The following is a 55416-nucleotide window of genomic DNA, read 5'->3' on the forward strand; positions in this document are numbered from 1 at the left end:
GTTCCGGCTGTATAAGTTCCGCACGATGACGAACGCGACGGACGACGCGGGCAACCCGCTGCCGGACCACCTGAGGTTGACCCCGCTGGGACAGACGCTTCGGGCGTTCAGCTTAGACGAGTTCCCGCAGCTGATCAACGTGATCAAAGGGGATCTAAGCCTCGTCGGCCCGCGTCCCCTGCTGATGGAATACATGTCGCTGTACACGGAAGAGCAAATGAAGCGGCACGAGGTTCGACCGGGTATGACGGGCTGGGCGCAGGTGAACGGGAGAAACTCTATCACATGGGAGGAGAAGTTCGCCCTAGACCTCTGGTACGTCCGGAATCGAAGCCTGCTGCTGGATCTGAAAATCCTGTTCCTCACGGTTAAGAAGGTCATCCGCACCGAGGGCATCAGTCACCAAAACCATGTCACGATGGAGAAGTTCACCGGCACGTAAACGGAATTTCCTGCAGAGAGGGGGGCGAATCATGCACATCGCCTTGATCGGCGGCGGCGGGCACAGCAAGGTGATCCAGGACATGATCCAGGCGCGGAACGACTTGACCGTCGCGGCGATTCTGGACGATAAATACCCGAGCCTGGAGCTGGAGAACGGCGTCTATACGGGCCCCGTCTCGTCTGCCCTGTCGCTCGCCGGCGGGATGGACCGTCTCCGGTTCGTCATCGCGATCGGAGACAACCGAACCCGTTGCGCCATCGCCATGAGACTCGGATTGCGTCCCGATCGCTATATGACGCTCGTCCATCCAAGGGCGTATGTCAGCCCGCGGAGCGTCATCGGCCACGGCGCCGTTATTCTGGCGAACGCGGTCGTGAATGCCGGCGCCGCCGTAGGCGATCAAGCGATCGTGAACACCGGCGCCATCGTCGAGCATGACTGCATCGTGAGCGGCTACGCTCACATCGCGCCGAGCGCGACGTTAACGGGAGGCGTGAAAGCCGGGACGGGGGCTTTCGTCGGCGCGGGCGCGGCCGTCATCCCCGGCAAGACGATCGGCGATTGGGCGACGGTCGGGGCGGGGGCGACCGTCATTCACGACATTCCGCCCCGCACGACGGTCGTCGGCGCGCCTGCAAGAATCGTGAAATATAACGAGACGGGGGATGATTTCGATGTCGAAGCCGATCGGCCGGAGACGAATTTTTTTGTCCAGCCCGCATATGAGCGGCAAAGAAAGTCTGTATATTAGCGAGGCCTTCGCCACGAACATGATCGCCCCGCTCGGGCCGAACGTGGACGCGTTCGAACGGCAAGTCGCGGATTACGCGGGAGTGGCGGACGCGGCGGCGGTCAGCTCCGGAACGGCGGCGATTCATCTCTCGCTGCGGCTGTTGGACGTGCGGGAGGGCGATCGGGTGTTTTGCTCTTCGTTAACGTTCGTCGCCAGCGCGAATCCGATTCTGTATCAAGGCGCGGAGCCGGTGTTCATCGATTCCGAGCCCGAGACGTGGAACATGTCGCCGATCGCGCTCGAGCGGGCGCTGGAGGACGCAAGGCGGTCGAACTGGCTGCCGAAGGCGGTCATCGTCGTTCACCTGTTCGGCCAGAGCGCGAAGATGGAGGAGCTGCTGGAGCTGTGCGACGCGTACGGCGTTCCGTTAATCGAGGACGCGGCGGAGTCGTTGGGCTCGGACTACAAGGGGAAGGCGAGCGGTTCGCTCGGCCGATTCGGGGTGTATTCCTTCAACGGGAACAAGATCATTACGACGTCCGGCGGCGGCATGCTCGTCTCGAACGACGCGGAAGCGCTGAAGCACGCACGGTTTCTGGCGACGCAAGCCAGAGATCCGGCCCCGCACTATCAGCACAGCCGGATGGGGTATAACTACCGAATGAGTAACGTGCTCGCGGGCATCGGCCGCGCGCAGATGGAGGTGCTGGAGGACCGGGTGAGCGCGCGTCGGGCGGTGTTCGAGCGATATCGCGCGGAGCTCGGACGCTTTCCGGGCTTCGAGTTCATGCCGGAGCTGGAGGGAACGAGGTCCAACCGCTGGCTGACGGCGCTCACCCTCGGCGAGGAAGCCGGCGTCTCGCCGTCGTCCCTGATCTACGCCCTGGCGGAGGAAGACATCGAGGCTCGTCCCGTCTGGAAGCCGCTGCATCTTCAGCCTCTATTCTATGGGGCGAGCTATTATCCTCACGGCGAAGAGAGCGTCTCGGAGCGGTTGTTCCGCACCGGCCTCTGTCTGCCTTCGGGATCGAATATGACGCCGGAGGACCAAGAACGCGTCGTGGATTGCGTCACGCGTTGTCTGCCGGCGGAACGGATGACGAAAGGGGCGTAAGCGAAGCCCTCACTCCATCATGCGCTCGTGGCGCTCCGCGCGGCGGAGCAGCTCCGAGCGTATCCGAGCGTCGGTGCAATCTCGATAGAGAATCAGGTGATAGGCGCGCATAACGCGGTGGTAACGGCTTTTCGCCTTCCGGTAGAAGACAGCGAAGGTGTTCATGTGGAAGCCTCCCCTCGCTACAGCGTATGAATACGGCAGCGGAAGTATACGGCATTGAAAGCGGATTCGGACTAAAGGAGGATGGACGGATTGTGCGGAATCGTAGGCATCATCGGAGTAAGGGACGTGGAGGAACAATTATTAAGAGGTTTGGAGAAGCTGGAGTATCGGGGCTATGACTCGGCGGGCATCGCGGTGTTCGGGAGCGAAGGCGTCAACGTGTTTAAGGAAAAGGGGCGAATCGCCGCGCTGCGCGAAGCGGTAGCTCCGGATGCGTCGGCGTCGCTCGGCATCGGTCATACCCGTTGGGCGACGCACGGGGCGCCGAGCCGCCGCAACGCCCACCCGCATCGGAGCGCCGGCGGGCGGTTCACGATCGTACATAACGGGGTGATCGAAAATTACGCGGAGCTGAAGCGCACGATGCTCCGCAACGTCTCGTTCCAGAGCGATACGGATACCGAGGTCGTCGCCCATCTGGTGGAATCGCTCGCGAATCGCGGTCTCGGCGTCGAGGCGGCCTTCCGGACGGCTTTGTCGATGCTGCGCGGTTCGTACGCGATCGCGATGCTCGACGAGGCGGATCCCGGCGTAATCTACGCGGCGAAACAGAAGAGCCCGCTCCTGATCGGCGTGGGCGACGGCTTCGCGGGCATCGCGAGCGACGCGATGGCGATGCTGCACCTGACGAACGAATTCATCGAAATCATGGACGGAGAGACCGTGACGGTCACCCGGGAAGGCGCGGTGCTGAAGGACGCCCAAGGCAAGGAGGTGCGCAGAACCTCGTTCGTCGCCAAGCTGAACGTAGCCGAGCTCGAGAAGGGACCGTATGCCCACTATATGATGAAAGAGATGGACGAACAGCCCGGGGCGATTCGAAGGCTGCTCGCCGAATACGTCGACGAGGATGGGCGCGTATCGATCCCGGAAGACGTTCGGGCCGCGGCGCGGGAGGCCGATCGCATCTACATCGTCGCCTGCGGCACGAGCTATCACGCCGGCTTGGTCGGCAAGCAGCTGCTCGAGAGCGTCGCCGGAATCAAGGCCGAAGCGCACGTCGCCAGCGAATTTCTGTACAACCCGCCGCTCCTCTCCGAACGGCCGCTCTTCGTCTTCATCTCGCAGAGCGGGGAGACGGCGGACAGCCGCGGCGTTCTGGTCCGCATTCGCGAGCTCGGACACAAGACGCTGACGATCACGAACGTGCCGGGCTCGACGTTGTCCCGGGAAGCGGATTACACGCTGCATACGTTCGCCGGTCCCGAGATCGCGGTCGCGTCGACGAAGGCGTACACGACCCAGATCGGCGTATTGGCGGTATTCGCCTGCGACTGCGCGCGGGCGCGGGGCGTCGAAGTCGCCTTCGACGTCGCCCGGGAGCTAAGCCTCGCGGCGAACGCGATGGAGGTCGTTATTAACGAAAAGGAAAAGATGGAGAGCTTAGTTTGGGAGTACTTGAGCTCGTCTCGGAATTGCTTCTTTATCGGGCGGGCGATGGACTACTACATCTGCCTCGAAGGGGCGCTCAAGCTGAAGGAAGTGTCTTACATCCAAGCGGAAGGCTTCGCCGGCGGGGAGCTGAAGCACGGCACGATCGCCCTCATCGAGGAAGGGACGCCGGTCGTCGCGGTGTCGACGCAGCGCGCCGTCAAGCACAGCATCCGCAGCAACGCCCAGGAGGTCATCGCCAGAGGCGCCAACGTATGTATGATCAGCATCGAAGGGCTGGAAGAAGCGGGAGACGCCTTAGTCCTGCCGAAGGTGCATGAAGCGCTCGCTCCGCTGATCGCCGCCGTTCCGCTGCAATTTTTCGCCTATTACGCGGCCCTCTATCGGGGGTGCGACGTCGATAAGCCAAGAAATCTCGCCAAGAGCGTCACGGTCGAATAGGGGTACATTCATGATCGGCAAAAACATTCAACAGTTGCGAGCCAAGAGCGGCATCACCTTGTCCGAACTGGCGGAACGGGCGGGGATTTCCAAGTCGTATTTAAGCAGCATCGAACGCAATCTGAAGCAGAATCCTTCCATTCAGGTGATGGAGAAGATCGCCGTCGTGTTGAAGGTCGATCTGAAGACGCTCCTCAAGATGGACATGAATTCGGAGAAGAAGCAGCAACTCGAGCGGGAATGGATGGACTTCGTGGACGAATTGAAGCGAAGCGGCATCGACAAGCAGCAGGTCAACGAATATAAGATCCTGATCGAATTCATCAAGTGGCATAACGAGCAGGCGCTATATGAAGGGTCTCCCCACGGGAATAAGGGGGCGCCTCCCGCCGGCGGCGAAGCGCCGTGACGGGAGGCGCGGGAAACGATCGACGCTAGCGCCGATCGTTCGCGAAGAACACGGCGATCGTGCCGGGGCCGGCGTGAGCGCCGATGCTGGAGCCGATCATCCCGATGAAAAATCGTTCGCAGCCGAATCGCTCCGCGATCATGCTCCGCATCTCTTCGGCGGCCTCGAGATCGTCTCCATGGGAGATGCCGATCAATTGATCCTTCACGTTCGTGCCGCGCTCCTCCATCAAATCCAAGATCCGCGCGAACACCTTCTTGCGCCCTCGGACCTTCTCGAGCGGAACGAGCTTGCCGCCGTCGACGTGCAGGATCGGCTTAATATTGAGCAAGCCGCCGATGAACGCGGCCACGGGACTGACGCGTCCGCCCCTTACGAGGTACTCGAGATTGTCTACCGTAAAGATGTGCTCCATCCGCCGCGCCTGCGCCTCGACCGCCTGGAGCACCTCCGCTCGGGAGGCGCCGCCGGCCGCGAGCTCCGCCGCATGACGGACGACGAGGCCGAGCCCGAGGGAAGCGCACCGGGAATCGACGATGTCGAGCGCAAGGCCGGGATGGTCGTCCAGAACGGACTGTCTTACGAGCAGCGACGTCTGATGCGTGCCGGACAGCTCCGACGAGAAGGCGATATAGATGCCCTCGTCTCCGTTCTCGGCGAGGCGGCGGAAGCAAGCTTCGAACCTGCCGTAGAGGGGCTGCGAAGTCTTATAGGTTTGGCCTTCGCGCATGCCGGCGAACAGCTCCGCGGGAAGCAGCGAGACGCCGTCCTCGTACTCGCGTTCTCCGTGATACACCATTAAAGGGACGACTTCGATCCCGTGCGAGGCGATGAAGTCTTGCGGCAAGTCGGCGGCGCTGTCGGTAACGATCTTGAGGGCCATGAGGTCCATCCTTTCCAACGTACGTGTCAAGTCATATGACTTGTATTAGATATTCGTAAAAAAATGGTGGATTTACAAAAAAAATCCACGGATTCGACATCTTTCAACAAAAGAATCGAAGTTGTTTTCCAAAAAACGACAGACAAGACATATGACTTATTACTATAATATAGACAGGAATGTAGGAAGCTATGAGATACGTCCTTACAATGTGGGCACCTATGGACGTATGGAGCGAGTGGTGCAACCGGTCCTCTCCTGTGAACGATTGCGGTATAAGTGATCGAGAGGGGTATTCGCCATGCAAATCGAAAGAGTTGTGGAAGTGAAAACGATTCTTGAACAACTGGGCATCGACTGGTCCAAATGGACCGCTTACGAGCAATACCGCCGCTCCGACATCGATCGAGCTCCGAAAGCGCTCCATCCCCTAAGCCATTCCCCGTCCAAGAACTCGGAACAAAGCCCTTTCACGAATCAGCCTTATCGTCGCCTCTTAGCATCGCACGTTCCGCCCGCACGAAAGCGATGAATCGGCGCGCTTCCTCCGCCGTCAGCTTGCGGCCGTCCACGGTGAAATCGATCTTCTCCAGGATCGCTTCGTCCGACAATTCCAATTGATCGACGAAGAAGGAGACGTCCGGCGTCAGACTTTCTTTCATATTTTCAGTGCGCTTCATCAAATAATCGACGGACACGTCGAAAAAATCCGCCAGCGCGGATAACGTTTCGTAATCGGGTTGTCTGCGGTTCGTCTCGTAATGCGACAGCGACGCGCGGGTGATTCCCAGTCGTGCGGCAAGCTCGCCTTGCGTTAACCCGAGATCCTCGCGTAACTTGGCTATTCTTTCGCCACAGTTCATCGTGCTGCTTTCCCCCCCGCCGCTGAATCGTTCACCCAAAAATGTATCCGAAGAATGAAATAGAATTTCATATTTCATACCATTTTTTAAAATTATACCTTCTTCCAGAACCCAAAACAACAAGGAATTCCGATGCCGATAGGTTATAATCTAGAAATAAGACAGGCGGAGGGACGGACGAGAGTGATATACGCAGCTTTGGCGCTATTGTGCATCGGCGTCTTTTATTTCGCATGCATCTTTCCCGCGCAGTGGGTCGAGGTGCGCCGCGTTCGGCGGCCGCTCGGGCTGAACGTCCGGATCCTGCAAATCAGCGACCTGCACGTCGAGAAGACGTGGGTCGGTCCGGAGAAGCTGCGGCGCTTGATCGCCGAGACGTCGCCGGATTACATTTTCCTAACGGGAGATTATACCCAGCGCCTTCGTCATCTGCCCAAGGTGGACGAGTACTTGAAGGCGGTCCGCGACGCGGGGGTTCCGGTCTATGCGGTGTTGGGCAATCACGATTACCGGTTGAGGTCGGACCTGCCCGCCATGCTGGACCTGTTCCGCCGGCGAGGCATCCCGCTGCTCCGCAACGAATCGCTCCGCGTGGGGAACTTCCGGCTCGTCGGGATCGACGACGATTACTCGGGCAAGAGCCATCCGCGCAAGGCGTTCCGAGACGCGCTCCCCGGGGAGAGGTGCATCGTCGTCACGCACGATCCGACGGTGACGCGGCGCATCGACCGTCCTTACGACTACTTGATGAGCGGCCACTTCCACGGCGGTCAGTTCCGGGTGCCGTTCGTGTTTCGGCTTCGGTACAAGGGCCCTCTTCCGCTGCAAGGCATCGTCAAGGGAATACATACGGACCGCAACGGCACGTATTACATCTCGAAGGGGCTCAGCCAGACCGGCCTCAACTTCCGGTTTCTGATCCGAAGCGAAATTACGGTGCATGAACTATAAGGTTTTAGGAGGGGGAAAACGACATGAACTGGCTTCATTCGCTGCGCATGAAGGAGCCGGGCAATACGATCACGCATCTGATTCCGCTGCTGGCCGGATGCGTCGGGCTCGGGTTTCTGATCGCCCAGTTTCTGAACGAGCCGGCGAAGCTGACGACCGGCGTCATCTTCGGCGTCAGCGTCATCCTGTTATACGGAGCGAGCACGGCGTACCATTGGATCCGTACGACGCCCGGCAAGGTGAAGGTGCTCCGCAAGCTCGATCATATCGCGATCTATCTGCTTATCGCGGGCACGTACACGCCTGTGCTGTATTTCGGGCTCGACGGCTGGTGGCGGTGGAGCATGCTGGCGGCCGTGTATACGCTGGCGTCGATCGGCATCGCGTTGAAAGTTTGGTTCCTGCATTTGCCGCGTTCGATTTCGACCGCGTTTTATATCGCGCTCGGGTGGATCGCGATCATCCCGCTCGCGAAGCTGGTGGACGCGCTGCCGGTCGAGGCGTTCGCGCTGATGCTCCTGGGCGGCGTCGCTTACACGGTCGGCGGCGTCGTCTACGCGACGAAGCGGTTCGACTTCTTCCCGAATCGGTTCGGCTTTCACGAAGTGTTCCATATCTTCGTATCTATCGGCACGGTGTTACATTTTGTAATGATCGCAGGTTACATTTTGCCGAATTCGTAAGGTAGATGCGGAGTACTGGGATGGAAGTCCCGGATTTAGTAAAAATTAATAAAGAAAATGACAATTTCATGACGCGACAGAGACAAGCTTCGACAGACTCTACCATGACAAAACTCATATAATCATTACCAGACGCATGACTCTGGTTAATGTTTGAGGGGATCGCAACCCTCTCCGAATAACGGAGCAAGGGTTTTTGTCGTTACCGAGGCAAATCGGATACGGAGAGGGCTGACGCGGTTGGTGAAGCACAAGCTATCGCTTGATGTCAGGGAGATTCTTCGACAGCTCGAATTCACGTTCGAACAATGGGAAGCTTACGAATCCAACGCGATGCTCGAGGAGCGGCCGACGATTCGGAAGACCGAGTCGGCTTCCGCCGTCGCCGTTCAGCCCCTCGAGACCGAGGAAGATTCCGGAGCGGGAAACGAGACGAACGGGTTTCGCCCGCCCTGCGACGAAGGGTAGAGATTCCGCGCCGAAGCGGTCGCGCCATGATGATACAGGAGGATCTTCGCAGTGATTTGGGCGCTTGCCGGAACGACGGCCGCAGCCGCGTTGCTGGCGGCTTCATACTATTTCTCGGAGCGGGTGCTCCGCATTCCGACGCACAAGACCGAAGCGATCCTCGCTTACGAGCTCGAACGCGGGAGCGTTACGCGCGAACGGCTCGACGCGCTCCCGAAGGAGGAGTTCGCGATCGACTCGCCGTTCGGATATAAGCTTCACGCCTGGTTCGTTCCGGCCGACGGCGGGAAGACCGGGCGAACCGTCGCGTTCGTCCACGGGGTGACGTCCTCGTCGTACGGCATGGTGAAGTATGCGGACCTCTTCCTCCGCAGAGGCTTCAACGTCGTGCTGTACGACCACCGCCGGCACGGGCGGAGCGGGGGAGACTTCACCACGTACGGGTACTATGAGAAGCGCGATTTGGCGGCGGTCGTCGACTGGGCGTACGATCGGTTCGGGCGGGACGCCGTCGTCGGCGTGTTCGGCGAATCGATGGGCGCCGCCACGGCGCTGCAGTTCGCCGCCATGGACCGTCGCCCGGCGTTCGTCGTCGCCGACTGCCCGTACTCGGATTTGACGGAGCAGCTCGCCTATCGGCTGAAGGCGGAATTCCGGCTGCCGCGGTTCCCGCTGCTGCCGATTACGAGCCTCTGGTGCAAGCTGCGGGCGGGCTTCTTCTTCCGGGAGGTGTCGCCGGCCCGCGACGGAGCCGCGATCGCGGCGCCGGTGTTGCTTATCCACGGGCGGGAAGACGACTACGTGCCGCCGTGGATGAGCGAGACGGTGTACGAGAGGCTGACATGCCCGAAGTCGATGTATTTGGCGCCGGGCGCGGCGCATGCGGAGTCGTGGGCGCGCGGCCGCGAGTCGTACGAACGGGAGCTGGACGCGTTCCTGGGTTCGCTCGGCCTGCTTCGGGACGAGGCGGGGGATCCAGTGGAGGGTGCAAGCGAGGCGAGACCGGGGAGGAGGTGACCCTTCCCGGTCCCTTTGAGGCATTCCATGAAGGTTGAAGGTACTTGTTCTCGCGCTCCTTCTCCTGGATTGACCTTCGCTCAGCTGAACGATTGCGGCCGGTTTTGCTCATGCTGCGCGAACTCGACGCCATACCGCCTGCCTTTGGCGTCTCGCCTTCGGTTCATCCGTCTCAGGGGCAGCTACCGTTAAGAAAGTTTGCGGTTGTCAGCCCGACAGCACATTTTCTTTACGATTCGCAAGCCTGCCAATCATCCCCATACTGTGTCCGCGCCCGGCCTCCTGCCTTTCGCGCCTCGCCTTCGGTTCACCCGTCACAGGGGCAGCTACCGTTAAGAATTTTTACGGTTGCCAGCCCGACAGCACATTTTAATTACGGTTCGCAAGCCCGCCAATCAACCCCATCGGACTGTGTCCGCGCCCGGCCTCCTGCCTTTCGCTCCTCGCCTTCGGTTCATCCGTCTTAGAGGCAGCTACCGTCAAGAAGTTTTACCGTTGGCAGCCCGTCAGCATATTTTCTTTACGGTTCGCATGCCCGCCGCATATCCCGCCGGTTCGGCACGCGTCCCGTTTCGCGACTTTCGTCGTCGTGTTCTTACCGCATCATGTCTTTCCGATCCGAGAACACGACGACGACGGAGCAAACGGAGCGTATGCCCCAGGCTTTCCATGCACAATTGGTGCACAAGCTCGAACCTAAAGGACGCCGAAAGGCATTTTTCTTAAAAAACGCGGCGCATGAACATTGCTTTTTGCTATCCGGGCCTATGGAGGCGAAATAAGCCCATTTTTCCGCCTCATTGGGCTCGACCTGCCTCACGACGAGGGGGGGCACGGAGCTCGGCCTGACGCGAACATCTGTTTTGTGGTACAATCGATGGTAATTTCAGGACAAAGGCGGAACGAACATATGACGGACCTGATCGGTTGGATCGCGGCGGGGGCGGGCGTCGCGAACGCGGCGCTGCTGCTGGCGCTGCTGCAGCGGACGGCGAAGCGGAACGCCGGGGATACGGAGCGGCGGCTCGACGCGCTCGTTCGCGCGGTGGAGCAGACGGAGCGGGGGCTGCGCGACGAGTTGGCGCGCGTCCGGCAGGAGACGCTGTCGGCGAGCGGGCAGCAGCGGCAGGAGCTCGCGAGCGCGTTCGAGCGGCAGCAGCATGCGCTGCTGGCGCGTCTCGCCGAGCTGACGCGGCTGAACGAGAACAAGCTGGAGACGATGCGCGAGACGGTGGAGCGGCAGCTGTCGGCGCTGCGGACCGATAACAACGCGAAGTTGGAACAGATGCGGGCGACGGTCGACGAGAAGCTGCACGCGACGCTCGAGCAGCGGCTCGGCGAATCGTTCAAGCTCGTCGGGGAGCGGCTCGATCTGGTGCATAAGGGTCTCGGCGAGATGCAGTCGCTCGCGAGCGGCGTAGGGGACTTGAAGAAGGTGCTGACGAACGTGAAGACGCGCGGCACGATGGGCGAGATTCAGCTCGACGCGCTGCTCGAGCAGTCGCTCGCCCCGGATCAGTACGAGCGCAACGTCGCCGTCAAGAAGGGCGTCGGCGAGCGCGTAGACTTCGTCGTCAATCTGCCGGACAAGTCGGACGGCGGCGGACGAGGCGTGATGCTGCCGATCGACGCGAAGTTTCCGCTCGAGGACTATCAGCGGCTGGTCGACGCGCAGGAGGCCGGCGACGCGGCCGCGGCGGCGGAAGCGGGCAAGATGCTCGAAGCCCGCGTGAAAGCCGAAGCGAAGTCGATCCAGGCGAAATACGTCGATCCGCCGGCGACGACGGAGTTCGCGGTCATGTTCCTGCCGCTCGAGGGGTTGTACGCGGAGGTGCTGCGCCGGCCGGGGCTGTGGGAGACGCTGCAGCGGGAGCATCGCGTCGTCGTGACGGGCCCGACGACGTTGTCGGCGCTGCTGAACAGCCTGCAGATGGGGTTCCGCACGCTCGCCGTTCAGAAGCGGACGAGCGAGGTATGGCAGGTGCTCGGCGCGGTGAAGACCGAGTTCGGCAAGTTCGGCGACCTGCTCGACAAGACGCAGAAGAAGCTGCAGGAGGCGTCCAATACGCTGGACGGGGCCGCCGTGCGGACGCGGGCGATCGAGCGCCGGCTGCGCGGCGTCGAGGAGCTGAACGCGCCGTCGGCCGACGCGCCGGAGCCGCTGCCGCCCGAGTGGGGACGAGCCGCCGGCGAGCCGTAGGGTGCGCCTTAGGCGATGAGCCGGCCGCAGCCCGTCGTAGGCGTCGCATATTCCTCCGAGGAGCTGCGAACGATAAGCGGAACGACGGATGCGAAAGGAGCGTGCCGCCATGCCGCGATCGACGCCGTACGACGAGACGATTACGGAGCAGCAACGCGAGGTGCAGGAAGCGCTGATGCAGCTGCCGGGCATCGGGATGACATATGAAGAAGAACCCGCGGACGAAGCGGAGACCGCCGCGGACGAGGCATAAAGACGGGAAGGCCGGAGCCCTTAGGACTCCGGCCTTCCTCGTTGAGGTCCCGACCCGACCTCCGTTCGCTCGATCCGCCTCGTTCCGCCGCCGCCGCGCTAATGCCGAAAGCGCGGCACGCCGGCCTCGGATTCCCGTCGGCGCGAGACCGACACCCGTCCGTCGGAGCCGAACGAAGCGTAAAACACGTCTCCCAGCGACTCGATGCCTTGCGCCCGCAGCTGCTCCTCCAGCCACGCCATCGATTTCCCGTGCACCCGAAGCGAGTCCTCGTTCACGATCCCCTCGACGATGAGCGTGTACGAGAACGGCTGACCGCGCTCGAGCACCGTCAGCTTGCCCGTCCCCTCCACGATCGCCATCTCGACGCGGCTGACGTCGAAGACGCCCTTATCCCTTAACATCTGCAGCACGTTATCGATCGTGTACCGGATCGATCCGATGTTGCGGTCGAGCAGCTTGCCCTGGTAGACGACGACGGTCGGCTCGAACGACGTCACGAGGCGAAACCGGCGATAGCGCACCGCGGCCCACGACACGAGCCTCTCCAACAAGACGACCATGACGATCGACGCCGCCGTGTGCGCGTGGTCGATGCGCGGGTCGACGATGTCGGCCGCGACGATCGAACCGAGCGTCAAGACGACGAGCAAGTCGAACACCGGCAGCTCGCCGACCGACCGCTTCCCCATGAAGAGCGCCGCAAGCAGCATAAGGGGGAAGATCGTAGACGTTCTGCCGACGACTATCCACAAATCCGCGAACTGATGCAAGCGAGTCATCTCCGTAAGCGCCGAAAGGCCGCCGAATAGGTATGATTCGTATTATGGACCGCCGCCCGAAAAATATGAGGAGACGCGCACAGAATTCGCTTGACGGGTAGCGTTTTCCGGTGATATAGTTCACTGGTCGAATCATTCGTCAGTAGAACATTTTCAGCATGAAACAACTTGTCCGAGGGTAGAAGGAAGGAGGAGAGAAGCGATGGATAAGGCGCTATTGTCCTCCATCATCGAACGATACGAAGAAGCATCTTTCATCGTCACGCGCCGGATCAACGCCGCCATTCGCGAGCGAATGCGCGACGACCTGACGCTCGACCAATACGCGGTCATCCGCTATATGCGCAAGAACGATCGCTGCACCTCGTCGGAGCTGGCCGATACGTTCTGCGTCGGGAAGAGCTCCGTCACGGCCATCATCAACCGGCTGTTCGACAAGGACTTGATCGAACGGCAGCCGGACGAGAAGGACCGCCGGGTCACATACTTGCGGCTCACCGAAGAGGGGCGTCGATTGTCCCAAGAGATGGAAGACCGAATTCAAGAGCTGCTGACCAAATACTTACGGCATTTCGAACAAGACGAAGCGCTGCTCTTCATAGACACCTACGAGAAGTTGGCGCGCGTGTTATTAGAGCCTTAGGGGAGAAGAGGAGAATCGGATGATGAAAACGATACTGAAATGGCGATGGGCCGTCTTCGCCGGATGGATCGTCGTCGCGGTCGCGCTGTTCCTGACCGCCCCGAACATGGAGGAGCTCGTCCGCACGAAGGGACAAATCACGGTGCCGGAGGGCGCCTCGTCGGACGTCGCGGCGAAGCTGATGGACGAGTTGAACGCCGGCAAAGCCGACGCGGGAAGCGGCGCGTCCGCCGTGCTCGTCTTCCATAACGCGTCGGGGCTGACCGACGCCGATCGGGCCGCCATGAAGGACGCGCTCGAGCGGCTGAAAGCCGACGGCGCCGAAACCGGCGTCACCGGCGTCACGACGCACTTCGATACGCCGGAGCTGGAGAGTCAGCTCGTCGCGGAGGACGGCAAGACGGTGCTCTCGCTCGTCACGGTCGACTTCGGCGAGCGCACGCCGGCCGAGGCGAGAGACGCTCTGTATTCGGCGATCGACGACGTGCCGGTCGATCATTATTACACGGGCGGATGGCTGATCTCGGAGGACGTCATCGAGAGCTCGCAGGAAGGGCTGAAGAAGACGGAATGGATTACGGTCGTCTTCATCTTGGCGATTCTGCTGCTCGTATTCCGTTCGGCGATCGCGCCGTTCATCCCGCTGATCGCCGTCGGCTTCAGCTACATCGTGGCGCAGTCGGTCGTCGCGTATTTGGTGGAATACGCGAACTTCCCGCTGTCCAACTTTACGCAAATTTTCTTGGTCGCCGTCTTGTTCGGCATCGGGACGGACTATTGCATTTTGCTCATCAGCCGATTCAAGGAAGAGCTCGCCCATTCGGGCGATGCGTCCGCGGCGGTCGTCGCGACGTACCGCGCTTCCGGCAAGACGGTGTTCTTCTCCGGTCTCGCCGTCCTCGTCGGCTTCGTATCGATCGGCTTCTCGACGTTCGCGCTGTACCGCTCGGCGGTCGCCGTCGCCGTCGGCGTCGCCGTGCTGCTGCTCGCGCTCGTCACGCTCGTGCCGTTCTTCCTGGCAACGTTCGGCAAGGCGATCTTCTGGCCGGCCCGCGGCTCGCTGGAGCATAAGCAGAGCGGCCTCTGGGGCGCCGTCGGCCGCTTCTCGCTGAAGCGTCCGGCATGGGCGCTGCTCCTGATCGCGGTCGTGACGATTCCGTTCCTCTCGGTGTACCAAGAGGCGACGTCCTACAGCTCGCTCGACGAGATCGGCGACAAGTACGACTCGGTCAAGGCGTTCGACCTGATCGCGGAAAGCTTCGGTCCCGGCGATTCGCTGCCGACGACGGTCGTCGTGAAGGCGGACCGGCCGTTCGACAGCCAAGAGGGCCTCTCGGTCGTCGAGCAAGTGTCCCGCGAGCTGGCGAAGGTGGACGGCGTCAAGACGGTCCGCAGCGCGACCCGCCCGACCGGGGAGCCGCTTGAGGACTTGCAGGTGACGCGGCAGGTCGGCACGCTCGAAGACGGTCTCGGCGACGCCGGGGACGGCCTCGGCGAGATCGGCGGCGGCCTGTCCGAAGCGAGCGCGGCGCTCGGCGAGAACGCGCCGAAGCTCCAGGAGGCCGTGGACGGCGCCGGCCAGCTGATCGCCGGCACGAACGAGCTGAAGAACGGCATCGCGCAGCTCGGCGACGGCTTGAAGCGCATCGAGCAAGGCTTGCGCGACGGCTCGGCCGGCGCCGGCGAGCTGAAGAACGGCTTGACGCAGGCGCAGCGGAGCGCCGAACAGCTGAGCGCGGCGAGCGCCGAGCTGCTGAAGGGATATCAAGAGATAGGCACGGGTCTCGCCGCGTTGTCCGCCGCCTACGACGAAGTCGCGACGCAGCAGGCAAGTCTCGCGGAAGGGCTGACGAGCGTCGGCCAAGGGCTCGGCGGGTTGGCGTTGAAATACCCGGAGCTGCAATCGGATGAGACGTTCCTGCAAGTGCAGGGCGCGGTCTCGCAGCTGCAAGGCGGCGCGGCGGAGCTCGCCGCGGGCCTGAAGCAGCTGAACGCGCAGCTCGCCGGCGTGACCGGCGGCATGCAGCAGGCGAACGCCGGCTTCCAGCAAGCGGCCGGCGGGCAAGCGGCGCTCGCGGACGGTCTCGCCGCGCTCGCCCAAGGCATCGGCGAGCTGCAGGCGGGCATCGCCCAAGCGGCCGAAGGCCAAGCTAGAATCGTCGGCAATCTGCCGGACATCGAAGGCGGCTTCGATCAGCTCGCCGACGGGCAGCGGGAGCTGCAGAGCGGCTTCGCGCAGCTGACCGGCCAGCTCGGCGAATTGACCGACGGGCTCGACCGGAGCGTGGACGGCTTGTCGCAGGTGACGGACGGTCTGCAATCCGCGCAGGAGTATTTGACGCAATTGTCGGGCAGCCCGAACCCCGAGCTGACGGGTTGGTACTTGCCGCAGGAAGCCGTAGAGAGCGACGAATTCAAGACGGTGTTGGATACGTACTTGTCGGTCGACCGGCAGATCGTGAAGTTCGACGTCGTGTTCGACGGCAACCCGTACGACACGGAGACGATGGATCGGATGGCCGCGCTCGAGGCGGCGGTCGAACGCGGACTGCGCGGGACGGAATACGCGTCCGCCGCATATGCGCTCGACGGCGTCACGAGCATGAACAACGACCTGCGGGAAGTATCCGCGAACGACTACGCCCGGACGGTCGTCCTTATGCTCGTGGGCATCTTGCTCATTCTCGTGTTGCTGTTCCGCTCGATCGTCATGCCGATTTACCTGGTGTTGTCGCTGCTGCTCACGTATTTCACGTCCATGGCGATCGCGGAAGTGCTGTTCGTCCGCATCTTAGGGCTCGGCGGCATCAGCTGGGCTGTGCCGTTCTTCGCCTTCGTTCTGCTGATGGCGCTCGGCATCGATTACAGCATCTTCTTGATGGACCGCTTCAAGGAATACCGCCATCTGAAGCCGACGGAAGGCATCCTGCTCGCGATGAAAAACATGGGCACCGTCATCATGTCCGCGGCGGTCATTCTCGGCGGCACGTTCGCCGCGATGCTCCCGTCGGGGGTCATGTCGCTTATGCAGATCGCCGTCATCGTCCTATGCGGATTGTTCCTGTACGCATTGGTCATGCTGCCGCTGTTCATCCCGGTCATGGTCCGCACGTTCGGCGAAGCGAACTGGTGGCCGTTCATGAACAAGTCGGCCGCGGAAGACGTCGACGACGGGGAGCCGTCGCCCGCGTATGCGCAAGCGTCGGACTCTTCGCTGCGCATGTAACGGCATCCATTAACAGGCAGGAGAGGCTCGCGCGAAAGCGCGGGCCTTTTTCGCGTCGACGGCGTCGCCAAATGAGAAAAACGGCCGGGAACCAACCCTCCCGACCGTTTTCTCTATCCCGTTACTGTATATACGACGAACCCGACGCGCCCGGCTTGAACGCGTTCTGAATTTGGTTGCATACGCTGTCGATGTTTTGCTGCATCTGCTGCAGCTGCCGCTGCTGCGCTTGGATTTGCGCCTCCAACTGCTTCTGCGCCCCGACGAGATCGCCGCTGATTTTCCGGAGGGCGTTCACCGTATCCATCACTTTCTGCGAGAACGAATCCGCGCCGGAGTTGAGGATGGCCTGCTGCGCCTGCATCGCCTGCTGCTCCTGCCGCATGAAGCGCTGCTGTTGGAATTGTTGGTACGAGCTTGCGCTCGAAGGAACGGGAGTCTGACTGTCTTGCATAAGGCGAGGTCTCCTTTCGAGAGGTGAGAGTTTGGCAATTTCTGCTTCGTCGTTAGTGTGCGGCGGGAGCGTACATTTTATTCCGAGTCGGGAATCCTAAAGAAGTTATATGACAGTTTCGGAAAATGGGAAGGAGGGACGCCGGTGTCGTGGAACCCGAGCGTATGGCCGGAGGCGCGCGCGCCGGAGCCGGCGAGCCGCTGCGAACGATGCGAGCTGGCGAAGCAGCGGACGCGCGTCGTCTGGGGGGAGGGCGCCGAAGACGCGCCGGTCGCCGCGGTCCTCGACAATCCCGGCGCGCGGGAGGATCGCGAAGGGACGCCGTTCGTCTGCGCCACCCGCGTCGCCTTGCAGCGCGCCGTCGCCGAAGTCGGTTGGACGGAGGAGACGTTGTTCGTCACGTATTTGCTCAAGTGCCGGCCGATCCGGAAATACGACAAGGAGCGGGCGCGCGACGCTTGCATGGAGTACTTGCGAGCCCAGCTGGCGGGCCGTCGGGCCGTCATGCTGCTCGGCCTCGTCGCGGCGCAGACGGTATTGAACCGGCCGGACGCCGAGATGGCGGAGCTGCGAAACCGGTGGCACGACTGGGAGGGCGTCCCGGTCCGCGTCACGTATCATCCGCTCGCGGTGCATCGGCGGCCGAATCTGGCGCCGAGCTTCCTTGCCGACTGGCGCGCGCTAGCCGAGGTGTCGCTTCCACCCGTATAACGCGGTCAGCGCGAACAAGACGGCCGCCGCGGCGTATAGCGGAACCGGCGCGCCCCAGCCGCCGAGCAGCGGTTCGGAGCGCAGCTGCAGCGCCGCGGAGGCGGACATGAAGCCGCCGATCCCGATCTGCACCCATGGCGTGTCCGTGACGTACGCGTACAGCCGCGGCCCGAGCGCGACGAGGAGCGACATCGCGGCCAGATTGCCGACGACCGTGACCCAGACGCTCGGCGACGCCGCCGAGACGAGCACGGACGTATCGATCGACGTCAGCGCGTCGAGCCACAGCGTCGCGCCGACGATCGCGCCGATCGTTCGCTTCGGCACCGCCGCCGATCGGAACTCGAGCGGCGGCTCGCCCGCGAGGCGCACGGCGAAGAAGACGATGCAGACGGCCGAGACGAGCCGCAGCCCGGGCAGGCGGAAGAACGTGTCGGCAAGAAAGCTGTACAGCGGGTGCGCCGCGCACAACGTCAAGAAGACGAGCAGGCGGACGAAGCGGGGTTGCGGGTGGCGCTTCAATCGGATCGCGCTGAAGATGAGCAGGATCGTGTCGATGGACGTCATGAAGAATAAGATCGCGACGATCAACGTCTCCTTCAGCATTGTCGGCTTCCTCCCCGCATCCGAATCCGAATTCACCTATCTTTCTTATGTATTCGGACAAGGCGGCCGCTATGACCGTCGAACCGCGATAGCCAACGAAAAAAAAAGGCCCCCGGAAACCGGGAGGCCGCGCGCCGCGAGGGCGCGATTTATTGGAAATACCCTTGACCCAATTGGGAACCGTGCTGCTGCTGCATATGGGTCGAGAACGAGCCCATCGCCTGACGGACGGAGCCCTCGAGCTGCCGGCACGTTTGTACCGCTTGCTGCAGCGTGTTGATCGCGTTGTAATGCTCGTGCAGCATATGTTGGATGCGCTGCGCGTTCTGCTGCTCGAGCTGCGCCAGCTGCGCTTGCTCCTGCATCATCTGCTGAATGCGCTGCGCGTTTTGCTGCTCCAACTGCGCCATCTGGGAGTAGAGTTGATTATGCTGTTGGGTTTGTTGGATCACTTGCTGGCAGAGCGATTCGATCTGCTGGAACTGCTGCGAAAGTTGGTTGTTCTGCGACTGGTACATCGATACCCTCCTAGAGTGAAAGCATAAATTTGGAGCCGCGAACGCGACCCGACTCGTAGTATGCTCAGGAGTGGGAAATTTATGCGCGCCTTATCGAGAAAACCGAAGATCAGCTCGTGAACCGGTCCGCCACCGCGCTCGCGCCGAACGACTCGGGCTTGATGCGAGCCACGTATCCGACGGAGGTGACCCAGCCTTTGATTTCGGTGATGAGCGCCTTCGTGTCGCCTTGCTGGCCGATATCGATATGAATCTCGAGCGGCCAAGCGGACAGGAGCGCGCTCATACCTTTGGCGTTCAGCACGTCCACGAGCGCGAGGCTGAGCTCGGTTTCCTTGTAGATGCGGTGCCGAAGATCGAACATCGGCTTGTGCCGAAGCTTGCGGAAGTAGAAGCGCGCGCCCTTGCCGACGCGATGAATGACGACGGCGGTGACGAACGTCGTGGATTGGCTCGTCGTATGGGAATCCGTGCCGATGACGATGGTATGCGGCGCTTTCGGATCTTCCTCGAGGAACGCCGCGATTTGGCGAATCATCTGTTCGACGGACAGGAGACCTGACGTCGGGCTTCGGAATTGCATAAGGAGAACTCCTTTCCGATAGAAACGGGGATTATTCTCAGTATATCCTATTGTCAGAAAATTCGCTCCAATCCGAAGAGGTTTTCGAAAACGAAGAAAGCCGCGCCCCGGACCTGAAGGTCGGCCGGGGCGCGGCGAGGCGCGGACCCGGGCGAACCCGGATCGAAGTTTACGCGGATTTCAACCGCTCGTAGAAGGCGGCCATGGACGTTTGCATGTACGGCATCAGCCATAAGAGGCCTATGCCTAGCGTTAAGACGCAGAGGAGAGCCCATCCGATGAAGCTGAGCTGCAGGAGGAAGAGCTGCATCTTATGTCCCTGCATCATCTCCTTGCTGCGGTTGATCGCATCGAGCGGGGACAAGCCGGGGTTTTCCAGCAGAATGAAGTACGACATCGAATAACGGAGAGCGGCGATAATGCCGGGAACGATCAAGAGCAGCATCCACAGAAAGACGAAGATCGCCTGCAGCAAATACAAGACTAGGGTCGGTACGAATCTTTGAAAGCCGGAAAACATGACGCCGAGCTCGGGGCGGTTCCCCCGAACGACGTGCAGGAAATACGCGTACAACCCGAATGCCAGCGGTCCGCCGAGCAGCAACGGGCCGATATTTTTCACGACGGGGATGCTGCCGATCACCGCCGTGATCGCCATGTACACGAAGGCGACCAGCACCGCCATGCCCCATTGCCCGCGCAGGGCGTCGCGCGCCGCCGCGCGAATTTCCGCATTCGAACTCATAGATCGCTCTCCTTTTACGCTTCCTAAATTGAATTCGATACAAGGTATTCGAATGCGGTTCCGCCTATGCCATCAATCGAAGTTTCGAGTTGCCTCCTCTTGCCAAGCGGGCGCGGTTCTACTATACTCGATGTGTCCGACAATCGAATACGGAAACCGGGGGCTGAATGAAGTTCGGCTGAGATTGGGACCTTGTGTTCCTGACCGTGAATCTGATCTGGGTAATGCCAGCGTAGAGAACCGCGAATATTTGCGACGCGACGACCGTCCTTAGGCATGCATCCGTATGCCCGGGGGCGGTCTATTTTTTTGCTGGATGCCTTGAACGAACCGGACAAAATAAGAGAGACGGGGGAGAAGAGAAATGAAGTTGGCACGGACGAAGAAGTGGGGCTTCGCCTTCGCGGCTTCCGCGCTCGCGTTGGCGGCGCTGACGGGCTGCGCGGCGGGAGGACAGGAAGGGCAGGCGGAAGGCGGAGACGCGCTCCGGAAGGTGACGTTGGTACTCGATTGGACGCCGAATACGAACCATACGGGGCTGTATGTCGCCGACGCGGAAGGCTATTACGAAGAAGAGGGTCTCGACGTCGATATCATTCAACCGGGCGACGCGGGCGGGGACGCCGTCGTCGCGTCGGGCGAAGTCGAGTTCGGCATCAGCGTGCAGGAGAACGTGACGCTCGCGCGCACCCAAGGCTTCCCGCTCGTTTCGATCGCGGCCGTCATCCAGCACAATACGTCCGGCTTCGCGGCGCCGGCGTCCGTCGGCCTCAAGTCGCCGAAGGACTTCGAGGGCAAGACGTACGGCGGCTGGGGCTCGCCGATCGAGTCCGCGATGATCGAGTCGCTCATGCAGGAGGCGGGCGCCGACTTCTCCAAGGTGGAGATGCTCAGCGCCGGCAATTCCGACTTCTTCACGATGAAGGAGAACGGCATCGACTTCGCCTGGATTTTCTACGGGTGGACCGGCATCGAATCCGAGCTCCGCGGCGAGCCGATCGATATCGTCTATCTGACGGACTACTCTAAAAAATTGGACTATTACACGCCTGTCGTCATCACGAACGAAAAGCTGATCGCGGACGATCCGGAGCTCGTGGAGAAATTCGTCCGCGCGACGTCCAAGGGTTACACCTACGCGGCCGAGCATCCGGAAGAGAGCGCGAAGGCGCTGCTCGCCGCGGTGCCGGAGCTGAACGAGGAGCTCGTCGTCGCGAGCCAGAAGTGGCTCAGCGAGAAGTATATCGACGATGCGCCGCGATGGGGCGAGCAGAAGCTCGAGGTTTGGGAAAATTACGCCGCCTGGATGACCGAGCACGGCGTCATGGAAGGCGAATTCGACGCCGCGAAGGCGTTCACGAACGACTTTATTCCGGAGTAAGGAGGAACCGAACGCATGGCGAACGCACTGGTAAGCATTCAAATCCTTCCGAAGACCCCGAACGGGGAGAGCGTCATCCCGTACGTCGACCGGGCGATCGAGGTGATCGCGGCGTCGGGCGTGCCTTATCTGGTCGGTCCGCTCGAGACGACGATGGAAGGCGAGCTCGCGGAGCTGCTCGACGTCGTGAAGCGGATGAACGAAGAGATGATCGCGATCGGCGCGCCGAGCGTCCTCTCGCAGGTGAAGATTTCGTATAACCCGACGAACGGCGCTTCGATGGACCGCCTGCTCGCGAAATATCCGAGAGCATGAAGGCGGCGGCCGCGTTCCGCGCGTTCCTGCCCCCCGCGGCGGCGGCGCTGCTGTTCCTCGCCGCGTGGGAGACGATCGCGCGGCTGGAGTGGTTTCCGCCGTTCCTGTTCCCGGGCCCCTTGGCCGTCGCGGCGGCGTTCCTCGAAAATCCGGCGATCGTATTCTCCCACATGGGATCGACGCTCGTGATCGCCGTCGTCGGCTACGCGCTCGGGGCCGTCGTCGGCCTCGCCGTCGCGTTCGCGCTTCATCTGTCCCCGCTGCTTCGACGAGCGGTGGCGCCGCTGCTGCTGCTGTCGCAGAACGTGCCGACGATCGTGCTCGCGCCGCTGCTCGTCGTGTGGTTCGGCTTCGGCCTTCAGCCGAAGCTCATGCTTCTCACGATGGTGTGCTTCTTCCCGATCGCGATTGCGACTTTAGACGGGCTTGCCCGCGCCGATCGCAGCATGGTAGGGTATATGCGGATGGCCGGCGCGACGCGCTGGCAGACGTTCGTGAAGCTGGAACTGCCTTGGTCGATGCCCTCGATGTTTTCGGGTCTGAAGGTGTCGGCCGCATACAGCGTATTGGGTGCCGTCATTTCGGAATGGGTCGGTGCCAAGAAAGGGCTTGGCGTCTACTTGAATTTAATGCATTCGGGCTTTCAGGTGGACAACATGTTCGTGGCGATCGTCTTCATCGCGTCGCTCAGCTTGGTACTGTTCGGCCTGGTCGTCGCCGTCGAGCGGCGCGTGATCCGCTGGCAGATCGACCGGGAGTAAGGGAGGAAGTCATGGCAATAAACACGGAGGACGAGTCCGCGGCTTATAAGCTGGAGCTGCGATCGTTAAGTAAGTCGTACCGCATCGGCGGACAGACGGCCGACGTGCTGGCGAACATCGATCTTACGGTGAAAGATCGGGAGTTCGTGTCGGTCGTCGGTCCGTCCGGAAGCGGGAAGAGCACGTTGTTTTATATGATCGGCGGATTGACCGAGCCTACGGCGGGTCAGGTGCTGCTGGACGGGCGGGACGTGACCGGAGAGCGCGGGCTCGTCAGTTATATGCCGCAGCACGACAGCCTGTTCCCATGGCGAAGCATCCTGGACAACGTCGTGTTGTCGCAGGAAATCGCCGGCGCGTCCAAGGCGGCCGCGCGGGCGACGGCCCGGAAGTGGCTCGGGCGCGTCGGGCTCGCCGGCTACGAGGAAGCGCTGCCGCACCAGCTGTCGGGCGGCATGCGGCAGCGCGCGTCGTTCCTGCGGGCGCTGCTGGCTCCCGGGGAGCTGATGTGCCTCGACGAGCCGTTCGGCGCATTGGACGCGCTCACCCGCATCGAGATGCAGCAGTGGCTGCTGCGCATCTGGGAGGAGACGCGGCGGTCCGTCTTGTTCGTGACGCACAGCATCGAAGAGGCGCTGCTCCTGTCGGACCGCGTCTATGTACTGGCGGGCCGACCGGCGACGGTAGCGGACGTCGTCGACGTGCCGTTCGGCCGTCCGCGGGACGAGACGGTGACGTCGGAGGGCGCCTTCCTTGACTTGAAGAAGCGCATCTACGAGACGCTGCGATCCGGGGGCGTGCACGCATGAGTTCGCACCGGTATTGGGACGCGCATCTGCACCTCGAGCGCTACGGCGAACGCGCGGAAGCGCTCGTCCGGGAGAGCGTCGACGCCGGCGTCGGCGCGCTCGTCGCCGTCTCGATGGACCTCGCCTCCTCGGAGCGTACGGCGGCGCTGGCCGCCGCGTTCCCGGGCGTCGTGCGTCCGGCGTACGGCTTCCATCCGGAGCAGCAGGCGCCAGGCGACGAGACGGCCGACGCGCTGTTCGCGTGGATGGAGTCTCGCGCGGGGAGAGGCGAGCGATTCGCGGTCGGCGAGGTCGGCTTGCCGTATTACTCGCGGCAGGAGGCGGAGCGAGCGGGCCTCCCGTTCGACGAGGCGCCGTACGTTCGGCTGCTCGAACGGTTCGCGGCGTTCGCGGTCCGCTTCGACCTGCCGCTCGCCTTGCACGCGGTATACGAAGACGCGCATAAGGCTTGCGACGTCCTGGAGGCGGCGGGAGTCCGGAGGGCCCATTTCCACTGGTTCAAGGGGGACGAGCTCGCGATCGAGCGCATCGTCCGGGGCGGCTGGTACGTCTCGTTCACGCCGGACTGCTTGTACGACGAGGAGACGCGGCCGTTGCTCGGGCGCATCCCGCTCGAGCTGACGTTGACCGAGACGGACGGCCCGTGGCCGTTCGAGGGTCCCTTCGAAGGACGGGAGACGCATCCGTCCATGGTGCGGGACGTGACGAGACGGATCGCCGAGGCGCACGGTCTGACGCCGGAACAGGCGGCGGAGACGCTGGCGCGGAACGCGGAGCGCTTATACGGATAACAAGGAAGGGCTGCCGTCCCGGCGACATCGTCGCTGGTCCGGCAGCCCTTCCGTATTTATTCGTATCGGTTATGCGAACGCCCGTAGGAAACCAACGAGTGCAGTCGGGTTCTGGTTCGTTCGACCCAGCCCTGAAGCTGCTCCTGCGTCTTCCTTACGTCCTCGGCGATCTCGCGTTCCGTCTCCGCTCGGGACGACTGCCAATGCTCCATGGCTTTGCGGCGGTATTCGGATTCGAAAAACATCGCGATCCCCTCCACGTTAAGATGTCAGAAAATTGTGACTACAATAATGATAGCGCTTTCTATATTGTATGTCAATCCGACGGGAACGTGCGTCCCGCTTCGGAAGGGATATCGCGCGACGACGGCGAATAAGATGTGCAGGAACCGATGATCGCGAGTCGCGTATGAAACGTCATTCTTACGAACACGAGGAGGGTTTCGCTTGGCAGCTCGATTGGAATATCGGTTGGCGGATGCGGCTGGCGGGCATCCGTTATTGTACGTGTACAATCGCATCGACAAGGACGAGATTTCGCTGCGGTTCGCGTGCGACTACTTCGTCAAGGACGGAGTCGTGTACGAGAAGCTGTCCGCGGCGCTGCAGAGAGGCTTATACGTCGTCTACGTCCGGTCGGCGACGGAAGAGAACGCGGCCGTGCCGGACGCAACCGGAGCGATCGCGCTCGGCGGCGGCATTCGGGTCGAGTTCCGGGAATATGCCGAGGAAGCGGAGACGTACCCGCTGCTGCATACGTTCCGCTATGCGGACGACGACGACGCGTTGCTGCTTCTTCAATCCGACGCGGTCGATTGGAACGGCTTCTCTTGGAACCGATCGTCGACGGAGGTCGACGAGGATCGCGGCGTCTACGTATACTACGCGACGAGATCGACCGAGGGCTGAGCGGAAGGGGGAATGAACGGATGGAGAAGTTGATCACGAACCGAATGGTCGGCTTATTTCTCGTCACCGCGTTGACGGTGTCCGGCTGCTCCTCGCAGGGCGCCGCGTTGGACGAAGACGAATGCTACGATGACGACGGCGACAGCTATTGCGACGACGGCGGCGGCGGCGCGTACGGGATGCATTATATAAACGGGCGGAAGGTGTATTATCGAAGCGCCTTCGCGGATGTCGACATCGACGGCAAGAAGAAGCCGTCCACGGGCATCTCTAAGGGCGTATCCGGATCGAAGGGCGGCATCGGCAGCTCGACGGGAAGCGGCGGGTGAACGGATGACCAACGAAGCTTATGCGCTGAAGCGCGAGCGGCTGTACGGTCCGCTGCGCGCCTCGGGGGCGTTCCCGTGGGAGACGATCGACGGGGAAGAATACGCGCTCGCGGACCCTGTGACCATCTCGCTCCGGCTGCGCCGCGAGATCGCGGAAGCGTCGGAACGGCTCGGACGCGTCTACGCGAAAGTCGCGGGCGTCGTTCGCGAATCCGACGACGCGCTGCTGCGACAGCTCGGCCTGCCGGAGGCGACGTTCGCCGCGGTACGGCTGCCGATGCTTTCGCATGCCGCGACCGTCGTCGGCCGGTTCGACTTCGTGGAGACGCCGGACGGGGTGAAGATGCTCGAGTGGAACAGCGATACGCCGACGAGCGTCGTGGAGGCGTTCCGGGTGAACGGCGACGTGTGCCGGGCGCTCGGGCGCATCGATCCGAACGAAGGGATGGCGTCGTCGATCGCCGGCGCCTTCCGCGCGGCGGTAGACGCGTACCGGGAATCCGGCTATTCCGTCGACCCGAATCGCATCGCGTTCGCGGCGCTCGACTGGCATGAGGAGGACGCCGGAACGACGCGGTATTTGCTCGAGGCCGCCGGCATCGGCGGGCGCTTCGTCCCGCTGTCTTCGCTTCGCGTCTACCGGGACCGACTGTGCGCGTTGGAGGAAGACGGCGAGACGCATACGCCGATCGATCTGCTGTACCGGCTGCACGCGCTCGAGAAGCTCGCGGAGGAGCGCGACGAAGACGGCTATCCGACCGGCGCGCACGCGCTCGATCTGATCGCGCGGCGCCGGCTCGCGCTGCTCAATCCGCCGTCGGCGTTCATCGCGCAGACGAAGGCGCTGCAGGCGCTCATCTGGAGCTTGCACGAGCAGCGCACGTTCTTCGCGCGGGAGGAGCACGAGGCGATTCGGCAGTACATGCTTCCGACGTATATGGATAACGTCTTTCACGGCTCGGCGCCGTACGTCCGGAAGCCGATCTTCGGCCGGGAGGGCGGCGCGGTCGAGCTGTTCGACGCGGACGGCGTCTCCGAGGAGCGGGACGGGGAGACGTTGTATTGGGACCAGCCGGCGGTGTTTCAGAAGCGCGTGGAGCTGCCGCGCGTCCGCGTGCGGACGCTGCGGGGAGAGACGGAGGGACGGCTGCTCTGGGGCGCCTTCCTGATCGGCGGAAGGCCGTCCGCGATCGTGGCCCGCATCGGCGGGCGCATCACCGGCAACGCGGCGTACTTTGCGCCCGTGGCGCTGCAGGAATAACATCGTAACGATAAGGAGCGTGTGACGGACATGAGTCAATGGGAATTTCTTTCGAACTTCTTTTTGTATTTGGTCGTGACGATCCCGATCATGGCGGTCGGCATCTTCGTGTTTCAGCTGACGACGCCGTATAACGAATTCGCTCTCATCCGCGAAGGCGCGGACGCGGACGACCCGAGGAAGAGCGCGGCGGCCAAGGCGGCGGCGCACGATCTCGGCGGCAAGATCATCGGTCTCGCCATCGTGCTCGCTTCCGCGGTATACCATGCGGTCAGCTTATGGGATTTGGCGCTCTGGGGTCTCGTCGGCGTCGTGTTCCAGGTCGGCGTATTTTACTTGTTCGAATGGCTGACGCCGTTCCGGGTCATCAGCGAAATACCGAAAGGCAACGTCTCCGTCGGCTTGTTCGCTTCGCGTCTCAGCATCGCGACCGGGCTGTTGTTGGCGGCGTTAATCAGCTATTAGCCGGCGGGAAAAATTCTTCGAAGAAGGGGTTGCATTTTTGCGGGGAACCGCATATAATAAATCCTGTTGACTTCGAAGATTCGCTGATGTAGCTCAGCTGGTAGAGCAACGCATTCGTAATGCGTAGGTCGGGGGTTCGAATCCCTTCATCAGCACCATTCCAACGTATATCGCAGCGCGGTTCCGGATTGCCGGAGCCGCGCTTTTTGCATGCGTCGCAACGCACGCCGAACAACGAACGATCCCCCGCCGGCCGCAAGGCCGAGACGGGGGATTCGCTTAGTTCCGGAGGCTAAGTTAGAAGCGGGCGCCGCGCGCGAGCGACTCTTCGGCGATCTGCACCATGCGGCGTACCATATGTCCGCCGATCGCGCCCGTGTCGCGCGTCGCCATGTAACCGTAGTAACCATCTTGCGGGATTTGTACGCCAAGCTCTTGCGCCACCTCGTACTTGAGCTGGTCGAGCGCTTGGTTCGCTTGAGGAACGACCAAGTTGTTGGAACTTTGAGAACCTTTACCCATGAGATGTCACCTCCTTGTGGATGTAAGGATATCATTAGCAAGGCGTAGAGTCTTTATGCAGGAAAAAAGAAAATCCCCCTGCCCGCAAGGGAGGGGGAAACGGTTAGGAAACGTAACTGGCGCGTTCGGCGACGGCCAGGTTCGACGGGCTCGAGCCCGACTTCATCGCTTGCACGATGAGCTGGTCCAGCTCCCGGGAGACGCGAATGACTTCGGGGTGAAGAAGGTCGTTGCTATGCTTCTCGGCGGTCGTAATCATAATGAAACGCATAGTTTCGATCTTGCGTTGTAATGAGTTCATCATGAAATCCCTCCCCGTAGCGACAGCTAAATATGAGAATATTTTACATCGCTTATCGTTTCGAGGGAAGGCGGATTGGCGCGCGCGAATCGTTCGCCCCTTGACTTTACATCAATGCGACACAAGCGCCTCCCGATCGGCCGCTTGAGGCGGCTGCTCGAGCCCCCCGGCATCGATCATGATTCTTGCGCCGTCTTCGGCGTATTTCCCGACCTCGAGCATAAGCCGCCCGTACGTCGCCGCCAAGTCGTGTCTCGGACTGACCGCCATCGAGTTGGCGTAGGACCGGATACGCATCGAGAACATGTCGAGCTTATGAAATATCATCAACTTGTCCGAGAACGGCGAAATCGTCGATTCGGTCACCAAATGATTCAAGATCGGCGGCGACGGCAGATGCTCCTTAGATAAGATCTCGCTGAAAATTTTATAATGCTTGCCCGCGATTTCCCCGCCTCGGAGGAAATAATCCCGAGCCTCCTGCGTTTGGGCCACTTGGGAGAACCCGACCAATACGGTTCGGCTCGTCGCGTTATTTTCCAAATTGTCGTGCAGGTGCGCGATTTCGAGGGCGTGCAGCGGGCGGATCGGCCCGATGAACCCGCTGAGGTAGCTCTGCTTCCTTGCGTAATCCGGCCGCGTCGGCACCGGAATTTGCGGCGGCCGGACGAGGAAGCTCTTGGCCTCGAGCAGTCCGTTGATTTCGGTCATCAGATTCACGGTGGAGTTCAGAACGTGCGTGAAGAACTCGCGCATGTCCGGTCTCGTGACCAGCGGGACGGCGATGCCGTAGATGCTGAGGCCCGCCTTCGCGACGTATTTCAAGTAATGCAAATAAAACTCGTCTCCGAACAGCCGAGGCGCCTCGACGTTCACGTCCTGGTCCGAGAACCCGAAAGGTACGGGATGGTTGTCCGCCTTCAAAATCTCGGCGCATCGATTCGAGAACTCTTCGCTTAAATCATAAGACTTCTGCAAGATGTTCTTAATGTCCTCGTCGTCGACATGTTTCAAGTAATAGCGTAATACGCATAACTCCATGCTGTTTCCCATATACGTGGCCCACAGCTTGCCCATTTCGGCCGATGTGAGCGGCTCTCTAGTCTTCAATGGAAATCCCCGATTCGTAGAAGATTTTCTCATAGCCTTTTCCAACGTCGGGCGATTTATGTATGGGAAAAGACGGACGGCCGACGTCGAGGACGAAACGGCCGCCGGAAATTATTCGAGCCGCGCGAGCAGCTCGCCGAGCGGCATCTCTTCGAACGAGGAGAGGCGGAAGTCGTACCGTTCGAACCGAAGCGCCTCCGTCATCGGGTTCGGCACGACGACGCACCGGACGCCGGCGGCGACGGCCGATCTCGCGCCGTTCGCGGAATCCTCGAACGCGACCGCGAGGCGGGGCTCGACCTTAAGCCGCTCCGCCGCGAGGCGGTACAACGCCGGGTCCGGCTTCACCTTCTCGACGTCGTCGGACGTGCATAACGTCTCGAAGTACCCGCGAAGCCCGTGCTCGTCGAGGAACGGCTCGATCCAGCTGAGCGGACTGCTGGTCGCGAGGCCGATCCGAAGGCCGAGCCGCTTCGCTTCCTCCAAATACGCGACGACCCCTTCCCGCGGCCGAAGCGCCGACGTCTTCGTCTGATGCAGCGCATGCGCCGCCGTCTTCACGGCTTGATATTTCTCCTCGGTTCCGAGGCGCTCCCGCATGTACCGAAACATCCCGTCGTCGTACGTCCCGATGCCTTCGGCGAATACCGAGAGCGGCAGCTCGACGTCATGCTCTTGCAGCGCGTCGCGATAGCTTTCGTACCACACCGACTCGGTGTCGAGAATCGTTCCGTCGAAATCGAAAATGACCGCTTGAATCAAGGCGTTCTCTCCTTTTAAAGGGGGAATCCCCTCTTTTTCTCTTTCCCTGAATTGGTTAGGATGGTAAAGTATACACACGATTGTCTTCAAGGGCATTTTATCATACAAAGAGAGTACGTCGTAAGGAAGGTGAGAACCGTGTCGTTATCGAGAGCGGAGATGCGGCGCCGCATACGGGACAATCGGATGAAGTGGGCGAAGCGTACGTTCTGGTTCGTGGCGACCGTCGCCGCGGCGGGCTTGTTGGGGGCTTGGCTGTGGGAATGGACGGGGACGCCGGCGTATTTGGAATAGGGGGTTGCTAAAGCATATGGCGATCTTGCTGCGGAACGATTGGCAGGAACAGGTCGGCGAGCAATTCGAACGGCCTTATTATTTACAGCTGCGCGAATTTCTGAAGTCGGAGTACCGGACGGGGAAGGTGTATCCGGAGGCGGAAGACATCTTCAATGCGCTGCATCATACCGCGTACGCGGACGTGAAAGCGGTCGTTCTCGGCCAGGACCCGTATCACGGACCGGGACAAGCCCATGGGCTCAGCTTCTCCGTGAAGCCGGGGGTGCCGCCGCCTCCGTCGCTGCAAAACATATTCAAGGAGCTGCGAGACGATGTCGGGGCGCAGATCCCGAACCACGGCTCCTTAACGTCATGGGCGGGGCAAGGCGTGCTGCTGCTCAACGCGGTGTTGACGGTGCGGGACGGCGAACCGAATTCGCATAAGGGCCGCGGATGGGAGTCGTTCACGGACGCGGTCGTCGAACGGCTGAACGCGCGCGAGCGGCCGATCGCCTTCGTCTTATGGGGCAGCCACGCCCAAGCGAAGGGGGCTCGAATCGACGCCCGGCGCCATCTCGTCCTGCGCTCGCCGCATCCGAGCCCGCTGTCGGCGCATCGCGGCTTCTTCGGGAGCAAGCCGTTCTCCCGCATCAACGCGTGGCTGACCGCCCAAGGGGAAGCTCCGATCGACTGGGCGATCCCGAATCGTTGACCGCGCGTCTTAAGCGCTCTGTTCCGAGGAAGTCGGCGGGACGGGGCGCTTTTGCTTTTTCACCTTAATGGTCACGATGCCGGCTTTCCCGAATCCCTTCGCCTCCGCGTGGAACGTCGCCTCGAAGAACTTCTTCTTCTCCTCGAACTGAGGCACGGTCATGCCGGGTCGCAGCCGATAACGGAAGACGTAGTAGAGGTCGTCTTCCGTGGCGGACAGCGAAATGAGCTGCGGGAACATCTTGTCCTTGCGCGGCTTGACGAACAAGTTCGTCGCCTCGAACGTCCTTCGCATCAGCCGGACGTACCGGCTTCGCCAATGCGACCGCCAGGCGCCATAGAGAATCGCGGCGGCCGCGATCCACCAAAACCACTGCCTCAGCAAACCGGGGGCTCCATCGATCCATGCGCCGGCCCCGGGCAACAACGCCTCGAACATGCTTCCCGCCTCCTGGACTCCGCATGTTCTCATTGTATTCGCTCGTCCCCCTCGCTTATGCCCTTAGGCTGCGCTGTTTCGCGTCTGAACGCGCTCGGCGGCGTCGGCCATCCACTTGACGAACAGGCCGATCGAGACGTAGATCGGGAACGAGTATACATGTCTCCACACATAGGTCTCGTACACGCCGGCAGCGATCGCGAACGGTTCGAGCACGAAGGCGTACAGCACGGCGAGCGCGATGCAGGCGACGAAGAACGGCTTCCATTCGCGATACCATTGGTAGATCAGCATGTACCCGACCGGGATGATGAGGTCCGCCTGCAGCAGCCTCTCTCCCCAAGGGAGCCCCATGCGGGGGTAATCCCACAGGAGAAGGTCTCCGCCGATGCCGTCCGCCGCCGTCGCGACGGCGAAGACGAACCAACCGACGAGCAGGATCGGCACTACTCTTGCGCGGTCGATAAGAAACCATAAGAGCGTGTACGAGGCGACCAACGCCGCCAGCATCAACCACCATTGGTAAGAGTGTACGACCTCGTTGAAGAAATAGGTTTCTCTGGCATCCGTCAACTGCCGCTGCAGTTCCTGGGACTGCCGATAAATCCGGTCGAGCGCGTCCATCAGGTCCCTCCTCGGGTCGGAACGATTGTTAAACCTAGGATGCGCCGACGGGTGTTTCCTTACTCGAACTTTGGTACAATGGTCGGGAAGAAGCGGAGGTGCCTGGGATGAAAATGAGAGTGTCCAGCGTGCAGTACCACCTGCACACGATAACGAGTTTCGATGAATTCCGGGCGCAGGTCGAGCATTACGTAAAGACCGCGCAGGAGTTCGGAACGGAATTTTTATTGTTTCCCGAGTTTTTCACGACGCAGCTGCTGTCGATTCCGAACGCGGCGGGAACCGCGAACGGCATCGAGACGCTGCCCAGCTATACGGAGGCGTACCGCGAGCTGTTCGTCCGACTCGCCCGCGAGACGGGAATGTACATCGTCGCGGGGACGCATGTGTTGGAGCGGGACGGGTTTCTGTATAATACCGCGCATCTGTTTTCCCCGGACGGCTCGATCGGGGAACAGCCGAAGCTGCATATCACCCCGACCGAGGTGACGGAATGGAACGTGCGCGGCGGCGATTCGTTCCAGGTGTTCCGGACGCCGAAGGGCACGATCGCCGTGCTGACGTGTTACGACATCGAGTTTCCGGAGATCGTCCGGATGGCGAAGGCGCGCGGCGCCGACGTGATCTTCTGTCCGTCGTGCACGGACGACCGGCACGGCTTCCACCGCGTCCGGTATACGAGCCATGCGCGGGCGGTGGAAAATCAAGTGTACGTCGTGACGGCCGGCACGGTCGGCAGTCTGCCGACGGTCGACTTCATGCGGCTGAACTACGGGCAGTCGGCTGTGATTTCCCCGAACGACATTCCGTTTCCGCCGGCCGGCGTTCTCGCCGAGGGCGTCGTCAACGACGACATGATCGTGACGGCGGATCTGGACTTGTCGCTCCTGTACGAGGTGCGGGAGCGGGGCAGCGTGACGACGTGGCGCGACCGACGGACGGACTTGTATACCGACTGGGAGTGAGGCGGAGCGGATGACGGGATATCGCAGCGAATTTTACGCGTTCGACCGGGAGGGGCGGCCGACCAAGGCGGTCGTTCGGAATTACGGAGCCGAAGACTTCGCGGCGCTGATCGACATTCAGCGGGAATGCTTCCCGCCGCCGTTCCCGTCCGAGCTGTGGTGGACGGAGGAGCAGCTCGCCTCGCATACGCGGCTGTTCCCGGAAGGGGCGATCTGCGTCGAGGCGGACGGCAAGCTCGTCGGTTCGATGACGGCGCTGATCGTCCGGTACGACCCGTCGGCGTCTTCTCACACCTGGGCGGAGACGACGGGGAACGGGTTTATTACGCCGCACGATCCCGCGGGGGACACGCTGTACGTCGTCGACGTCAGCGTCCGCCCGGCGTATCGGGCGTACGGCTTCGGCAAGGCGATGGCGCACGCGATGTATCACCTGGTCGTTGAGAAGCGGCTCGCCCGGCTGCTGGGCGGGGGGCGCATGTCCGGGTATCACCGGTACGCGGATACGATGTCGGCGGAAGGGTACGCCGAGGCGGTCGTGGCCGGGCGGCTGAAGGACCCGGTCATTACGTTCCTGCTGCGCTGCGGCCGGACGCCCGTGCGCGTCGCGGCGAACTACCTCGACGACGAGGAGTCGCGCGATTACGCGCTGCTGATGGAATGGAAGAATCCTTTTATACAGTTATAAGGAGTGGAGACGGTTTATGGAATACGTAAGAATCGAAAGTATCGAGGACCCGTTGTTCGCGAAGATGCACGCGTTGATGGGGACCATTTTCCCGCCCGAAGAAGTGTTGGAGTTCTCCTTGTGGGAGGAGCCGTTGAAGGACCAAGGCCTCCGCGTGTACGTCGCCGTGCACGAGGGCGAAGTCGTCGGCGCGACGGAGTACCGGTATTACCCGGACATGCGCGTCGCGATGACCGACTTTACGATCATCGGCCGCGAGGGGCTCGGCATCGGGCCGTTCCTCGTGAAGCATCGCGCGGCGGACCTCGCGTCGTGGGTGGCGCGGACCGAAGGGCCGATGCTCGGCATGTTCGCTGAAATCTACAACCCTTATGCGGTGGAGGACCTCGGGTTCGGCGGCGTGAAGCCGATGAATCCGTACGTGCGACGCGAGGTGCTCTCGCATCTCGGCTACCGCCGATTGGACATGGACTATGTGCATCCTTCCTGGCAGGGCGACGGGGAGGCGGTCGGAGGCCTCAATCTCGGCTTCTTGGCGGCGGACGAGTCGACGGAGAGCGTGCCGGGCGCGCTCGTCGGGCGGTTCCTGCGCACGTACTACGACATCTTGAACCCGAAGCCGGCCGCGTGGACGGCCATGGTGGAAGCGGTCGAGCGCCGCGATCGGGTGGGCTTGCTGCCGCTGTAGGCGGCGAGAAATTCGGAAACCTTTCGGAGAATCGCGCGTACTATTTGTAGATCGGCCCTGAATCTTGATTCCGTACATAGGAGAGGATGGTTGGGATGTCGTTTTTCAATCGCATGATGGCGAGCATCGGCATCGGCTCTGCGCAAGTGGATACGCTCTTGGAGAAGCAGCGTTACGAGCCGGGCGAGACGCTGCGTGGCGTCGTGAAGGTCAAGGGCGGCAACGTGGAGCAACAAGTGGACACCATATACATCTCAGTGATGACGCAATACGTGAAGGAAGTCGACGACCGGAAGGTGTATCAGAGCGCGGAAATTTCGAAGGTACGCGTATCCGAGCCGTTCCGTCTGCAGCCGGGCGAGGCGAAGGAGATCCCGTTCTCGTTCGCGCTGCCGCTGTCGACGCCGCTTACGGTCGGCCGCACGCCGGTGTGGTTGAAGACCGGGCTCGACATTAAGTCCGCCGTCGATCCGACGGATGACGACAAGATCGAAGTCGTGCCGAACGCCGGTATGCGAGCGGTGCTCGACGGCATCGACGAGCTCGGCTTCCGGCTCCGGAACGCGGACTGCGAATACGCGCCGCGCTTCGGCTACGGGGCCTTCGTGCAGGAGCTTGAATTCGTGCCGGTATCCGGATCGTATCGCGGCCGGCTCGACGAGCTGGAAGTCATCCTGTCGCCGCAAGCGTCGTCGATCGACTTGTTTCTGCAGGTCGACCGTCGCGCGCGCGGCCTCGGCGGCTTGTTCGCCGAAGCGATGGACATGGACGAGACGAACGTCCGCTGCTCCATCGACGCCGGCACGCTGTCGCGCGGCCCGAGCGCCGTCGCCGCGGCGATCGACTCCGTTATCCGTCGATACGCGTAATCCTCTCCGTACGGAGCCGCCCCTTCCCCGACATGAGTCGGGGGAGGGGTTTTTCGCTTTTGCGGGCGATTTGCGACGGCGATTTGCGGGCGGTGACGTCGAGGGATGTCCGACTCCAGAAGGCGGTAGCACCACGGTAGTGTAGTGATGCAGCGGGATGAGGCGAAAAGTGCTGCATGAAGGTGCAATCGGCGAGAATATGGTGCGTGGCGACAGGGAGGACGGGGGAGTGTGCACCACGGTAGTGCAGTGATGCAGCGGGATGAGGCGAAAAGTGCTGTACCGCGGTGCAATCGGCGAGAATATGGTGCGTGGCGACAGGTTGGACGGGGGATGTGCACCACGGTAGTGCAGAAATTGCAGCGGGATGAGGCGAAAAGTGCTGCATGACGGTGCAATCGGCGAGAATATGGTGCGTGGCGACAGGTTGGACGGGGGATGTGCACCACGGTAGTGCAGAAATTGCAGCGGGATGAGGCGAAAAGTGCTGCATGACGGTGCAATCGGCGAGAATATGGTGCGTGGCGACAGGTTGGACGGGGGATGTGCACCACGGTAGTGCAGAAATTGCAGCGGGATGAGGCGAAAAGTGCTGCATGACGGTGCAATCGGCGAGAATATGGTGCGTGGCGACAGGTTGGACGAGGGAATGTGCACCACGGTAGTGCAGAAAATGCAGCGGGATGAGGCGAAAAGTGCTGCACGGCGGTTCAATCGGCGAGAATATGGTGCGTGGCGACAGGTTGGACGGGGGAATGTGCACCACGGTAGTGCAGAAAATGCAGCGGGATGAGGCGAAAAGTGCTGCATGACGGTGCAATCGGCGAGAATATGGTGCGTGGCGACAGGTTGGGCGGGGGAGTGTGCACCACGGTAGTGCAGAAAATGCAGCGGGATGAGGCGAAAAGTGCTGCATGACGGTGCAATCGGCGAGAATATGGTGCGTGGCGACAGGCAGGACGGGGGAGTGTGCACCACGGTAGTGCAGAAAATGCAGCGGGATGAGGCGAAAAGTGCTGCATGACGGTGCAATCGGCTGCAGGCATTAGACGCGGCTGCGAACAGCCGCGTCTTGAATGTTCTCATTACGGCTCTATGCAATGAGACTCGGGAGCTTGTACTCCCTTATTTTCTTATTGGACTTTACAGGGACAAGGTCACCTTCCTCCGTCATTTTGCGAAGCCACCGGAGAGCTGTATTCCTATGAACACTAAACCGATGGGCCACCTGCTGCACTTTGATGCCACCGTTATGCTTCGCGATGGAGAGAATTTCTGCCTTTCGCTTCAGCCATAAGTCCGCAATAGTTGAAACTTGATTTGATTGGTTTAAGATTAAACTCTTTCCAACGGCTTGCATGAGTTGCCTTCTGCAAACCATCGATTTTTTAATGATCATATTCGCAGTGAAGCGAACGAGGAGCCAACCGCCGCTTAGAATCAGATCGTTTTGCCTTTCTTGATGATCATCGTATTGTTGAGCGGTTATGCCTCCGACATGATATTTGTACCCATCGATTTCAATGATGATTTTGACTTCCCCGGACTGGTAGTAGAAGTCAATGTACCGATCTCCCCCTTTGTAGTCCTTGAACGGCAGTTGCGCTGTAAGTCCGTTAAAATTATAAGAAAATTCCGGGCCGAAAACGTCATCCAGGAACTTTGACTCGATTTCATTAATTTTTACCTCCCTTTCCGATCGACTCATCTTCGATTCGAATGATTCGATAAACTTTCTGACCTCTGAGTTCATGCGATCCCTCCTGAAAATGAAATAAGCACACATGGCCCCGAGAGGTTCCATGTGTGCTTCACATACCTATATTTTACTTACCAGTCGGGGGAAAGTCCAGCGTGCAGGCGGGAAGTGCTGCATAACGGTGCAATTGGCGGGAATCTTGTGTGAAGCGGAAGGCCGGGCGGGTGGAGAATGCACTGCAGTGGTGCAAGAGTTGCATCATGGTGATGCGGAAAGTGCTGCAAGATGGTGCAATTGGCGGGAATCTTGTGAGCAGCGGAAGGCCGGGCGGGTGGAGAATGCACTGCAGTGGTGCAAGAGTTGCATCATGGTGATGCGGAAAGTGCTGCAAGATGGTGCAATTGGCGGGAATCTTGTGAGCAGCGGAAGGCCGGGCGGGTGGAGAATGCACTGCAGTGGTGCAAGAGTTGCATCATGGTGATGCGGAAAGTGCTGCAAGATGGTGCAATTGGCGGGAATCTTGTGAGCAGCGGAAGGCCGGGCGGGTGGAGAATGCACCGCGACGGTGCAAAAGTAGCATCATGGTGAGGCGGGAAGTGCTGCAAGATGGTGCAATTGGCGGGAAACTTGTGTGAAGCGGAAGGCCGGGCGGGTGGAGAATGCACCGTGACGGTGCAAAAGTAGCATCATGGTGAGGCGGGAAGTGCTGCATAACGGTGCAATTGGCGAGTAACTTGAGAGAAGCGGCGCATCTTTGCGTCGGCTCGTCCATATCATGTAAGATGTGAGAGGAACGAGGAGGGAACGTACATCATGAACGTTACGATCGGCGCGCGGGTCGTGAAGACCGGCATCGCCGTCGCGCTGGCGCTATACATAACGCATCAACTGGGGCTCAAGGGCGTCACGATCGCCGGCGTCGCGGCCATCTTCGCGATTCAGCCGTCCGTGTACAAGTCGTGGCAGCACATGCTCGAGCAAGTGCAGACGAATACGCTCGGCGCCATCCTCGCGCTGGGCGTCAGCCTCGTCATGCCGGTGAACGAGGTCGTCGTCGGGCTGACGTGCATCGCCGTCATCCTCATTACGCTGGCGCTGCGCATGGAAACGACCGTCACGCTGACGCTCGTGACGACGATCGTCGTGCTCGAGGCGGGCGGAGAATGGATGTATGCGCTCGAACGGTTTTCTACGATTCTGATCGGCATCGCGTCCGCGTTCCTCGTCAACGCGGTCGTCATGCCGCCGAATCATCGGAAGCAGTTCCTCGACGGCTACCGCGAAGCGCTCGGCACGATGTCGCTGCTGCTGCGAACGGCCGTGTCCGACGAGCTGAAGGAAGGCGAGGCGAAGTCGCAGCGCGACAAGCTGAACGACACCGTCCGGAAAATCTCGGAGCGATACGGCATGCTGGAGGAAGAGTGGCGCAAGTGGAAGAGGTTCCGCCCGCAGCCGGGGCGCCATCTCGTCGTCCAGAAGCAGATGGTGCGGGCGATGACGGTCGGCCAGCTCGTGCTGGACGCGGTTCAGGTCCACTACTTCCCGCAGCGGAAGGACGACTCGGCGGACCGGGCGTTCGACGACGCGCTCGAGGAGCTGATCCGGTACCACGAGTACGCGCTGCTGAAGTACGAGGGGAAGATGAAGCCCGGCGAGCAGCTGTACGACAAGATCGGGGAGCTCACCGAACGGCTGCTCCGGGACGCGATCGAAAGCGTGGGCGGCGAGCCGAAGGGCAGCGTCTCCCTCGTCGTCGTCGCGTCCGCGATCTACGAGTACGGCCGGCAGCTCAGGCGGCTCGACAAGATGGTCGGGCATGTGCAAGGCGCGGAAGAAGCCGCGTCGGCCGAATAAGGATAAAGAGCCCGAACCGGGCGGCTGCGGATGGGCTGCCAGGTTCGGGCTCTTTTTTTTGGTGCCCGTCGGGGAGCGGTTACCGGTTGCCGCGGTGCAGCCGGTGCTGAAGCGCCTGCACTTGCTTGCGCTCCGCCTTCTCTTCGTTCGCGGCGGACACCGGAACGTGGGCTTGCGCCGCGGCGGTACGGTCGCCGTGCACGTCGTCCGGACCCTCCGGATAGGACAAGGCCGCCATTTCGTATTCCACCGAGCCGAGCTGCGGATCCATCGGGAACGTTTCGCCGGCCCTCAGCTCGATTTCGTAGCCGTACTGGCTCTTATAGACGGCGTTCGTCTCGACGCGGTCGCCGGACATCGGGTGCATATGCTTTTGATTGGCCAAGAACAAGTCCTCCTTAACGTCAAGTCAATCGAACGTGTCGGAGTTACTGTTCCCCGCCTCGGCGATTTTCATTACTTGGCCGGCTCGAGGATCGGAATGTAGAGATCCAGCTCCGACCGTTCGTCCGCCGGGCCGTAAAATCGCTCGTCGTACAGTTCGAAGTCGATGCCTTCCGCGAACTGGAGCCCGTTTTCCGCCAACCATGTTTCATGAATCCGCTCGTACGTTTCCTGAAGTCCGGCGATCGTCCCTCGGTGCGTAAACACCGCGTACGTCTGCGCGGGCACGAGCTTGGCTTCGAGACCGTCCGGCACGTCTTCGATCGAGTCGACTTGAACGCCGGCCATGTAGCTGAAGCGCTCGCCGTCGAAATCGTAACATAGGCCGTAGGATACGTTCTCCTTGGAGCGATGCGGAATGCTCGCCTCCATCGGAATCAACGCGTCCCACAACCGTCCGAACTCCATCGTGGCGTCGGCTTGATGCACGGCGACCCCCACCGCATAAAAGGGTTCCATTCTCACGATCTTCGCTTTCACTGCGATTCCTCCCGTTGCGTCCGCTTCCCAGCGACCGAGCTCTCGGTCGATCCGGTTCAGCAGCGTCGTCTGCGCCTCGATGGCCGAGCGGACGCGATCCGCGTGTTCCCGAAGCACGCGGGCGAGCCGGGCGCGGTCCGACAGCGTGCCGCCGGCCGCCAGCTCGCGAATCGTCTCGAGCCCGACGTCCAGCTCGCGCAGAAACAAGATGGACCGCAGCGCGGCGATCTGCCCCGGCGCATAATACCGGTACTGATTGTCCGGATTGATCTCGGCCGGGGAGAACAGCCCGATAGCGTCATAGTGACGCAGCGTCTTCGTCGTAATGCCGAACAGGCGCGCCATTTGTCCGATCGTCAGCTTCGTCATGCGCGTTCGATTCCTCCTCTTCCATCGACTTGCTCCTTCACCGTACAACATTCCCCCAAGGTCAAGGTCAAGCGATTCCGCGGAAAAAGTTCCCTCGCCGTCGTCACTTTACGTCACGTCCAGCAGCAGCGCCTCGTTGGCGTCGTCCCGTCCGTCCCAAGACGCCGCGAACCGCACTTTGTGCGATACCCCGAGAATGTCGTACGGGGCGATCTTGTGCTGCCGCGCGGAGCCGACGATCAGCGTGTGCAGCCGCAGCGATACGGCAGCGCCGAGCTCGGCCAGCTCGTCCCTTACGGGCTGCGACACGGCGCCGATGCCGTCGGTCACCATGACGAGATCGGCGTCCGAGAGCCCGCGCGCCTCGCGTACGAGCCGCATGCCGCGCCGGAGCGGGGCGTCGAAGTGCGTGCCGCCGCCGAACGCGAGCTGCGACAGCCGGTAGAACGCCGCCCAATCGGGCTGCTTAAAGCGCAGATGCCGTTCGATCAGCTCGCCCTTCGCGCCGAACAGCAGCAGCACGAAGTCGCGCGATTCCGACAGCGTCAACGCGGCGAACGTCATGACGAAAATTTGCGCGAGCCGCTGCTTCGCCCCGCGCATCGAATGGGAGGAATCGAGCAGGCAGATGACGGGCCCTTTGCCGGCGTCTTTGGACGGGGAGCGGGCGCTGTACGTCATTAGCTTGCCGTCGAGCCACTTCTGCAGGAAGAAGGCTTCGTAGTCCGGGTCGGCGAGCAGGCTCGCTTCGCTCGGCAGCATATGCGACAGGTCGCCGGAGAGGCCGAGCTCGTCGTACCGGTCCGGCGCCGTTCGCCGCCGCTGCTCGCGCCGTTGGCGGAGGAGCCGCTCCGTATTCCGGCCGACCTCCTTCACCATGGCGACGAGGTCCGGGTGCCGCTTCAGCCGGTCGACCCATTCGAGATAGCGCCCGTACGACTGGCGGCGCAGCTTCCCGAGGTCGCTCCCCCAGCGCCGGTTCGCGAACCGCAGGCTCGCCTGGATGAGGTCCTCGAGCGCCTTCGTTTCGCGGTCTTCCTCTTCGAGCGTCCCGCGCAAGGCGCCGTTCAGCCAGGCGCCGAGCTCTTGGTCGAGCGCGTCGAACGTCGCCTTCTCGGCCGCCTCCAGCCGCTCCAACGCCTTCAGCCGGCCGGCGAGCTCGTCTTCGGCTTTCTCGAGCTTCTTCTTCCACTTGTCGCGGCGGACGAAGTCGGTCCGCATCGACTCGCGCAGCTCGGCGACCTTCGCCCGCAGTTCGGCGATTTCCGCCTCGGCGAGCGGCTTCGCGTCTGCGGCCGACTGACGCTGCTCGGCTTCATGCTTGCCGCGCTCGAGCCGGTAGCCGACCTTCTTCAGCCGCTCCAGCTGCTCGGCGCTCATCCGTTCGGCGAGCGTCGGCTCGCCTTTCGCGGCGGAGGATCGCTCGCCGTCCTTCTTGCGGCCGGTCGGCGTCGCCTTGTCGCCGAGGTCGAGGCCCGCGCCGCCGGCGGCGCCAGGCGTCTCGCCGGCGCCCGCGAGCTCGCGTTCGGCGAGGGCGGGCATCTCGCGGCGGTCCTTCTTCCGCCGCGCGGCTTCCTCGGCGTATTGCGCCGTCAGCCACAGCACCGCCTTCAAGGCGGTGCGGAAGGCGGCGGGCGCGGCTCCTTCCGTGCGCGGCCGGAGCCGCGCGTATAAATACTGCCGCATCAGCGTCTTGATCAGCCACCGGTGGAACGGCGGCGCGTCGGACCCCGCCTCCTCCGACGGCTTAGGCAGGTAGAAGCAATAGAAGACGTCGGCGAACAGCGCGTCGGTCAGCCACGGCGCCCGCGTCCGGGCGACGCGCACGCGCTCCCGCGCGTCCGCGTCGGCGACGAGCTGCAGGTCGAAGACGTACCGGTCGACGTTCGCGTGGCGGATCATAACGTGAAGTCGTAGTCGACGCCGGGCATGTCGGCGTCGAACAAGGAACGGTACAGCTCTAGCATGTCGTGGAGCACCCGTTCGCCGCGAATGCGCGCCGTCGCGTATTTCGCGGCGGCCCCCGCCGGATCGGGCAGCAGCGCGTTCAGGCGGCGCAGCTCGTCGGCGCGGCCGCGCTCGCGTTCGTGGAACCGTACGAGCGCCCGGCGCAGGTTCTGCCCCTGCGTCTCCAGCTCGTCGCGGCATTCCGCGAGCAGCGCCTCCGCCGCTTCGGGGCGCGACGACCCGGCGCCGGCTTTCATCTCCTTCTTGAATTGGTGTCCGAACAGCTCCGGCTTGCGGGCCTGCCAACGGTCCAGCGTCGCTGTAAACCTGGCGAGCGGCAGCTCCGCCTCGCTCTCGACCTCAAGCGCCTCGTCGAACCGCGCCTCGAACCATTCCTTGATTTCGGGCAGCGCCTCCGGCACGTCCCATAGCATATGCGGCGTGAAGACGGCGTCCCAGATCGAAACCTCGTCGCGCCCGTTCAAGGCGGCGGACGTCCGCCAGACGTCGCCGATCTTGCGCCAGCGGCGATCGGAGACGGACAGGTCGCGCTCCTCCGCTTCCGTCTTCAGCCGGAAGAGGAACAGGACCATCGGCTCCGGCAGGACGACGCGGGCGGCGCGTTCCCGCACGGATTCGACGTCGGCGACCGACAGCACCGCGGGGACGGGCTCCCGCGGCAGCGTAAACATCCGTTCGTAGCTGGACATGTGCTTCAGAAACCCGACCTCGTACCGGATCAGGAACCGGTCGTACAGCGCCCCGAGCCCCTCCGTCTCTTCGGGCAGCTCGTTCGACGCCGCGAGGAGGCAGAGGAGGGGGGAGGCTTCCTTGACCCGGCCGTTATAATAAATGCGTTCGTTCAACAGAGACAACAGCGCGTTCAAGATCGCGCTGCCGGATTTGAAAATTTCGTCGAGGAACGCGAACCGCGCCGACGGCAAGTAGCCCTCGGTCTGCCTCACGTACCGGTCCATCTTCAGCTCGCGCAGCGAGACGGGGCCGAACACCTCGTCCGGCGTCGTGAAGCGCGTCAGCAAATATTCGAACCAGCCTTCGCCCCCGAACAAGCCCGAGACCGCTCGCGCCAGCTGCGACTTGGCGGTGCCGGGAGGCCCGACGAGCAGGACGTTCTCCCCGGACATAACGCCCAGCAGGGCGAGCCGGACGAGCTCCTCGCGTTCGAGGAAGCGCTCTTCCAGCGCGGCGACGGCGGTTTCCAACTTTTTCTTCATCGATTCCATGTTCTCTCGACCCCTCATTCGGCTTGGCTTGGATCGCACACCCTATCATTGTAGCAAACCGGGGAGGGCAATACACATTCGGGAGCGCTTCGGCGGGCGATGGCGTTGGGAAAGGGTGGAACTTGCAGGAATATGGCGATTCATGTCGAATAAGATGTGTCGGATTTCTCGGTTCGGATGCCGGGAGAATAGGAGGGGTCGATCTGTTTCACGATCTGATCGTTAACGGCGCATTGTTGATCGCCATGATTCATATAGGCAGTTTATATTACCGATACCGCTCCGAAGACAGCCGGGCGCTCGCCTCGGAGAAGGCGCTGCTCGGCGTCGCCTGCGGCGCGGCGGGCATCGTGCTGATGTTTTATACGGTCCGAATCTCGGACACGACGATTCTCGACGCGCGCCACATCGCGATCGTGCTGGCCGCAAGCCAGGGGGGCTTGATCGCTTCGGCGGTATGCGGCGTCATGATCGCCTTGTTCCGGCTCGTCTTCTTCGGCGTCAGCACGACGGCGCTGTTGGCGGCGGCGAACGTTATTTTCTATGCGATCGTCTGCGGATATCTCTCCAAGCTGCGGTGGAGCCGGCTGCGGAAATACTTGGCCATGTCGGCGGTCGCGGTCGGGTCGACGCTCCTCGTGTTCGGCATCGTGCTCCCCAAGGAGATGTTATGGTATACGTGGCTGATGTACATCGGCTTCTCCGCGGGCGGCGGCGTCCTCGTCTATTTCCTAATGGAAAATATTATCGTATCCGACCTGCTGTTCCAACGGTTCAAGCAGCAGTCGACGACGGACTTCCTGACGGGACTGAACAACGTCCGCCGCTTCGACAAGGCGCTGAACGAATGCATACGGTCGGCCATGCAACGCGGCGAGCGGCTGTCGCTGCTCATGATCGACATCGACTTCTTCAAGTCGATCAACGACACGTACGGTCATAAGGCGGGGGACGACGTCTTGCGCGAGCTCGGCGGGGTGCTGCTGCAGACGTGCCGCTCGGTCGATACGGTATCTCGCAACGGCGGGGAGGAATTTTCCGTGCTGCTGCCGGACTGTACGATCGAGCGGGCCGTCGAGGTGGCGGAGCGGATCCGGCACGCGGTCGAAGCGCACGCGTTCCCGATCGAGGGGGGGCAGTCGCTGCGGATCACGGTGTCGATCGGGGCGGCCACGTTCCCCGACATGATGACCCGCTCGGACGAGCTGTTGCAGATGGCCGACGACGGGTTGTACCAAGCGAAGCGGTCCGGTCGTAACCGGGTATGCGTAGCTTCTTAATGGAAAATAAGAAAGGCGCATCGACCCTCCTTGCGTGCGGGGACATCGAATGCGCCTTTTTTCTGTTATTTGAACAGCCGGAACGGGAACCACACGTAGAACAAGCCGATGAACAGGAACAACGCCGCGGCCACGAGGAACGGGACCGACAGCCCGAACGAGTCGGCGATAATGCCGCCGATGACCGGCCCGAGCATGACGCCGATGCCTTCCACCGTCGAGAAGACGCCCCACCCGACGCCCTTCTGCTGCGGCGGCACGAACTGAGCGAGCAGGGCGTTCCAGGCGGGCAGGACGGCCGCGTAGGAGACGCCGAGCACGATCGCCCAGAACAGACACACCCACAGCGTCTCGATCGTCGTGATCATATAGAGGCCGAAGGCGACGGAGAGGAAGCCCGCGATCAGGAACCACTTCTTCCCGAGCTTGTCGCTGAGCCGGCCCATCGGCACGAGCGCCAGTACGGCGAAGGCGCCGCCGGTGAGCAGGAAGAACGAATATTGCGAGTTCGTGAGCAGCAGGTTCTCCTCGGCGAACGTCGGCAGAATCGGGAGAAGCATCGCCGCGCCGAGCGTCTGCAGGATCATGCCGGGCAGCAGCGGCTTGACCGCCTTCATGTGGACGGCGAGCGCGCCGAGCTGTCGGAAGAACGGTTCGGGGTGCGGGATGTTCTCGGCCCCTTTCACAAACCAAGAGATCGCCCACGCGAGCGCCGTCATGCCGAGCAGCACGAGGAACGAGATGCCGTAGTCGAACCAGTCGAGGAAGAAATTCAGCATCACGGGGCCAAGGCCGAGGCCCATCATCCAAGCCATGTACAAGGCGCCCATCTGCTTGCCGCGTTCGCTCTCCGTCACGCTGCTCATGCCGACGAGCCAGATCGGCGAAGCGCCGACACCGAACAGAATGGAGCCGACGACGAGCACCCACGCTTCCATTGCATATTCCAACATAAGCAGGCCGACGATCGACAATGCGAAGCAGGTTTGCAAGATCCACTGCAGCGGGAACCGATCCAGCAAGTACCCGATGCCGAGCTTCGCCACCGTGTCGGCGACGTAGTGCATCGTGACGGCGAAGCCGACGGTCGTCACGGTCAGGTACAGCTCGTCGACCGCGTATTTCGGAATATAACTGATGAGGATAGCGCCCCGAACGAATTCGATCAGGAAAAAGAGAAAGGCAAGCCGCGCCAGCGGCATCGGGACGGACAAATTACGTATAGCGTTCACTCGATACTCTCCTTCGTTCCTCGGTGAAGACGGACTCCGAACGGAGGGCGTCCATCGCCTCTATGATGTCTTGGACGATTCGTTCCGCCGAATGCGTTCGCTTCAGCGCGGCCATCGCCCGGACCGCGAGCTCCCGCCGCTCGGGCCGCTCCATGAGCGAGCGAACGGCGTCCAGCACCTGCGCGTCGTTCCCGGCGACGAACGCCGCGCCGCGGGACGCCAAATATTCCGCATTGTCCCGCTCTTGCCCGGGAACCGGGCGGAGCAGAACGACCGGAAGCTCGCACTGGATCGCTTCGGTCAGCGTGATGCCGCCGGGCTTCGTCACCATCGTCTCCGCGAGCGACATCAGCTCGTGCATCTCCTTCATGAAGCCGAACACTTTCACGTTCGGCTTTCGCCCCGCGATGTCCCGCATCGAAGCGTACAGCGATTCGTTCTTGCCGCAGACGACCGCCAGCTGCACGTTCGGCAGCGCGGCCAACGCGTCGCATACGTCGCGCAGCCCTTGCAGCACGCCGTACGAGCCCGCCATGATCAGGACGGTTCGCCGCGCCGGGTCGAGGCCGTATTTGGCGTAGAGCGCATCCGACCGTTCCATCGGGCGGAAGGCGCTCTTGAGCGGGATTCCGGTGACGCGAACGCGGTGTTCGGGCACCCCCGCCGCGGTCATGGCGGCCTGGAGGTCGTCCGTCGCTACGTAATATCGGTCGATGAGCGGATGGATCCATCGCGCGTGCATGACGTAATCGGTCAATACGTTGAAGATCGGGATCGCGACGCCTCGCCTCCGCCGCAGCTCGGGCATCGCGAGCGTCGGGAACGTGTTCACGACGGCGTCCGGCCGCTCGCGGTCGAGAATTTGCCGCAGCTTGCCGGTTCCCCAGCCGTGGAACCACGCGGAGAACCATGTGTCGTCGCGCATCTCCCGCGTGCTGTAGTACGACCAGCCGTACAACTTGGGGAATAATGTATAACTTTTAATATATATGTATTTGGTTAATTCATTCAGCCTTGGATACGCCTCCGCGAATAAATCCACCAACGATACTTCGCAGCCGGCTTCGCGTTCGAACCGTTCCTTCAGCGCGTTGGAAACTTGGATGTGGCCGTCGCCGTAGCTGGCGTACACAATCATCACTTTCTTCTTCTCCGTCGTCACTCCGCGCTCATCTCCTTCTCGGGAGGACTCACAACAGGTCCGTTGCTAATTGTAACTCGAACGGGCGGGAATTGCACACGTCTTCCGCAAGCGTGCCTCCCCGACCTAAGACGGGGGCGGAGAGGCTGCGCCGGGGCCGTCCGGGTCCGCGGCGAGCACGTATCGCTCGAACAGCGACAGCGGGTGCTTCCAGCGGCTGACCTTCGGGTCGGCGGCGAAGACGGCCGCGAGCCGGCGCTCCGGCACGACGAAGACGAGCTGCCCGCCGTGCCCGAGGGCGCAGCGGACCGCCTCGCCCGTCGCCGCGCGGGCGATCCACCAGTGCCCGCCGTATCGGCCGAAGGCGGGCAGCCCTTCCCCGAGCGGCGTGAACGCGAGGCGCACGTAGTCGGGCGGCAGGATGCGCCGCCCTTCCCATACGCCGCCGGTCGCGTGCAGCCAGCCGAGCTTCGCGAGGTCGCGCCCGGTGAGCGCGAGCCCGATATGGCCGACCGTGACGCCCTGCGGGTCGGCTTCCCACGGCGGCGGCGCGATGCCGAGCGGGCCGAAGATCGCTTCCTGCGCGACGTCGGACGCAGGGCGGCCGGTCGCCGCGGTGACCGCGGCCGAGAGCAGATGCGAGTCGACGCTGCGATACACGAAGGCGCCCCGCGTCTCGGGATCGACCGGCAGCCGGAGCGCGAAGCGAACCCAGTGACGCGAGCGGTGCAGCCGCGGCACGAACGCTTCGCCGAGCCGCTTGCCGGTCTTCCAGTGCAGACCGGACGTCATCGCCAGCAGCTGCCGGGTCGTCGTCGCGCGAACGTCCTCGCTCGCCGCGCGAGGCAGCAGCTCCGGGAACAGCGCCTCCAGCGTCGGCGGCTTCTCGCCGCCGTCGTCGCCGAGCGCGCCGGCGCAGGCGGCGACGGCCGCGGTCGCGCTCTTCGTCGCGGAGCGCAGGTCGAGGCGCGTCGAGGCGTCCGCGCCGCCATAGTACCGCTCGAAGACGAGGGCCCCGTCTTTCGCGACGAGGAAGCAGCGCATCTTCGGGAAGCGCTTCTGAATGTCTTCGTCCGCTTGGAGGAGCGGCGCCGGGTCCATGTTCGCCTCCGCCGGCGAGGCGAACGTCCACGTCTTTCCGCCCGCGTCCGGGGCGAACCGCGGGGGCTCCGTCGAGACGTCGTTCCTTGGGGCGTCCATGGATGAGGGCACTCCTTTTTCCTAGAGATGGTAATAGGGTGCCCAAATTTCGAGTGCGCCAAATAAATTAAGGGACATAATTATCTGAATATTGTATTATGTATGTATAGATGCATTACTGCCTGACCTACCTAGCCGCTTACGAACAAAGTAATGTTACGGAGAGGAGCAAGCTTATGGCTGCAAAAGGAAGTAATGAAGTAAAGGATAGTGTGAGAGAACTGGTTCGAATCTATAGGCCTGCCAATCCGCGCAAATTCGTAAAAGACTACGTGAAGAAATACCGCATCCCCGGAGGTTACGAAGACGCTCTTACGCGCCTCGTCGAATTCGAAATGGCGAAGCTGGAAGGATCGGTGTCGTAACAGAGTTGACTATACAGCGACCGCCGAACGGACATCCGTTCGGCGGTTTTTCGTTTGCGGCGCGCAGGTTTCGGGTGCGGGGACGAGTCCCGATCCTCGCAGCTGCGGAAAATTCCAATAAAGCCGGCCGCCCAAGCGCGAATTTGCGCTTATTGGCGGAAAACTCCGCTAAAGACGTGCATCTAAGCGCGAATTCGCGCTTATACGCGGAACATTCCGCTAAAGTCGTGCGCTTAAGCGCGGATTCGCGCTTATACGCGGAAAACTCCGCATAAGACGTGCGTGGAAGCGCGGATTCGCGCTTATACGCGGAACATTACGCTAAAGACGTGCATCTAAGCTCGAATTCGCGCTTATTAGCGGAAAACTCCGCTAAAGTCGTGCGCCCAAGCGCGGATTCGCGCTAGCCCCTACTTCCCCGTCGGCGAAGCGGGAACAGCCGCGACTTGCGCGGATGGCGCGGCGCCGGTCGCCGCAGCGTCCTCGGTCGCGCTTGCCCCGGACACCTCCGACGCCTCCGCCTCGTCGCCGTGCCGATGGCCGCCGGAGCGCAGGAACAGCCATACGCCGCCGATGAGCAGCGCGCCCGCGAACGCCTGCAGCGCCGTCAACCGCTCGTCGAGCAGCGCCCAAGCGAGCAGCGACGCGCCTACCGGCTCGCCGAGCACCGCCATCGAGACGGTAGTGGCGCCGGTGTACTTCAGCAGCCAGTTGAACAGCAGATGGCCGAAGACGGTCGGCACGGCGGCCATCAGCGCGAAGATGAGCCAGTCGTTCGATGCATAGCCGAAGAACGAGAAGCCGGCCGCGAGGTTATAGACCGCGAACGCCGCGGCCGCCGCCAGGAAGACGGTATAGCTGTAGACGAACGACGAGATGCGCCCCCGCAGCGCCTGTCCGAGCAGCATATGCACGACGACGGCCAGCGTGCCGAGGATCGACAGCAGGTCGCCGTAGAGCGCCGTGCCCGAGAGGCGGAAGTCGCCCCAGCCGATGAGCACCGCGCCGATCAGGGCGACGCCCATCGCCGCGACCGCGGCGCCGCGGATGCGTTCTCGGAAGAAGATGAGCGCCCCGATCATGACGAGCACCGGCTCGAGCGTCATCAGCACGGTGGAGCTGGCGACGGTCGTGTAGCGAAGGGAGCCCATCCACAGCAAGAAGTGCAGCGCCAGCATGAAGCCGGACAGCCCGAGCAGCGCCCAATCCCGCCCCGACACGGCGCCGAGTTCGGCGCGATAGCGGAACAGGAAAGGGGTCATGCCGACCAAGGTAAGCCCCAGGCGATACATGCCGATGACCGACACAGGCGCGTCGGTCCACTTCACGAAGATAGCCGAAAACGATATCGCGATAATGCCGACAAACAATAAACTCCATAGGAACGCTCGGCGCTCCGTCCAACCAGGGTTCACGGTGAGGCTTCCTTTCTAACCAATGTTCAAATGAAATGACGTTCCCTAGTATAACAGGAAGGGCGCGGCGGCCGCTAGGTTCTCAAACGGAGGTTTTCTTCCTGCCGCCGGCGATTTCGCCGTTTCAGAACCCGATGCGCCGAATGAAAACTAGGCGCGAGCCGGAGCGCATGGTACGATCTCGTTGGAAAAGGCGAAATCCGGCGGGCCGAAGGAAGAGGATGCGAGAGGCGGCGCGCCGAAGACGTAAGCGACAACCGGCGAACGGAGGCGGAACGATGCGCGAGCTGCTGACGCGGAATCACTTTCGTCTGCTCTTATGGGCGGGGATCGTGTTTACGCTGATCATCATTCCCTTTTCCTTGTTTTTATCCAACCAATTTTCGAAGTACGCGCATTCGCAGATGGATTTGTTCCATCGCGATAAGGTCGTCCATACGGCGAGCCAAACCGAATTCATTCTAAACAAGCTGAAGTCGTACGGATTGAACATGTACGAGGACCGAACGATTCAGGGCTGGCTTCAGCGGGAGAGGCCGGATCCGTTGGCGGACATGGAGGTGTTGAATACGCTGACCACCTTCATGTCCACGGAGCCGTTCATTCGGCGAGCGTATTTGATGAACCTCCGGACGCGCCAAGCGTTCGACTCGCAGACGGGGGTCACTTCGTTCGAGGCCTTCCAAGACCAGGTCATGTTGAAGCGGGTGCAAGAGCAGCAGTCCTTGTTCCTGCAATTTCAACCGCACGAGGCGCAAGGCGACGCCCATTTGTCCTTGGTCGTCCCTTCGACGCCGGCGAAGCGGGATATCCGCGGATACTTGGTGCTCCTGCTCGACAATCGCGCGCTGCAGACCCACCTGCTGGCGCATAACGAGGAGCTGGGCACGAACCTGATCGTGCTGGACGAGGAGGGGCGCAACGTCTTAGGCGGGGAGGGAAGCGGCGAGTCGATCGCCGCCTTGCTGAGCGGGGCGAGAACCGACGGGGCGGCGCCCTCGGTGGTCGAATTCGATACGGGGCGGCGATTGTTCGTGAACTCCGCCGCGATACCGTCGCAGAAGTGGACCGTCCACTCTCTGACCGAGATGAGGAGCTTTCGGAGCCAGGCGGATTCGTTCCAGCGGCGTATCGTCATGTACTCGTTACTGCTGCTCGTCCTGCTGCTGACGGCCGCCATGTGGAATTCGAGGCGCGCCGTCCGGCCGTTCCGGCATCTGGCGGAGCAGCTGCAGCGGAAGTTCAACGCCGACGCCGGCCATTCGTCCGCGCCGCCCGTCGTCCGCGACGAATACAGCATGCTCAAATACGGGATCGAGAAGCTGTCCAATCAAGTCGACGAGATGAACGTGTCGCTGCGGGATCGGCAAGGCATCGTGAAGGCGGAATATTTGCGCCAGTGGGTGCTGCAAGGACGGCTCGGCCGCGCGGTGAGGGGCGAGATCGCCGAAGCGACGGACCTCTTCGCCAAGGAGAAGCTTCGGCTCGCGGTGATCAAGATCGAATCGTATCATGCTTTCGCCGAACGTTACGATTTCGAGTCTCGGCGGCTGTTCACTTACGCGCTGTGCAATATCGCGGAAGAAGTCGTCCGCGGCGAAGGCGGGGCGTTCGAGGCGGTCGATTTCGCCGGGGACCACATCGTCCTGCTGATCGGACTGGACCGCGACGAGTCCGACATGATGGCGATCCTCGAGACCGCCAAGAAACACGTGCGTCAGTACATCCGGGTGAACATCGTCGTCGCGGTAAGCGACGCGAAGGACATCGACGACGATCTTCGGGCGGTATACGACTTCGTGCTCGAACTGACCTTGCTGAAGTTCATCAACGGAAGCGACCGGATTTACACCGAAGGCGATTATGAGCGTTACGTACATATGATGGACCCCGTCGTCGAACGCAAGGGCGTCGAGAAGCTGTTGGCGTCGGTGAAAGCCGGCAACGGCGAACAAGTCGTCGAGTCGTTGGATGAGCTGTTCGGTCAGCTCGCGGCGATGAAGTTTTCGGAGTGCAAGGTGCAGCTGACCGTATTGTTGTTTTCGGTCGTGAAGGAGTTCGAGAAGCTGTCGGCCCTCCAGGGGGTGGACGGGATCGAGAAGCAGCTTGCCGGATTCCCGACGCTGCAAGACTTAAGGAGATGGCTGGAGCAAGAGCTGATGGAAATTATGGAGCGGCTGAACAGCAGGCAGGGGTCCGACCGCAAGGGAAAGCTGGCCGAGGAGATGGCCGCGTACATCGCTTATCGGATTCACGACCCGATGCTGTCGGCCGACGACGTGGCGGAGCACGTCTCGTTGTCCGCCAAGTACGTGAGGCAAATCTTTATGGAAACCCATAATCAATCGCTGTCGGCGTATATGCTCGACCTGCGGGTCAACAAGGTGAAGGAGCTTCTGGTCACGACGGCGTTGTCCGTGTCGGATATCGGGGAGCGATCCGGCTTTCTGACGAAGAGCCACTTCTTCACGGCGTTCAAGAAAGCGACGGGCGTGACGCCGAACCAGTACCGCCAACAACATTCTACATGAGGGGAGGGGTCGGAGTGGCCCGACGACAATCGTTGCTCGCGAAGGGGGCGGCTTGGGCGGCGCTTTCTGTCCTCCTGACCGCCGGATGCGCGAACGAATCGGGACCGGCGCCGGTGCGGGGCGTGTCCCCTGCGACGTCCGCGACGCCAACGACGCTGAGCATTATGGTGCCCGGCGACCGCTCCCCGGACTTCGACCTCGTGATGGAGGAAGCGGAGCGCCGCATGGCGGAGGAAGGGCTCCACCTGGATATTCGGATGGAATTCGTGCCATGGAACGACTTCGGCACCCGATCCGAGGTCGCGCTCGCTTCCGGGGAAGAGATCGATCTGATCTTCGACGCCCCGTGGCTGCACCTGAACGAGATGATCGCGAGCGGATATTACGAGCCGTTGGACGTTATGCTGGAGCAGTACGGAGAGACGATCGTCGCGAAGCGGCCGAGGCAGATGTGGGACGCGAATCGAAGCGCAGGGCGAGTGATGGCGATCCCGCTCGGCGTCAGTCACGTGATGAGCCATTCGTATTTCGTTCGCAAGGACATACGGGAATCCCTCGGCGTCCCGCCGATCCGCACGTACGAAGAGCTGCTACGGTTCGCCTATCTCGTGAAGGAGAAGGCGCCGGAGGTCGTTCCGCTGATCGCGGGAGGAACGAGAAGTCAACAACTCTATAGTCAGGCCGCCTTCCGCCATTACTTCGACGATACCGATATTCGACCGACGCAGGCGTTGGACAGCAGCCTGATGCTGTATTACCGCCACAATGACGGGAAGGTGCACAATGCGTTCAAGGAGCCCGATTCACCGGTCCGACAATGGGTGGAGGAAGCTAGGCGCTTGTACGTCGATGGAATTATGCACAAGGACGTGCTAGGGATCAAGGATTTCCAGGAACCCGGAGCGTCCGGCGCCGTCGCGATCTTCCCCACAGGCTCCTTCCATGTCGGAGAGCTCGCGCAGGAGAAGCTGAGGGAGACCGTGCCGGACGGAGAGCTCGAGAGCGTGACGTTTTTCGACGATACGCCGGGAGCGAACGTCTCGGACTTCGGACAGTGGAACTTTATCGCGGTCCCGGTCGTGAGCAAACACAAGGAGGAAGCCGTCCGGTTCTTGAACTGGGCGAACGAGAAGCGAAATTACGACTTGCTCGCCTACGGGCTGCAAGGTATGCACTGGGAGCCGCTCGGAGGGAATAAGTTCAAACTGCTGAATACCGGCTACAATCAACCGGCCTTCGTCTGGATTTGGAACCCTACGGACGATCGCCTCTTAGCGGATGACGCAAGAACGGAGGAGCTGACGCGGTTCATCCGCGACGCCGACAATTTCACGCCGGACGTATTGACCGGCTTCGAGTTCGACGGCTCCTCGGTGCAGGCGGAGCTGGACCGTTATAACCGAATCGAAGCGGAGTATTATACGCCCTTGTTCAACGGCGTAATCGACCCCGCGTCGGCTTGGGCGGCGTTCGAGGCGGAGGCGGGGCCGGCGCTGGAGGCGATCGAGCGCGAGCTGCAGAGACAAGCGGATGCGTTTATGAGGAAGTAAAGACGGAACGATGGAACAAGGCAATCCCGGAGCACGGGCAGGTCCCCCTAGGAGGATGCGGCGCGTGACGGGAAGCTGCGCCCTCCGGACTGGATAAATATTCATAATTAACCAATAAGTAACTGAAAGGAGTGATGCCGACTTACCTAGCTTCGTTCGTTCCAGGTCGAAATCTGATCAAAGAGGGAGATGTGAACTCGTCATGAATTTCGTCAAACGATCGGTCAGTCTGATTCTCGCTTGCGCGGTCGGCGCCGCGGGGCTGCTGCCCGCCGCGTCGGCGGCGTATTTGCCGAAGCGCGATCCCCGTTCGAATTTCGCTTCCAACATTGCTCTCATCTATACGGGGTATTACGACCCGGCGAACTACGACGGCGTACCCGTCGGAGATTACGACAAGGACAAGTTTATGCCGTACGTCGGATATTTGGACGAACGGGGCAAGGCGCAGGACGACTTCTTCGATACGTTCCTGATCTTGAGTCTGCAATCCCCGCACGGCGGCAGCCTGCATCGATGGTACGACTGGGTCCCGAACTCCGTGCCGGGCCGACTGCAAGATTGGCAGTACGCGATGGAAAGACCTTTCGCAAAGAATCTGCAGCTGGACGCGTTGGAGCAGGCGGCGAAGCAAGTCGGGCGCGACCTCGGCGAACCCGACAAGCAAGTGAACGTATATCTGACGATTCCGTTCCCGGATCCGCAAAGCCGCGACTTCGGCGATTTCGACGGCGACGGCGCGTCCGACGATCTAAGCAGCTTGGAGGAGAGGAACGCGCTCGTTCGGTGGTATATCGACGAGATGACCGCGCGCTTCGAGAGCCGGGATTACGAGCACTTGCGACTGGCGGGCTTCTATTGGCTGCAGGAGGATCTGGACACGACCGTACCGGGAGAGCGGGAGAACGTCATGGCGACCGCGGACTACTTGCGGGAGCGCGGGATGCGCTTGGGGTGGATTCCATGGTCCGGGGCCGGCGAGAAGGGGAACGGCGACCGTCACGGGTACGACTTTACGATCGTGCAGCCGAACCATTATTTCAACGCGGACACGACGATCGAGCGGATCGAGGAAACCGCGGAGCTGTCGCGAAGCAGCGGGCAAGGCGTCGAGATCGAATTCGACCAGCGCGCCGTGGAAAACCCGTATTACCGCCAAGTCCTCTATAACTATCTGATCGGGGGCGTGAAATACGGGTACATGGCGGAGTCGATCTTGGCCTATTACCAGGACGTCTACGCGATTTACGATTTTTACCATCATCGGAGTCCGATCGGGCGCGAACTGTACGACGACATCTATCGCTTCGCGAAAGGGACGTTCGTCGCGCCGACCGGCAACGT

At 61.8% G+C, this 55416-nt stretch carries 60 protein-coding genes, 1 tRNA gene and 1 riboswitch (2 of these 62 running past the window's edge); of the genes, 36 read left to right on the plus strand and 25 right to left on the minus strand.

The window, feature by feature from the left end:
• The 3 genes in view from FE782_RS25205 to FE782_RS25215 are tightly spaced (at most 31 nt apart) and all read left to right on the plus strand, a layout consistent with a single transcriptional unit that may run on beyond the window.
• Positions 1-442, plus strand: partial view of a sugar transferase gene (locus tag FE782_RS25205; RefSeq protein WP_138197135.1) — the 3' portion only. Its footprint begins 146 nt before the window's first position; only the last 442 of its 588 coding nucleotides appear in the window; its start codon lies off the left edge, out of view; it ends in the stop codon at positions 440-442.
• A gap of 31 nt (positions 443-473) precedes the next feature.
• The gene (locus tag FE782_RS25210; RefSeq protein ID WP_202914604.1) at positions 474-1196 is read left to right on the plus strand and encodes an acetyltransferase; all 723 of its coding nucleotides are present in this window, start codon (positions 474-476) and stop codon (positions 1194-1196) included.
• Positions 1120-2292, plus strand: a complete 1173-nt coding sequence (locus FE782_RS25215; protein WP_138197136.1) for a DegT/DnrJ/EryC1/StrS family aminotransferase — start codon at positions 1120-1122, stop codon at positions 2290-2292. Before FE782_RS25210 ends, FE782_RS25215 begins: the two co-directional genes overlap by 77 nt.
• Before the next feature lie 9 nt (positions 2293-2301).
• Here the strand turns inward: FE782_RS25215 and FE782_RS32415 are convergent, their stop codons facing one another.
• Entirely contained in the window at positions 2302-2457 is a 156-nt protein-coding gene (locus tag FE782_RS32415; RefSeq protein ID WP_158299539.1) for a hypothetical protein, read from the minus strand.
• Between the two features lie 90 nt (positions 2458-2547).
• Here FE782_RS32415 and glmS point away from each other — a divergent pair, with 90 nt between their 5' ends.
• Positions 2548-4350, plus strand: a complete 1803-nt coding sequence (gene glmS / locus FE782_RS25220; RefSeq protein WP_138197137.1) for a glutamine--fructose-6-phosphate transaminase (isomerizing) — start codon at positions 2548-2550, stop codon at positions 4348-4350.
• Positions 4351-4360: 10 nt separating this feature from the next.
• Positions 4361-4759, plus strand: coding sequence for a helix-turn-helix domain-containing protein (locus FE782_RS25225; RefSeq protein WP_138197138.1), 399 nt, complete (start codon positions 4361-4363; stop codon positions 4757-4759).
• A gap of 25 nt (positions 4760-4784) precedes the next feature.
• On the opposite strand, the gene FE782_RS25230 is transcribed toward FE782_RS25225, so the two are convergent.
• Together FE782_RS25230 and FE782_RS25235 are read right to left on the minus strand one after the other, a co-directional pair.
• The gene (locus FE782_RS25230) at positions 4785-5642 is read right to left on the minus strand and encodes a DegV family protein (RefSeq protein WP_138197139.1); all 858 of its coding nucleotides are present in this window, start codon (positions 5640-5642) and stop codon (positions 4785-4787) included.
• A gap of 175 nt (positions 5643-5817) precedes the next feature.
• Positions 5818-5902: riboswitch (cyclic di-GMP riboswitch) on the plus strand.
• A gap of 210 nt (positions 5903-6112) precedes the next feature.
• Entirely contained in the window at positions 6113-6505 is a 393-nt protein-coding gene (locus FE782_RS25235) for a helix-turn-helix domain-containing protein (RefSeq protein WP_138197140.1), read from the minus strand.
• Positions 6506-6688: 183 nt separating this feature from the next.
• Between FE782_RS25235 and FE782_RS25240 the strand changes: the two genes are divergently transcribed.
• From FE782_RS25240 to FE782_RS32420, 6 genes are all read left to right on the plus strand, one after another.
• The gene (locus FE782_RS25240) at positions 6689-7456 is read left to right on the plus strand and encodes a metallophosphoesterase (protein ID WP_238392658.1); all 768 of its coding nucleotides are present in this window, start codon (positions 6689-6691) and stop codon (positions 7454-7456) included.
• A 23-nt stretch (positions 7457-7479) separates the two neighbouring features.
• Positions 7480-8139: a PAQR family membrane homeostasis protein TrhA gene (trhA, locus tag FE782_RS25245; protein WP_238392659.1), complete on the plus strand. Its 660-nt coding sequence runs from the start codon at positions 7480-7482 to the stop codon at positions 8137-8139.
• A 240-nt stretch (positions 8140-8379) separates the two neighbouring features.
• Complete coding sequence (locus FE782_RS25250) at positions 8380-8607, plus strand: hypothetical protein (protein ID WP_138197142.1); 228 nt, start codon at positions 8380-8382, stop codon at positions 8605-8607.
• Positions 8608-8658: 51 nt separating this feature from the next.
• Entirely contained in the window at positions 8659-9624 is a 966-nt protein-coding gene (locus FE782_RS25255) for an alpha/beta hydrolase (protein WP_138197143.1), read from the plus strand.
• Positions 9625-10534: 910 nt separating this feature from the next.
• Entirely contained in the window at positions 10535-11824 is a 1290-nt protein-coding gene (locus tag FE782_RS25260) for a DNA recombination protein RmuC (RefSeq protein ID WP_202914605.1), read from the plus strand.
• A 109-nt stretch (positions 11825-11933) separates the two neighbouring features.
• A complete protein-coding gene (locus FE782_RS32420) occupies positions 11934-12077 on the plus strand; it encodes a hypothetical protein (RefSeq protein ID WP_158299540.1) in 144 nt (47 codons plus the stop codon).
• 98 nt (positions 12078-12175) lie between these two features.
• On the opposite strand, the gene FE782_RS25265 is transcribed toward FE782_RS32420, so the two are convergent.
• Positions 12176-12850, minus strand: coding sequence for a YetF domain-containing protein (locus FE782_RS25265; protein WP_158299541.1), 675 nt, complete (start codon positions 12848-12850; stop codon positions 12176-12178).
• A 211-nt stretch (positions 12851-13061) separates the two neighbouring features.
• Between FE782_RS25265 and FE782_RS25270 the strand changes: the two genes are divergently transcribed.
• Both FE782_RS25270 and FE782_RS25275 read left to right on the plus strand, forming a co-directional pair.
• Positions 13062-13502, plus strand: coding sequence for a MarR family winged helix-turn-helix transcriptional regulator (locus FE782_RS25270; RefSeq protein ID WP_138197146.1), 441 nt, complete (start codon positions 13062-13064; stop codon positions 13500-13502).
• A 22-nt stretch (positions 13503-13524) separates the two neighbouring features.
• On the plus strand, positions 13525-16728 hold the full coding sequence (locus FE782_RS25275) for an MMPL family transporter (protein WP_138197147.1): 3204 nt from the start codon (positions 13525-13527) through the stop codon (positions 16726-16728).
• A gap of 121 nt (positions 16729-16849) precedes the next feature.
• Here FE782_RS25275 and FE782_RS25280 read toward each other — a convergent pair whose 3' ends face one another.
• The gene (locus FE782_RS25280) at positions 16850-17182 is read right to left on the minus strand and encodes a hypothetical protein (RefSeq protein WP_138197148.1); all 333 of its coding nucleotides are present in this window, start codon (positions 17180-17182) and stop codon (positions 16850-16852) included.
• Between the two features lie 144 nt (positions 17183-17326).
• On the opposite strand from FE782_RS25280, the gene FE782_RS25285 reads away from it, so the two are divergent.
• On the plus strand, positions 17327-17893 hold the full coding sequence (locus tag FE782_RS25285) for a uracil-DNA glycosylase (protein ID WP_138197149.1): 567 nt from the start codon (positions 17327-17329) through the stop codon (positions 17891-17893).
• Here the strand turns inward: FE782_RS25285 and FE782_RS25290 are convergent.
• The 4 genes from FE782_RS25290 to FE782_RS25305 all read right to left on the minus strand — a co-directional run bounded on the left by FE782_RS25290 (position 17864) and on the right by FE782_RS25305 (position 20345).
• The gene (locus tag FE782_RS25290) at positions 17864-18499 is read right to left on the minus strand and encodes a hypothetical protein (RefSeq protein WP_138197150.1); all 636 of its coding nucleotides are present in this window, start codon (positions 18497-18499) and stop codon (positions 17864-17866) included. The genes FE782_RS25285 and FE782_RS25290 overlap by 30 nt on opposite strands.
• Before the next feature lie 149 nt (positions 18500-18648).
• Positions 18649-19017: a hypothetical protein gene (locus FE782_RS25295; protein WP_202914606.1), complete on the minus strand. Its 369-nt coding sequence runs from the start codon at positions 19015-19017 to the stop codon at positions 18649-18651.
• Between the two features lie 109 nt (positions 19018-19126).
• Complete coding sequence (locus tag FE782_RS25300) at positions 19127-19600, minus strand: ribonuclease H-like YkuK family protein (RefSeq protein ID WP_138197151.1); 474 nt, start codon at positions 19598-19600, stop codon at positions 19127-19129.
• Positions 19601-19769: 169 nt separating this feature from the next.
• Positions 19770-20345, minus strand: a complete 576-nt coding sequence (locus tag FE782_RS25305) for a DUF975 family protein (protein WP_138197152.1) — start codon at positions 20343-20345, stop codon at positions 19770-19772.
• A gap of 364 nt (positions 20346-20709) precedes the next feature.
• Between FE782_RS25305 and FE782_RS25310 the strand changes: the two genes are divergently transcribed.
• The 5 genes from FE782_RS25310 to FE782_RS25330 are packed head-to-tail and all read left to right on the plus strand — an operon-like array spanning position 20710 to position 24402.
• Positions 20710-21726, plus strand: a complete 1017-nt coding sequence (locus FE782_RS25310) for an ABC transporter substrate-binding protein (protein WP_138197153.1) — start codon at positions 20710-20712, stop codon at positions 21724-21726.
• Positions 21727-21741: 15 nt separating this feature from the next.
• The gene (locus FE782_RS25315; RefSeq protein ID WP_138197154.1) at positions 21742-22041 is read left to right on the plus strand and encodes a thiamine-binding protein; all 300 of its coding nucleotides are present in this window, start codon (positions 21742-21744) and stop codon (positions 22039-22041) included.
• On the plus strand, positions 22038-22802 hold the full coding sequence (locus FE782_RS25320) for an ABC transporter permease (RefSeq protein ID WP_138197155.1): 765 nt from the start codon (positions 22038-22040) through the stop codon (positions 22800-22802). Before FE782_RS25315 ends, FE782_RS25320 begins: the two co-directional genes overlap by 4 nt.
• 11 nt (positions 22803-22813) lie before the next feature.
• Positions 22814-23611 carry an ABC transporter ATP-binding protein gene (locus tag FE782_RS25325; protein ID WP_138197156.1) on the plus strand — a complete coding sequence of 266 codons (798 nt, stop codon included), beginning with the start codon at positions 22814-22816 and terminating at the stop codon, positions 23609-23611.
• Positions 23608-24402, plus strand: coding sequence for a TatD family hydrolase (locus tag FE782_RS25330; protein ID WP_138197157.1), 795 nt, complete (start codon positions 23608-23610; stop codon positions 24400-24402). The genes FE782_RS25325 and FE782_RS25330 overlap by 4 nt, the downstream gene beginning before the upstream one ends.
• Positions 24403-24458: 56 nt before the next feature.
• Here the strand turns inward: FE782_RS25330 and FE782_RS25335 are convergent, their stop codons facing one another.
• Positions 24459-24647 carry a hypothetical protein gene (locus FE782_RS25335; RefSeq protein ID WP_138197158.1) on the minus strand — a complete coding sequence of 63 codons (189 nt, stop codon included), beginning with the start codon at positions 24645-24647 and terminating at the stop codon, positions 24459-24461.
• 202 nt (positions 24648-24849) lie between these two features.
• Between FE782_RS25335 and FE782_RS25340 the strand changes: the two genes are divergently transcribed.
• From FE782_RS25340 to FE782_RS25360, 5 genes are all read left to right on the plus strand, one after another.
• Entirely contained in the window at positions 24850-25311 is a 462-nt protein-coding gene (locus FE782_RS25340) for a hypothetical protein (protein WP_138197159.1), read from the plus strand.
• 20 nt (positions 25312-25331) lie between these two features.
• Positions 25332-25640 (plus strand): hypothetical protein, encoded by a 309-nt coding sequence (locus tag FE782_RS25345; protein ID WP_138197160.1) that lies wholly within the window; start codon positions 25332-25334, stop codon positions 25638-25640.
• A gap of 4 nt (positions 25641-25644) precedes the next feature.
• Positions 25645-26901: a glutathionylspermidine synthase family protein gene (locus tag FE782_RS25350; protein WP_138197161.1), complete on the plus strand. Its 1257-nt coding sequence runs from the start codon at positions 25645-25647 to the stop codon at positions 26899-26901.
• Between the two features lie 30 nt (positions 26902-26931).
• Complete coding sequence (locus FE782_RS25355; RefSeq protein ID WP_138197162.1) at positions 26932-27366, plus strand: DUF350 domain-containing protein; 435 nt, start codon at positions 26932-26934, stop codon at positions 27364-27366.
• An 82-nt stretch (positions 27367-27448) separates the two neighbouring features.
• Positions 27449-27524 (plus strand) — tRNA-Thr (locus FE782_RS25360).
• Positions 27525-27663: 139 nt separating this feature from the next.
• Here the strand turns inward: FE782_RS25360 and FE782_RS25365 are convergent.
• The 4 genes from FE782_RS25365 to FE782_RS25380 all read right to left on the minus strand — a co-directional run bounded on the left by FE782_RS25365 (position 27664) and on the right by FE782_RS25380 (position 30061).
• Positions 27664-27888, minus strand: coding sequence for an alpha/beta-type small acid-soluble spore protein (locus FE782_RS25365; RefSeq protein WP_138197163.1), 225 nt, complete (start codon positions 27886-27888; stop codon positions 27664-27666).
• A gap of 103 nt (positions 27889-27991) precedes the next feature.
• Positions 27992-28189: an aspartyl-phosphate phosphatase Spo0E family protein gene (locus FE782_RS25370; protein WP_158299542.1), complete on the minus strand. Its 198-nt coding sequence runs from the start codon at positions 28187-28189 to the stop codon at positions 27992-27994.
• 111 nt (positions 28190-28300) lie between these two features.
• Positions 28301-29299 (minus strand): DUF3231 family protein, encoded by a 999-nt coding sequence (locus FE782_RS25375; RefSeq protein ID WP_238392660.1) that lies wholly within the window; start codon positions 29297-29299, stop codon positions 28301-28303.
• 111 nt (positions 29300-29410) lie between these two features.
• A complete protein-coding gene (locus tag FE782_RS25380; protein WP_138197166.1) occupies positions 29411-30061 on the minus strand; it encodes an HAD family hydrolase in 651 nt (216 codons plus the stop codon).
• A 138-nt stretch (positions 30062-30199) separates the two neighbouring features.
• Between FE782_RS25380 and FE782_RS32425 the strand changes: the two genes are divergently transcribed.
• Both FE782_RS32425 and FE782_RS25385 read left to right on the plus strand, forming a co-directional pair.
• Positions 30200-30355 (plus strand): hypothetical protein, encoded by a 156-nt coding sequence (locus FE782_RS32425; protein ID WP_158299543.1) that lies wholly within the window; start codon positions 30200-30202, stop codon positions 30353-30355.
• Between the two features lie 16 nt (positions 30356-30371).
• Positions 30372-31049 carry a uracil-DNA glycosylase gene (locus tag FE782_RS25385; protein WP_138197167.1) on the plus strand — a complete coding sequence of 226 codons (678 nt, stop codon included), beginning with the start codon at positions 30372-30374 and terminating at the stop codon, positions 31047-31049.
• 9 nt (positions 31050-31058) lie between these two features.
• Here FE782_RS25385 and FE782_RS25390 read toward each other — a convergent pair whose 3' ends face one another.
• Together FE782_RS25390 and FE782_RS25395 are read right to left on the minus strand one after the other, a co-directional pair.
• The gene (locus FE782_RS25390; RefSeq protein WP_138197168.1) at positions 31059-31487 is read right to left on the minus strand and encodes a hypothetical protein; all 429 of its coding nucleotides are present in this window, start codon (positions 31485-31487) and stop codon (positions 31059-31061) included.
• Between the two features lie 63 nt (positions 31488-31550).
• On the minus strand, positions 31551-32111 hold the full coding sequence (locus FE782_RS25395) for a CBO0543 family protein (protein WP_138197169.1): 561 nt from the start codon (positions 32109-32111) through the stop codon (positions 31551-31553).
• Positions 32112-32218: 107 nt separating this feature from the next.
• Between FE782_RS25395 and FE782_RS25400 the strand changes: the two genes are divergently transcribed.
• The 4 genes from FE782_RS25400 (at position 32219) to FE782_RS25415 (ending at position 35321) form a co-directional block, all read left to right on the plus strand.
• Positions 32219-33076 carry a carbon-nitrogen hydrolase family protein gene (locus tag FE782_RS25400; RefSeq protein WP_138197170.1) on the plus strand — a complete coding sequence of 286 codons (858 nt, stop codon included), beginning with the start codon at positions 32219-32221 and terminating at the stop codon, positions 33074-33076.
• Positions 33077-33086: 10 nt separating this feature from the next.
• On the plus strand, positions 33087-33764 hold the full coding sequence (locus FE782_RS25405) for a GNAT family N-acetyltransferase (protein WP_138197171.1): 678 nt from the start codon (positions 33087-33089) through the stop codon (positions 33762-33764).
• A 16-nt stretch (positions 33765-33780) separates the two neighbouring features.
• The gene (locus tag FE782_RS25410; protein ID WP_138197172.1) at positions 33781-34452 is read left to right on the plus strand and encodes a GNAT family N-acetyltransferase; all 672 of its coding nucleotides are present in this window, start codon (positions 33781-33783) and stop codon (positions 34450-34452) included.
• A 95-nt stretch (positions 34453-34547) separates the two neighbouring features.
• Complete coding sequence (locus FE782_RS25415; protein WP_138197173.1) at positions 34548-35321, plus strand: sporulation protein; 774 nt, start codon at positions 34548-34550, stop codon at positions 35319-35321.
• 1093 nt (positions 35322-36414) lie between these two features.
• Here FE782_RS25415 and FE782_RS25420 read toward each other — a convergent pair.
• Positions 36415-37074: a putative endonuclease domain-containing protein gene (locus FE782_RS25420; protein WP_138197174.1), complete on the minus strand. Its 660-nt coding sequence runs from the start codon at positions 37072-37074 to the stop codon at positions 36415-36417.
• A gap of 759 nt (positions 37075-37833) precedes the next feature.
• On the opposite strand from FE782_RS25420, the gene FE782_RS25425 reads away from it, so the two are divergent.
• On the plus strand, positions 37834-38874 hold the full coding sequence (locus tag FE782_RS25425; RefSeq protein WP_138197175.1) for an FUSC family protein: 1041 nt from the start codon (positions 37834-37836) through the stop codon (positions 38872-38874).
• A gap of 79 nt (positions 38875-38953) precedes the next feature.
• Here the strand turns inward: FE782_RS25425 and FE782_RS25430 are convergent, their stop codons facing one another.
• The 4 genes from FE782_RS25430 to FE782_RS25445 all read right to left on the minus strand — a co-directional run bounded on the left by FE782_RS25430 (position 38954) and on the right by FE782_RS25445 (position 43358).
• A complete protein-coding gene (locus FE782_RS25430) occupies positions 38954-39259 on the minus strand; it encodes a hypothetical protein (RefSeq protein ID WP_138197176.1) in 306 nt (101 codons plus the stop codon).
• Between the two features lie 71 nt (positions 39260-39330).
• A complete protein-coding gene (locus FE782_RS25435; RefSeq protein ID WP_158299544.1) occupies positions 39331-40167 on the minus strand; it encodes a MerR family transcriptional regulator in 837 nt (278 codons plus the stop codon).
• A gap of 108 nt (positions 40168-40275) precedes the next feature.
• A complete protein-coding gene (locus FE782_RS25440) occupies positions 40276-42069 on the minus strand; it encodes a vWA domain-containing protein (RefSeq protein WP_138197178.1) in 1794 nt (597 codons plus the stop codon).
• Entirely contained in the window at positions 42066-43358 is a 1293-nt protein-coding gene (locus FE782_RS25445; protein WP_238392661.1) for an AAA family ATPase, read from the minus strand. The genes FE782_RS25440 and FE782_RS25445 overlap by 4 nt, the downstream gene beginning before the upstream one ends.
• A gap of 245 nt (positions 43359-43603) precedes the next feature.
• Between FE782_RS25445 and FE782_RS25450 the strand changes: the two genes are divergently transcribed.
• The gene (locus tag FE782_RS25450; protein WP_138197180.1) at positions 43604-44638 is read left to right on the plus strand and encodes a GGDEF domain-containing protein; all 1035 of its coding nucleotides are present in this window, start codon (positions 43604-43606) and stop codon (positions 44636-44638) included.
• A 65-nt stretch (positions 44639-44703) separates the two neighbouring features.
• Here the strand turns inward: FE782_RS25450 and FE782_RS25455 are convergent, their stop codons facing one another.
• From FE782_RS25455 to FE782_RS25465, 3 genes are all read right to left on the minus strand, one after another.
• Positions 44704-45870, minus strand: coding sequence for an MFS transporter (locus tag FE782_RS25455; protein ID WP_238392662.1), 1167 nt, complete (start codon positions 45868-45870; stop codon positions 44704-44706).
• Positions 45854-47032 carry an MGDG synthase family glycosyltransferase gene (locus FE782_RS25460; protein ID WP_138197181.1) on the minus strand — a complete coding sequence of 393 codons (1179 nt, stop codon included), beginning with the start codon at positions 47030-47032 and terminating at the stop codon, positions 45854-45856. The genes FE782_RS25455 and FE782_RS25460 overlap by 17 nt, the downstream gene beginning before the upstream one ends.
• Before the next feature lie 105 nt (positions 47033-47137).
• The gene (locus tag FE782_RS25465; protein ID WP_138197182.1) at positions 47138-48211 is read right to left on the minus strand and encodes a serine hydrolase domain-containing protein; all 1074 of its coding nucleotides are present in this window, start codon (positions 48209-48211) and stop codon (positions 47138-47140) included.
• Positions 48212-48387: 176 nt separating this feature from the next.
• Here FE782_RS25465 and FE782_RS25470 point away from each other — a divergent pair, with 176 nt between their 5' ends.
• Positions 48388-48576, plus strand: a complete 189-nt coding sequence (locus FE782_RS25470; protein ID WP_138197183.1) for a dimerization/docking domain-containing protein — start codon at positions 48388-48390, stop codon at positions 48574-48576.
• Between the two features lie 410 nt (positions 48577-48986).
• Here FE782_RS25470 and FE782_RS25475 read toward each other — a convergent pair whose 3' ends face one another.
• On the minus strand, positions 48987-49991 hold the full coding sequence (locus tag FE782_RS25475; protein ID WP_138197184.1) for a DMT family transporter: 1005 nt from the start codon (positions 49989-49991) through the stop codon (positions 48987-48989).
• A gap of 278 nt (positions 49992-50269) precedes the next feature.
• Here FE782_RS25475 and FE782_RS25480 point away from each other — a divergent pair, with 278 nt between their 5' ends.
• From FE782_RS25480 to FE782_RS25490, 3 genes are all read left to right on the plus strand, one after another.
• Positions 50270-52522 carry an AraC family transcriptional regulator gene (locus FE782_RS25480; protein WP_158299545.1) on the plus strand — a complete coding sequence of 751 codons (2253 nt, stop codon included), beginning with the start codon at positions 50270-50272 and terminating at the stop codon, positions 52520-52522.
• 14 nt (positions 52523-52536) lie between these two features.
• On the plus strand, positions 52537-54072 hold the full coding sequence (locus FE782_RS25485) for an extracellular solute-binding protein (protein ID WP_238392663.1): 1536 nt from the start codon (positions 52537-52539) through the stop codon (positions 54070-54072).
• 202 nt (positions 54073-54274) lie between these two features.
• Positions 54275-55416: the beginning of a DUF4855 domain-containing protein gene (locus tag FE782_RS25490; protein ID WP_138197187.1), read on the plus strand. It continues 1336 nt past the right edge of the window; 1142 of the gene's 2478 nt are visible here — the first part of the coding sequence; it begins with the start codon at positions 54275-54277; its stop codon lies beyond the right edge, outside the window.

It is taken from the genome of Paenibacillus antri (genome assembly GCF_005765165.1).
GTDB lineage: Bacteria > Bacillota > Bacilli > Paenibacillales > YIM-B00363 > Paenibacillus_AE > Paenibacillus_AE antri.

Coding starts and splice junctions, on each gene's coding strand:
- FE782_RS25210 (WP_202914604.1), top strand. CDS start 474: ATGCACATCGCCTTGATCGGCGGCGGCGGGCACAGCAAGGTGATCCAG.
- FE782_RS25215 (WP_138197136.1), top strand. CDS start 1,120: ATGTCGAAGCCGATCGGCCGGAGACGAATTTTTTTGTCCAGCCCGCAT.
- FE782_RS32415 (WP_158299539.1), bottom strand. CDS start 2,457: ATGAACACCTTCGCTGTCTTCTACCGGAAGGCGAAAAGCCGTTACCAC.
- FE782_RS25225 (WP_138197138.1), top strand. CDS start 4,361: ATGATCGGCAAAAACATTCAACAGTTGCGAGCCAAGAGCGGCATCACC.
- FE782_RS25230 (WP_138197139.1), bottom strand. CDS start 5,642: ATGGCCCTCAAGATCGTTACCGACAGCGCCGCCGACTTGCCGCAAGAC.
- FE782_RS25235 (WP_138197140.1), bottom strand. CDS start 6,505: ATGAACTGTGGCGAAAGAATAGCCAAGTTACGCGAGGATCTCGGGTTA.
- trhA (WP_238392659.1), top strand. CDS start 7,480: ATGAACTGGCTTCATTCGCTGCGCATGAAGGAGCCGGGCAATACGATC.
- FE782_RS25260 (WP_202914605.1), top strand. CDS start 10,535: ATGACGGACCTGATCGGTTGGATCGCGGCGGGGGCGGGCGTCGCGAAC.
- FE782_RS32420 (WP_158299540.1), top strand. CDS start 11,934: ATGCCGCGATCGACGCCGTACGACGAGACGATTACGGAGCAGCAACGC.
- FE782_RS25270 (WP_138197146.1), top strand. CDS start 13,062: ATGGATAAGGCGCTATTGTCCTCCATCATCGAACGATACGAAGAAGCA.
- FE782_RS25275 (WP_138197147.1), top strand. CDS start 13,525: ATGAAAACGATACTGAAATGGCGATGGGCCGTCTTCGCCGGATGGATC.
- FE782_RS25280 (WP_138197148.1), bottom strand. CDS start 17,182: ATGCAAGACAGTCAGACTCCCGTTCCTTCGAGCGCAAGCTCGTACCAA.
- FE782_RS25290 (WP_138197150.1), bottom strand. CDS start 18,499: ATGCTGAAGGAGACGTTGATCGTCGCGATCTTATTCTTCATGACGTCC.
- FE782_RS25295 (WP_202914606.1), bottom strand. CDS start 19,017: ATGTACCAGTCGCAGAACAACCAACTTTCGCAGCAGTTCCAGCAGATC.
- FE782_RS25300 (WP_138197151.1), bottom strand. CDS start 19,600: ATGCAATTCCGAAGCCCGACGTCAGGTCTCCTGTCCGTCGAACAGATG.
- FE782_RS25305 (WP_138197152.1), bottom strand. CDS start 20,345: ATGAGTTCGAATGCGGAAATTCGCGCGGCGGCGCGCGACGCCCTGCGC.
- FE782_RS25310 (WP_138197153.1), top strand. CDS start 20,710: ATGAAGTTGGCACGGACGAAGAAGTGGGGCTTCGCCTTCGCGGCTTCC.
- FE782_RS25315 (WP_138197154.1), top strand. CDS start 21,742: ATGGCGAACGCACTGGTAAGCATTCAAATCCTTCCGAAGACCCCGAAC.
- FE782_RS25320 (WP_138197155.1), top strand. CDS start 22,038: ATGAAGGCGGCGGCCGCGTTCCGCGCGTTCCTGCCCCCCGCGGCGGCG.
- FE782_RS25325 (WP_138197156.1), top strand. CDS start 22,814: ATGGCAATAAACACGGAGGACGAGTCCGCGGCTTATAAGCTGGAGCTG.
- FE782_RS25330 (WP_138197157.1), top strand. CDS start 23,608: ATGAGTTCGCACCGGTATTGGGACGCGCATCTGCACCTCGAGCGCTAC.
- FE782_RS25335 (WP_138197158.1), bottom strand. CDS start 24,647: ATGTTTTTCGAATCCGAATACCGCCGCAAAGCCATGGAGCATTGGCAG.
- FE782_RS25345 (WP_138197160.1), top strand. CDS start 25,332: ATGGAGAAGTTGATCACGAACCGAATGGTCGGCTTATTTCTCGTCACC.
- FE782_RS25350 (WP_138197161.1), top strand. CDS start 25,645: ATGACCAACGAAGCTTATGCGCTGAAGCGCGAGCGGCTGTACGGTCCG.
- FE782_RS25355 (WP_138197162.1), top strand. CDS start 26,932: ATGAGTCAATGGGAATTTCTTTCGAACTTCTTTTTGTATTTGGTCGTG.
- FE782_RS25365 (WP_138197163.1), bottom strand. CDS start 27,888: ATGGGTAAAGGTTCTCAAAGTTCCAACAACTTGGTCGTTCCTCAAGCG.
- FE782_RS25370 (WP_158299542.1), bottom strand. CDS start 28,189: ATGAACTCATTACAACGCAAGATCGAAACTATGCGTTTCATTATGATT.
- FE782_RS25385 (WP_138197167.1), top strand. CDS start 30,372: ATGGCGATCTTGCTGCGGAACGATTGGCAGGAACAGGTCGGCGAGCAA.
- FE782_RS25390 (WP_138197168.1), bottom strand. CDS start 31,487: ATGTTCGAGGCGTTGTTGCCCGGGGCCGGCGCATGGATCGATGGAGCC.
- FE782_RS25395 (WP_138197169.1), bottom strand. CDS start 32,111: ATGGACGCGCTCGACCGGATTTATCGGCAGTCCCAGGAACTGCAGCGG.
- FE782_RS25400 (WP_138197170.1), top strand. CDS start 32,219: ATGAAAATGAGAGTGTCCAGCGTGCAGTACCACCTGCACACGATAACG.
- FE782_RS25405 (WP_138197171.1), top strand. CDS start 33,087: ATGACGGGATATCGCAGCGAATTTTACGCGTTCGACCGGGAGGGGCGG.
- FE782_RS25410 (WP_138197172.1), top strand. CDS start 33,781: ATGGAATACGTAAGAATCGAAAGTATCGAGGACCCGTTGTTCGCGAAG.
- FE782_RS25415 (WP_138197173.1), top strand. CDS start 34,548: ATGTCGTTTTTCAATCGCATGATGGCGAGCATCGGCATCGGCTCTGCG.
- FE782_RS25420 (WP_138197174.1), bottom strand. CDS start 37,074: ATGAACTCAGAGGTCAGAAAGTTTATCGAATCATTCGAATCGAAGATG.
- FE782_RS25425 (WP_138197175.1), top strand. CDS start 37,834: ATGAACGTTACGATCGGCGCGCGGGTCGTGAAGACCGGCATCGCCGTC.
- FE782_RS25435 (WP_158299544.1), bottom strand. CDS start 40,167: ATGACGAAGCTGACGATCGGACAAATGGCGCGCCTGTTCGGCATTACG.
- FE782_RS25440 (WP_138197178.1), bottom strand. CDS start 42,069: ATGATCCGCCACGCGAACGTCGACCGGTACGTCTTCGACCTGCAGCTC.
- FE782_RS25445 (WP_238392661.1), bottom strand. CDS start 43,358: ATGGAATCGATGAAGAAAAAGTTGGAAACCGCCGTCGCCGCGCTGGAA.
- FE782_RS25450 (WP_138197180.1), top strand. CDS start 43,604: ATGATTCATATAGGCAGTTTATATTACCGATACCGCTCCGAAGACAGC.
- FE782_RS25465 (WP_138197182.1), bottom strand. CDS start 48,211: ATGGACGCCCCAAGGAACGACGTCTCGACGGAGCCCCCGCGGTTCGCC.
- FE782_RS25470 (WP_138197183.1), top strand. CDS start 48,388: ATGGCTGCAAAAGGAAGTAATGAAGTAAAGGATAGTGTGAGAGAACTG.
- FE782_RS25480 (WP_158299545.1), top strand. CDS start 50,270: ATGCGCGAGCTGCTGACGCGGAATCACTTTCGTCTGCTCTTATGGGCG.